This is a genomic window from Silvimonas sp. JCM 19000, from assembly GCF_054652575.1.
On the sequence record NZ_BAAIHC010000032.1, the window covers coordinates 1 to 46,815 of the forward strand.

37 protein-coding genes and 1 riboswitch are annotated in these 46,815 nt (G+C 61.6%); of the genes, 16 read left to right on the plus strand and 21 right to left on the minus strand.

Annotated elements, in window-relative coordinates:
* From ACYQ1A_RS19585 to ACYQ1A_RS19600, 4 genes are all read left to right on the plus strand, one after another.
* The coding region (locus ACYQ1A_RS19585) for a hypothetical protein (RefSeq protein ID WP_499364891.1) at positions 1-301 on the plus strand (301 nt) is incomplete at its 5' end.
* Positions 302-386: 85 nt separating this feature from the next.
* The gene (locus tag ACYQ1A_RS19590; protein WP_499364896.1) at positions 387-701 is read left to right on the plus strand and encodes a hypothetical protein; all 315 of its coding nucleotides are present in this window, start codon (positions 387-389) and stop codon (positions 699-701) included.
* Positions 702-902: 201 nt separating this feature from the next.
* A complete protein-coding gene (locus ACYQ1A_RS19595; RefSeq protein WP_499364901.1) occupies positions 903-1,301 on the plus strand; it encodes a hypothetical protein in 399 nt (132 codons plus the stop codon).
* 309 nt (positions 1,302-1,610) lie between these two features.
* Positions 1,611-2,063 (plus strand): hypothetical protein, encoded by a 453-nt coding sequence (locus ACYQ1A_RS19600; protein ID WP_499364905.1) that lies wholly within the window; start codon positions 1,611-1,613, stop codon positions 2,061-2,063.
* A gap of 544 nt (positions 2,064-2,607) precedes the next feature.
* On the opposite strand, the gene ACYQ1A_RS19605 is transcribed toward ACYQ1A_RS19600, so the two are convergent.
* The 3 genes from ACYQ1A_RS19605 to ACYQ1A_RS19615 all read right to left on the minus strand — a co-directional run bounded on the left by ACYQ1A_RS19605 (position 2,608) and on the right by ACYQ1A_RS19615 (position 7,934).
* Positions 2,608-3,774, minus strand: coding sequence for a mechanosensitive ion channel family protein (locus ACYQ1A_RS19605; RefSeq protein ID WP_053939418.1), 1,167 nt, complete (start codon positions 3,772-3,774; stop codon positions 2,608-2,610).
* 1 nt (position 3,775) lies between these two features.
* Positions 3,776-6,643, minus strand: coding sequence for a malto-oligosyltrehalose synthase (gene treY, locus ACYQ1A_RS19610; protein ID WP_499364913.1), 2,868 nt, complete (start codon positions 6,641-6,643; stop codon positions 3,776-3,778).
* Between the two features lie 202 nt (positions 6,644-6,845).
* On the minus strand, positions 6,846-7,934 hold the full coding sequence (locus ACYQ1A_RS19615; protein ID WP_499364917.1) for a LacI family DNA-binding transcriptional regulator: 1,089 nt from the start codon (positions 7,932-7,934) through the stop codon (positions 6,846-6,848).
* A 352-nt stretch (positions 7,935-8,286) separates the two neighbouring features.
* Here ACYQ1A_RS19615 and ACYQ1A_RS19620 point away from each other — a divergent pair, with 352 nt between their 5' ends.
* The 6 genes from ACYQ1A_RS19620 to ACYQ1A_RS19645 all read left to right on the plus strand — a co-directional run bounded on the left by ACYQ1A_RS19620 (position 8,287) and on the right by ACYQ1A_RS19645 (position 17,371).
* Entirely contained in the window at positions 8,287-9,231 is a 945-nt protein-coding gene (locus ACYQ1A_RS19620; RefSeq protein WP_499364922.1) for an ABC transporter substrate-binding protein, read from the plus strand.
* A gap of 107 nt (positions 9,232-9,338) precedes the next feature.
* Entirely contained in the window at positions 9,339-10,856 is a 1,518-nt protein-coding gene (locus tag ACYQ1A_RS19625; RefSeq protein WP_499364926.1) for a sugar ABC transporter ATP-binding protein, read from the plus strand.
* Positions 10,857-10,874: 18 nt separating this feature from the next.
* Complete coding sequence (locus ACYQ1A_RS19630) at positions 10,875-11,900, plus strand: ABC transporter permease subunit (protein ID WP_499364930.1); 1,026 nt, start codon at positions 10,875-10,877, stop codon at positions 11,898-11,900.
* Positions 11,901-11,937: 37 nt separating this feature from the next.
* Positions 11,938-12,936, plus strand: a complete 999-nt coding sequence (locus ACYQ1A_RS19635; protein WP_499364934.1) for a hypothetical protein — start codon at positions 11,938-11,940, stop codon at positions 12,934-12,936.
* 193 nt (positions 12,937-13,129) lie between these two features.
* On the plus strand, positions 13,130-14,902 hold the full coding sequence (locus ACYQ1A_RS19640) for an SEL1-like repeat protein (protein WP_499364938.1): 1,773 nt from the start codon (positions 13,130-13,132) through the stop codon (positions 14,900-14,902).
* A gap of 57 nt (positions 14,903-14,959) precedes the next feature.
* Positions 14,960-17,371 carry a tetratricopeptide repeat protein gene (locus tag ACYQ1A_RS19645; protein ID WP_499364942.1) on the plus strand — a complete coding sequence of 804 codons (2,412 nt, stop codon included), beginning with the start codon at positions 14,960-14,962 and terminating at the stop codon, positions 17,369-17,371.
* An 18-nt stretch (positions 17,372-17,389) separates the two neighbouring features.
* Here ACYQ1A_RS19645 and ACYQ1A_RS19650 read toward each other — a convergent pair whose 3' ends face one another.
* Together ACYQ1A_RS19650 and ACYQ1A_RS19655 are read right to left on the minus strand one after the other, a co-directional pair.
* Positions 17,390-18,427 carry a threonine aldolase family protein gene (locus ACYQ1A_RS19650; protein WP_062225241.1) on the minus strand — a complete coding sequence of 346 codons (1,038 nt, stop codon included), beginning with the start codon at positions 18,425-18,427 and terminating at the stop codon, positions 17,390-17,392.
* A 155-nt stretch (positions 18,428-18,582) separates the two neighbouring features.
* Positions 18,583-19,401 (minus strand): siderophore-interacting protein, encoded by an 819-nt coding sequence (locus tag ACYQ1A_RS19655; protein ID WP_499364945.1) that lies wholly within the window; start codon positions 19,399-19,401, stop codon positions 18,583-18,585.
* 513 nt (positions 19,402-19,914) lie between these two features.
* Between ACYQ1A_RS19655 and ACYQ1A_RS19660 the strand changes: the two genes are divergently transcribed.
* On the plus strand, positions 19,915-22,707 hold the full coding sequence (locus ACYQ1A_RS19660) for a DUF1631 family protein (protein ID WP_499364948.1): 2,793 nt from the start codon (positions 19,915-19,917) through the stop codon (positions 22,705-22,707).
* A gap of 167 nt (positions 22,708-22,874) precedes the next feature.
* The gene (locus tag ACYQ1A_RS19665; RefSeq protein ID WP_499364952.1) at positions 22,875-23,903 is read left to right on the plus strand and encodes a hypothetical protein; all 1,029 of its coding nucleotides are present in this window, start codon (positions 22,875-22,877) and stop codon (positions 23,901-23,903) included.
* 167 nt (positions 23,904-24,070) lie between these two features.
* Here ACYQ1A_RS19665 and treZ read toward each other — a convergent pair whose 3' ends face one another.
* Both treZ and treS read right to left on the minus strand, forming a co-directional pair.
* Positions 24,071-26,002 carry a malto-oligosyltrehalose trehalohydrolase gene (treZ, locus tag ACYQ1A_RS19670; protein ID WP_499364955.1) on the minus strand — a complete coding sequence of 644 codons (1,932 nt, stop codon included), beginning with the start codon at positions 26,000-26,002 and terminating at the stop codon, positions 24,071-24,073.
* A 33-nt stretch (positions 26,003-26,035) separates the two neighbouring features.
* Positions 26,036-29,425 (minus strand): maltose alpha-D-glucosyltransferase, encoded by a 3,390-nt coding sequence (gene treS, locus ACYQ1A_RS19675; protein ID WP_499364959.1) that lies wholly within the window; start codon positions 29,423-29,425, stop codon positions 26,036-26,038.
* 290 nt (positions 29,426-29,715) lie between these two features.
* Here treS and ACYQ1A_RS19680 point away from each other — a divergent pair, with 290 nt between their 5' ends.
* Positions 29,716-30,492: a mechanosensitive ion channel family protein gene (locus ACYQ1A_RS19680; protein ID WP_499364963.1), complete on the plus strand. Its 777-nt coding sequence runs from the start codon at positions 29,716-29,718 to the stop codon at positions 30,490-30,492.
* On the opposite strand, the gene ACYQ1A_RS19685 is transcribed toward ACYQ1A_RS19680, so the two are convergent.
* The 10 genes from ACYQ1A_RS19685 to ACYQ1A_RS19730 all read right to left on the minus strand — a co-directional run bounded on the left by ACYQ1A_RS19685 (position 30,395) and on the right by ACYQ1A_RS19730 (position 41,227).
* The gene (locus ACYQ1A_RS19685; RefSeq protein ID WP_499364966.1) at positions 30,395-31,168 is read right to left on the minus strand and encodes a fimbrial biogenesis chaperone; all 774 of its coding nucleotides are present in this window, start codon (positions 31,166-31,168) and stop codon (positions 30,395-30,397) included. The genes ACYQ1A_RS19680 and ACYQ1A_RS19685 overlap by 98 nt on opposite strands.
* The gene (locus ACYQ1A_RS19690; protein ID WP_499364970.1) at positions 31,165-32,463 is read right to left on the minus strand and encodes a fimbrial protein; all 1,299 of its coding nucleotides are present in this window, start codon (positions 32,461-32,463) and stop codon (positions 31,165-31,167) included. Before ACYQ1A_RS19690 ends, ACYQ1A_RS19685 begins: the two co-directional genes overlap by 4 nt.
* Entirely contained in the window at positions 32,460-34,853 is a 2,394-nt protein-coding gene (locus tag ACYQ1A_RS19695) for a fimbria/pilus outer membrane usher protein (RefSeq protein ID WP_499364975.1), read from the minus strand. The genes ACYQ1A_RS19690 and ACYQ1A_RS19695 overlap by 4 nt, the downstream gene beginning before the upstream one ends.
* Entirely contained in the window at positions 34,819-35,607 is a 789-nt protein-coding gene (locus ACYQ1A_RS19700; protein ID WP_499364978.1) for a fimbrial biogenesis chaperone, read from the minus strand. Before ACYQ1A_RS19700 ends, ACYQ1A_RS19695 begins: the two co-directional genes overlap by 35 nt.
* A complete protein-coding gene (locus ACYQ1A_RS19705; protein WP_062225074.1) occupies positions 35,588-36,121 on the minus strand; it encodes a fimbrial protein in 534 nt (177 codons plus the stop codon). The genes ACYQ1A_RS19700 and ACYQ1A_RS19705 overlap by 20 nt, the downstream gene beginning before the upstream one ends.
* Before the next feature lie 234 nt (positions 36,122-36,355).
* Positions 36,356-36,931, minus strand: a complete 576-nt coding sequence (cobU, locus tag ACYQ1A_RS19710; protein WP_499364982.1) for a bifunctional adenosylcobinamide kinase/adenosylcobinamide-phosphate guanylyltransferase — start codon at positions 36,929-36,931, stop codon at positions 36,356-36,358.
* Between the two features lie 3 nt (positions 36,932-36,934).
* Entirely contained in the window at positions 36,935-37,477 is a 543-nt protein-coding gene (locus ACYQ1A_RS19715) for a histidine phosphatase family protein (protein ID WP_499364984.1), read from the minus strand.
* Positions 37,450-38,214 (minus strand): adenosylcobinamide-GDP ribazoletransferase, encoded by a 765-nt coding sequence (locus ACYQ1A_RS19720; RefSeq protein ID WP_062225071.1) that lies wholly within the window; start codon positions 38,212-38,214, stop codon positions 37,450-37,452. Before ACYQ1A_RS19720 ends, ACYQ1A_RS19715 begins: the two co-directional genes overlap by 28 nt.
* Positions 38,207-39,262 carry a nicotinate-nucleotide--dimethylbenzimidazole phosphoribosyltransferase gene (gene cobT, locus ACYQ1A_RS19725; RefSeq protein ID WP_499364989.1) on the minus strand — a complete coding sequence of 352 codons (1,056 nt, stop codon included), beginning with the start codon at positions 39,260-39,262 and terminating at the stop codon, positions 38,207-38,209. The genes ACYQ1A_RS19720 and cobT overlap by 8 nt, the downstream gene beginning before the upstream one ends.
* A gap of 96 nt (positions 39,263-39,358) precedes the next feature.
* The gene (locus tag ACYQ1A_RS19730; RefSeq protein ID WP_499364993.1) at positions 39,359-41,227 is read right to left on the minus strand and encodes a TonB-dependent receptor domain-containing protein; all 1,869 of its coding nucleotides are present in this window, start codon (positions 41,225-41,227) and stop codon (positions 39,359-39,361) included.
* Positions 41,228-41,400: 173 nt separating this feature from the next.
* A riboswitch (cobalamin riboswitch) is annotated at positions 41,401-41,590 on the minus strand.
* A 148-nt stretch (positions 41,591-41,738) separates the two neighbouring features.
* On the opposite strand from ACYQ1A_RS19730, the gene ACYQ1A_RS19735 reads away from it, so the two are divergent.
* The gene (locus tag ACYQ1A_RS19735) at positions 41,739-41,888 is read left to right on the plus strand and encodes a DUF3096 domain-containing protein (RefSeq protein WP_499364997.1); all 150 of its coding nucleotides are present in this window, start codon (positions 41,739-41,741) and stop codon (positions 41,886-41,888) included.
* 27 nt (positions 41,889-41,915) lie between these two features.
* The gene (locus ACYQ1A_RS19740) at positions 41,916-42,194 is read left to right on the plus strand and encodes an acylphosphatase (protein WP_499365002.1); all 279 of its coding nucleotides are present in this window, start codon (positions 41,916-41,918) and stop codon (positions 42,192-42,194) included.
* Here ACYQ1A_RS19740 and ACYQ1A_RS19745 read toward each other — a convergent pair.
* Genes ACYQ1A_RS19745 through ACYQ1A_RS19760 form a run of 4 tightly spaced genes read right to left on the minus strand, consistent with a single transcriptional unit; the run spans position 42,191 to position 46,533 of the window.
* A complete protein-coding gene (locus ACYQ1A_RS19745) occupies positions 42,191-43,477 on the minus strand; it encodes an NAD(P)/FAD-dependent oxidoreductase (RefSeq protein ID WP_499365007.1) in 1,287 nt (428 codons plus the stop codon). The genes ACYQ1A_RS19740 and ACYQ1A_RS19745 overlap by 4 nt on opposite strands.
* Complete coding sequence (gene speB, locus ACYQ1A_RS19750; protein WP_062225703.1) at positions 43,474-44,430, minus strand: agmatinase; 957 nt, start codon at positions 44,428-44,430, stop codon at positions 43,474-43,476. Before speB ends, ACYQ1A_RS19745 begins: the two co-directional genes overlap by 4 nt.
* Positions 44,423-45,187, minus strand: coding sequence for a type 1 glutamine amidotransferase (locus ACYQ1A_RS19755; RefSeq protein WP_499365011.1), 765 nt, complete (start codon positions 45,185-45,187; stop codon positions 44,423-44,425). Before ACYQ1A_RS19755 ends, speB begins: the two co-directional genes overlap by 8 nt.
* A complete protein-coding gene (locus tag ACYQ1A_RS19760) occupies positions 45,184-46,533 on the minus strand; it encodes a transaminase (RefSeq protein ID WP_499365016.1) in 1,350 nt (449 codons plus the stop codon). Before ACYQ1A_RS19760 ends, ACYQ1A_RS19755 begins: the two co-directional genes overlap by 4 nt.
* On the opposite strand from ACYQ1A_RS19760, the gene ACYQ1A_RS19765 reads away from it, so the two are divergent.
* Positions 46,456-46,686 (plus strand): hypothetical protein, encoded by a 231-nt coding sequence (locus ACYQ1A_RS19765; RefSeq protein WP_499365020.1) that lies wholly within the window; start codon positions 46,456-46,458, stop codon positions 46,684-46,686. The genes ACYQ1A_RS19760 and ACYQ1A_RS19765 overlap by 78 nt on opposite strands.
* Positions 46,687-46,815 lie beyond the last annotated feature (129 nt).

The window sequence follows — 46,815 nt, forward strand, 5'->3', positions numbered from 1 at the left end:
GATGATGTTGGATAGAAGCCCAAGAACGGACTGGTGGGATGATTTTTTTCGAAAAAGATGGACTTTATTGACGACTCAAGAATGTGAAGTGGTACAAGACTGGCTGTTCTGGATAGCCAGCGATCCTGAGACAGCTTACTCGGACGACTCGCTCGAACGGTCTGTCGCCACGGTGAATTTATTAATCTCTCTAAAAAAAACCACTAGCTATTTGCCAACGGAGCGTCAGACCGTATCTTGCTTCCTTCACCACTGGCGCTACTTGGGCGATCAATGGTGTCTTGATCAAAGGGGCGTATAATGCTGGCGCCCTGATCGGTTCAGTCATACGTACTACAGTGAACAGGGCGACAGCTTCCTGCGGATGCTCCAGATAAAGGGAAAAAATGCGCCTTATTGAATCTCAGAAAACAAAAATCTGGGCATGTGGGGGAGGGATTTTGTTTGCCGGGATGTTCTTCATCACTGCTGCCATGAGTGGATCATTGTTCGGCCTTGATCCCGCCATCATTGATATCTTTGGGGTATTTATTGCCTTCCTGGCTTTAGGAATCTCGTTCTGGATCATACGATGCCCTAATTGCCATCTTGCTCTGGTCCGGTATGCCATGTCTCATAAGGGGGCAGGTGATTGGCTCTCGTGGCTTCTCCATGCCGAGCAATGTCCCCGCTGTCACCACCGCGCAAAAAAAGGTGAGTAGCTTTATGCATAAACACTCGCCTTTGCGGTGGGTGTTTATGCATATGTTCGCGGCAACCCCATGTCGTTCTACGATCCGTTTGGCTAACCGGTTTCCGTGAATATGATCCGTATACGCTATACAAAACTGCGCCATGAAAAAAATGGGCGGGGTCGACGAATGGAAAAAATTATTTGACAATTGCACCGAGGTTGCAAAGCCATGAAGAAAATAAATATTGCTATACTTTGTGGTATCTCTTTTTTGTCAGGTCTCGTTATTACTTGGGTAATACAGGAAAAGGTCCAACGAATGCAGCAGGATGAAGCGCTCGTTGCGATCGCCTTGGCCAGCGCCTCACTCGACAAGGGGGAGTATGTGCAAGCTTTGAATTACTCCCTGCGGTCTATTGCTTTAAATCCGCAAGACAATGAGGGATACGACCTTTTGAATTTGATCATTACAAGAAACAGTGCTTGCGCGAGATTTGGGCTACTTAAAATATCCAAAGAGAAAATTGGTGCAGCTCAACATATTGAAAGTAACTTGAGACAAAAAATGGAACGCCAACATCAATATGACATCGAGGCGCTTCAAGCCTCGTGTGGAAAGGCTAAATAAGCAGCCGGCGCGAATGTACGACCCAAGCCTTGGCATCACGATCCGGCCGAGTTCGGCACACGTAAGGCGCGCCGACTTTCCACCGGTGCCCTTTATGAATTCGGAAAAGGCAGCCCTTCTTTAGACCTGAGCCACGCAGTCAGGCCACAACTCGTTTTCTTATAAGGCAGGCACACATCACCAAGCCTACTGCGATTTATGACCTGAAAACCGGTCGGGCACACCCGCCATATGGGCAGGCAAAAGCCTATGGCATTCGGATAGGTGGAAAATTGACCGGGCCACGCTCAGCTGAATGGTGATCGATTTATGTCCTTAAATAGAAAAGAAAAGCTTGTAGGAATGATCAGGCAATTATCGTTGCCTGACGCTGCCGCAATAAGTGCTTCCTGCAGTTCGAGATTGATGCCTGCCCTATTTCGATATCTTGAAGGCGAACGCGATATTGCGCGACAAGCGTTGTTCACGCGGGCGCAGGAAGCGATATGGCTGTTTGCCGGTGGTAATCCCATAAGTCAATCAGACCTGGCACAACTGGCGGAAGCCACTTTTGCCGCGATCCCCACAGACGAAGAATCAGTGCATGCGGCGGAGCCTTACGCAGAAGACGCTGCCGCGGCGATATGTTACGGGCTAAGACTATGTGCTTCCGGCGATATTACTAACGCGATATGGGCTTCTCAAAGGATCTTTGATGCCCTTGATCACTACTATATTTGCGGTGAGTATCCAGACCCCGAATATGCAGTCCAGAAGGCATGAGATATTGAGGCCGATGGACAAGTCGGCGATATTTCCGATTTGAACAAACTTGTGGGAACTCTCGGCAGAGAGGACGCGATACAGATTTTTCGCCTCAAGTCGAGGCCGCTACCCTTCGTCCGTTAATCCTCAAAGCTCGCGCCGCATTGACTGGAATCGGGGCAAAAGTAGAAAAACGGCGCCGTACCGTTTGACCGCACTTCTTGGTTGGAGGGTGGGAGCCTGCAGGTCTAAACACCCCTCCGCGTAGCGGAGTACCCCCTCGGCCTTGTCTGGCACTGGCGAGGGGGTTTCCCTCTCTCTCTCTGCCGGAGGCGTGATCGCCTTTGCCGTGATTGCAAAAAAAGCTCGGCGCGAAAGGATCAAACCTCGGAAGGCGCCGGGGCGGCCCACACTTCAACGGCCAGCCGACTTTTCGCTTAACGATTAGTCTCTACTCGCCGCACTCGGCTTGAGTTTCGGCACTTTGCCTTATCAACTGTCACGAAGTCGACGGCCGCGGAGGACTCTAACCAACACAATTGTGCCCAAAAAAAAGCGGAATTTACTGCCGCCCCACCTCACTCCCCGCAGCCCCCGCCGCATACATCGGCACCCCGCCCTCGTGATAAACCGCCTGCACCGGAATCGCAAAGCCAATCCCCTCAGCATCAAATGCCTCAACCATCGCCAGATTCACTTTCTGCTGAATATCCATATACAGGTTGTAATCGCCCGACAGCACAAAAAACACCACTTCAAACAAATAACCGTGATTAGCAAATCCCAATAAATGCGCCCTATCCATGCGCACCTGGTCTTGTGCCAGGATAGCGTCGCGCACGATCTGGTCGATGCGGGCGAGTTTGTCTTTGGGGGTGCGATAGGTAACGGTAAACGTAAACAGCACGCGCCGTTCCTGCATCTTCTGGTAATTGCGGATTTTGCTTTTCAGCAGAAAGTCGTTGGATAAAACGATTTGCTCGCCGGCCAGGCTGCGGATACGCGTGGTTTTAATGCCGACGCGTTCGATATTGCCCAGCATGTCTTCCACGATAATGAAATCGCCGACCACAAATGGCTTATCCAACACGATGGCCAGCGATGCAAAGATATCGCCCAGGATATGTTGCAAGGCCAAGGCGACGGCCACGCCGCCTATCCCCAGGCCTGCCACCAGTGCCGAAATGTTAAAGCCCAGCTGGTCCATGACCAGCAATACGATAAATGCCCACAAAAATGCGCGGCAGATAAAGCCGATGACGGCGAGTGCGGTGGCGGTTTCGGCGTCGGCGCCGGGCCGGTGGGCGGCTTCCAGGCTAAACCACACTGTTAGCATGCGGTTGGCCCAGAGCGCGACTTGTAGCGTAATGCCCGCCATGGCTAATACTGCGAGCAGCGTTTCTAGCCGCGCCGGCAATTCGAGATTATTGCCGCCCAGATAAAGCGCGACGGGGAACAGCACAAAGATCGAGGTGGCGCGAAACGATTCTGCGATTGCGGTGGCGCCCAGCTTCTGGCGTTTGCGTAATCGCGGAGCGATCCAGCGCACCAGCACTTTGCGCACCAGCCAGAACAGCACCAGTGCGACCACGACAATAAAGCCGGCGAACAAAAAGTCGCCGACTTCATTCTCGGTAAGGATGCGGCGGCTGAACAGCGGCCCCCGCCCGGCCAGCGACCAGACCGAGCTGGCCGCTTGCGTTGCCTTGGCGGCGACGGCGCCCGCCATGTCAGCGCACCTGGCCGAATAGCACCGCCACCGGCAGCGGCTGCATGATGTCGCCCAGATGCAGATCGTTACCCGCCGCAATTTCGCGGCCGGTCAGCACATCCTGCCACGCTATCTGGCCCAGTTCGCCCTCTAGCGGCAAGCGGGTATCGGCCCAGGCGTCAGCAGGGATGGCGGGTGTTGATACCGCGCCTGCCAGTTGCCACGGAAAACGCGTGACCGCCACCAGCAGTACATCGTTGCCATAGCGGCGGCTAAAGCCCACTGCATGCTGGCCTTTGGCGCCATCAATGCGTAGTGGTTGGTAATCGCCGTCGGCAAACAGACCCGGGTGCTCACGCCGGAATTGCAACAGGCTGGCAACCAGCGCTTGTTTAACCCGGCCGTCGGTCCAGTGCTCGATCAATTCTTGTAAAGCGCTGGTCTTGTCGCTGGCAGCGTTCCACGCGCTCAGCGAGGCATTGCGCGCCTCGTAATCCACCGGCCGACGATTATCGGGGTCGACCAGGCTTAGATCCCAATATTCTGTGCCTTGGTACAGATCGGGCACGCCCGGGATGGTACTGCGCAAGACCGCCTGGCTAAGCGAATTGATGGCGCCAGCGGCGGAAATCTGCCGGACAAAATCGACCATCTCGGCCACAAAGGGCGAGCCGGCTTCGCACGCGCCGGTGACAAAATTGCGGCTGGCATCTTCGTAGGCGGTATCAGGTACAAACCAGTCGGTGCGCAGCTTGGCTTCGCGCTGGGCTTTTTCTTGCCAGGCGCAGATGCGTTCAACAAAGTCTTGCAATTCATCGGCTTGTGCGGGTTGGCCCGCAATATCAGCCGGCCACGCACCGGCCAGCATTTCGTACAGCATGATCTCGACATCGGTCGGCGGCACGGCCGCGCCATCGATCTGCGCCACCCGCTGCTGATTCAGCGTGCGCCACTGATTGACCACGCTAATCCAGCGTTCCGGCATCTCACTCACCACAGCCAGCCGCGTACGTACGCCTTCGCCACGTTTATGGTCATGGGTGGCGGTGGTCAGCATGGCGTGCGGAAAATCTTTTTGCCGCCGCAAGACCGATTGGTGGAAAGCGCTGGGCGACATTGCAAACAAAGACGGGTCTGCGCCCACTTCATTACGCGACAGCAGCACGCCATAACGATAAAACGCGGTGTCTTCAATCGACTTGGCGTTGACCGGCGAGGTCAATTGCAGAATGCGCTGGATGGCGGTGCGCGCAGCTTTGTCGTTTTCCTGATCAATCGGCGCCAGCGCATCCGGATTGATTTCGCTTTGCGGGCCCGCGTTGGGCCAGTTCTCCAGCCATTGCGCCAGGCGTTCCAGCACCGGCACATCCACACGCCGCAAAGCCGTGCGCGCGCCATCGACCGCCTTGTGCAACAAGCGCAAATCCTGCTCCGACATACCGTTTTCGCCGGTATAGACGCGGTAAACCGGAAAATGCACCACCAGTTCGATCAGCACGCGGCGCAAAGCGTGGAAAGTTACTTCGCGGCTTTGCAGATGGCGGCGCGCCACGTTTTGCAGGGCGCGGGTGGCGCTGTCGAGTTCGCTGCTGAAATGTTCGGTGAGAATTTTGCGCCGCGCGCTTTCGGCGACGATTTCGTAATCGTCGGGGATATCGTCATCGGTCCATGCTTTCCACGCGGCTTTAAGTTCGGGCAAATGGCTACGATCGTGCAACAAAGCGCCCACTTCATTCATAAAGTCGTAGCCGGTGGTGCCATCGACCGCCCAATCGGTATGCAGTGTTTCGCCTTGGGCCAGGATCTTCTCTACCACGATCCACGGTCGACCGCGCGGCGCATCGTTCGGCCGCGCCTCGGTCAAGGCTTCCAGGCGTTGTCGCAGCTTGCGGCAATACTGGCCCGGCCACGCCAAGCCATCGATATGGTCGATGCGCACGCCGTCGATCAAACCGTCCTGGTACAGGCGGAAAATCAGCGCATGCGTGGCTTCAAACACTTCCGGCACTTCGATGCGCAAGCCCGCCAGCGTATTCACGTCAAAAAAGCGACGCCAATTGACTTCATCGCTGGCGCAGCGCCAGCCGCTCAAACGGTAATGCTGGGCTTCGAGCAAACGATGCAGCGCCGGGCGCGTGGCCGCGTCACTGCCGTCATAGGCTTTAAGCGCGGCGGCAATCACGGCCTGGCCGGCTTCGGATTTGGCAAAGTGCTGCAGGCCGCCAAACGCGCGGTCGGCCTGATCGCGCAAGTGCTCGGGCTCATCCAGCCGTTCGAGTACGTCAAACGGACGCCACCAGGCGTCGGCGTCGGCCATGCCGTGCTCGGCGCTGACGTGACGCAAAATCTCGGCATGCGATGCGGCCGAGACCGGAAAGACATTGTCGTAATAGCGGATCACAAAGTGGCCGCTGTCCGCTTCAAAGTCGAGCTTGATTTGCCCCGCCAGCGCTTCGGCGTAATCGCTGCCCAGTATCGGCGCCAGCACTTTGCCTTTGAGGCCCGGCACCGGGGTATTCCAGTCGATATCAAAATAGCGCGCGTACTGGCTGCGCTCACCCCACGCCAGCACATCGGCCCACCATGGGTTTTCGCTGGCGCCCACGCCCATATGGTTGGGCACGATATCGGCGATCAAACCCATCTTGCGTTCGCGTAACCCGGCAACCAGACGGCGCAGCCCTGCTTCGCCGCCCAACTCCGCGCTGACTTGCGTCGGGTCGACCACGTCGTAGCCGTGCAAGGAACCGGGGCGTGCGGTGGTGATGGGGGATGCGTACAGATGGCTAACGCCAAGGCCGGAAAAATAATCGAGACGGCTCAGCGCGTCATCGAAGGTGAAATCTTTATGGAATTGCAGCCGCAAGGTGGAGACGGGAATTGCCATTGTTGTTCTGCCTGTTTTGCGTGTTCAAAGAGGAACGGAAACAAGGTCGCCCGTGCAGGGGCAAACCTAGCCATTGCGGCAAGTCTCGGGCAGAACGGGCGGGGAAAATGTCGGACAAGCGCGGAACTTGCTGCCCGGTGTGGGGCTACCAGGGATAGCCCGGCGTGCAGGCCGGGCTATGCGGATAAGCCGTGCGCGTGTTTCAGGCGGATTCGCGGATGACCAGACGGCCGGGAAAACGCTTCTGAAAATAACCGCTGGCGGGCGCGCTTTCCTGCAGCATAAAGCGGATCGCGGTCAGGCCGATTTGCTCGATATCCTGATGCACCGTGGTCAGTTGCGGCTCCAGATATTCGCCGATATCAAGGTTGTCGTGCCCCGCCACCAGCATGTCTTTGCCCGGCTGTTTGCCAAATTTGCGCAGCGCTTTGGCGGCGCCGAAAGCCATGCGATCGGTGGCGCACATGATGGCGCCAATGCCGCCGTCGCGTAAGCCGCCCTGGCCGCACCATGCCAGTAATTGCTCATAGGCAAAGGCTTCAAATTGCCAGGTGGGCGCTTCGACATCCACCGGGATAACCTGCGGCGTTTCGCCCGCGCGTTGCATCGCTTCCTGATAACCGGCCAGCCGCTCCGGGCGCGAAGGATTGGCAATACGGGGCGTACCCAGATAGGCCGGGCGCACGCCGCGGCTGAGCAAATAATTGACCATCAGGCCGATGCTCTGGCGGTTGTCGTTCATTACAAAATGGCAGTCTTCGTCGAAATACGCGTCCAGAAAGATGATGCGCATTTCTTTCTGCAAGGCCGCAAACAGCGCCCGATTCGCAGTCGATTCAATCGGCGTGACGATGATGCCGTTGACCTTCATCGCCCGCAGCGTCATCAGGGCAGCGGCCTCACGCTTGGGATCGTTGTTGGAGGCCTGGATGACAATCTGCATGCCCCCGCGCGCGGCTTCGCGCTCCATGATCTGCAGCACCTTGCCGAAAAAAGGCTCGGCAATAAACGGCAAGATCACCCCGATCAGATTCGAGCGCCCTTTGACCAGACTCACCGCGTGCAGATCCGGCACGTAATGGAGTTCGCGGCAAGCCCGCTCGATACGTTCACGCGTGGCGGGCTTTAGCGTTTCGCTGCCGTTAAAAAACTTGCTGACCGTAGTGCGCGACAAGCCAGCCGCGACGGCGACATCGTTCATGGTGACCACGCCGGGAAAACCGTCAGCGTGGTGATCACTGCCGGATTCAACGGATTGGGTCTGCAAAGCATCGGGGTCATGGGTGGTCATAAAGGCAAATGTGTACGCGTGTAGCGGCAAAGTCTACACAAATTCTGGCGGGGCGAACCCCCGTTATGGCTCAAGCATTTATTTGCATAGTGCAAGCGTCGCAAACCAGCACCGATGCGGGCCGCAGCCTGATTAAACCGCGCTGTTTTATTGCATTGCACCAAACTGACTCAGCGTTTCGCACATAAAAAGAACACCTTATGCCATTCGTCAGCTCTTAAATGGTGCCAACTCGATTTAATAAATTTACACGTGTAGATTTATTGCACCGGCAACGTTCAGAACAGACCGGCCGATGCCAATGCCCACCGGGCCAGCGTCTCACCCCCTTTTTCAGATCAGGAGTCTTAACATGCGTTTGCGCCAGTCCTTGCTTGTCGCCACTTGTGCCGCCGTGTTCGCCGCGCCCGCCTTTGCCGCCAAGCCGCTCAAATATATCGGCATTACCGTCGGCGATCTGGCCAACCCTTTCTTTGTTGCCATCGGCCAGGGCGCTGAAGCTTCTGCCAAAAAAATCGCGGGCAACAATGTCAAAGTCACCACGGTTTCAAGCAAGTACGACCTGAACACGCAAGTGGGCCAGATCGAAAACTTTATCGCCAACAAGGCCGACATCATTCTGGTGAACGCGGCTGATCCGAAAGGCATTGCTCCCGTTATCGAAAAAGCCAAAGCCGCTGGCATCGTCGTGATCGCCATCGACGTGGGTGCCGAAGGCGCTGATCTGACCGTGATGTCCGATAACACCATGGGCGGCACCGAGTCCTGCCGCTTTATGGCCAAGGCCATCAACGGCAAAGGCAACGTGGTTATCGTCAATGGCCCGCCGGTAACTTCGGTCATTGATCGCGTGGCCGGCTGCAAGAAATTGCTGGCCGCCAGCTACCCCGGCATCAAGGTACTCAGCGACAACCAGGACGCCAAAGGCAGTCGCGATGGCGGCATGCAGGTGATGGCCGATCTGTTGACGGCGCATCCAAAGATTGACGGGGTATTTGCAATTAACGATCCGACCGCCGTGGGGGCCGAACTGGCCATCAAACAAGCGGGCCGCAGCGACGTCAAAGTGATCGCCTCGGTTGATGGCGGGCCGGATGCGCAAGTGGCGCTCAAGGACAAATCCAGCCTTATGGGCGTTTCGACCGCACAAAACCCGTACAAGATGGCGCAGACCGCCGTGCAATTAGGCTATGACTGGATGAATGGTAAAAAGCCGGCCAGCACCACCGTGCTGCTGCCTACGCCGCCAGTAACCAAAGCCAATATCAGCAGCTACGCTGGCTGGGTTAAACAGTAAACGGCTTTCCGGCCTGAGCCGGTGGTGGCGGCGCTGCCACCGGATGTGTACACGTGCCGCTTTTAGCCGCGGCACGGTGCTTTAGACCAGACGCAGGAGACCGTGCGATGTCTGAACTCGTCCTCGATGTAAAGGGCGTGAGCAAGCGCTTTGGTGCGGTGCGCGCGCTCGATAATGTGCAATTGCAGGTCCACAGCCATGAAATCCTGGCGCTGATGGGCGAAAACGGTGCTGGCAAAAGCACGCTGATGAAAGTGTTGTCTGGCGTGTATCAACCCGACGCCGGCGAAATCCGCCTGGGGGGCCAGACCATCCAGGTGCATTCCCCGGCCGATGCGCGCGCCGCTGGCATCAATCTGATCTACCAGGAACTCGCCGTCGCGCCGCATATGAGCGTGGCGCAAAACGTGTTTATGGGCAGCGAGCCGCGCGGGCGTTTTGGTCGGGTGGATACCGGCTTGATGGCACGGCGGACCAATGAAATTCTCGCCAGCCTGGGCGCACGTTTCCGCGCCGATACCCTGGCGGGCAGCCTGGGCATTGCCGATCAGCAACAGGTTGAAATTGCGCGGTCGCTTATACACAAAAGCAAAGTGCTGATCATGGATGAGCCAACCGCCGCCTTGTCGGATCGGGAAACCGAGCGCTTGTTCGAGGTGATCCGGCGCTTGCGCAATGATGGCATCGCAATTGTGTATATCAGCCACCGCATGGCCGAGATGGTGGAACTGGCGGATCGGGTTTCCGTAATGCGCGACGGCGGTTATGTGGGCACCTTGCCGCGCGAAGAAGCCACGCCCGAACGCGTTATCCAGATGATGGTGGGCCGTCCGCTGGGCGACTTCTACCAACGCCGCGAAACCACCACGCCCGGCCCGGTGCGGCTGGAAGTGCGCAATATGCATAGCGATCGTATCCACGGTGCTTCATTTGCCGTGCGCGCGGGTGAAGTGCTGGGCCTGGCCGGGTTGGTGGGCGCTGGCCGCACCGAGCTGGCGCGGCTGGTGTTTGGCGCAGACGCGCTGCATCAGGGCGAAATCTTGCTGGATGGCCAGCCGATCAAGGTCAAAGAACCGCTGGATGCCATCCGCCGTGGCATTGCCTATCTACCCGAGGACCGTAAGGGCCAGGGCCTGTTTCTGCAATTGTCGGCGCTGGCCAATACCACCATGAGCGTGCTGGGCCGCAACTCGCGCTTTGGCATTCTTAATCACAAAGGCCTGCGGCGGCTGACCGAAGACGCCATCAAGCAACTGGCGGTCAAGGTGCCGGGGCCGGATGGCATCGTCGGCGGTTTGTCGGGCGGCAACCAGCAAAAAATCTTGCTGGCGCGCTGGCTGGCCATCAAACCCAAAGTACTGATCCTGGACGAGCCCACCCGCGGCGTCGACGTCGGCGCCAAAAGTGAGATTTATCGCATCATCAATCAGCTTGCCGCCAGCGGCGTGGCCGTGGTGGTCATTTCCAGCGAGCTGCCCGAAGTCATCGGCATTTGCGATCGCATCGTGGTAATGCGCGAAGGCCATATCAGCGGCGAACTGGGCGCTGGTGAAATCAGCCAGGAAGCGATCATGACCCTGGCCACCCACCTGCCCGCCACCGCTGCGGCCCCTACCCTGCACTAGACACAGGATTATTCGATCATGAGCATCCCTCTTCCCACCACTGGCCAGCCGCCCCTTGCGCGGCCGCACACCCGGCTGAACGCGCGCGAAGTGTTTAACCGCGTCGGCATGCTGCCCGTGCTGATCGTCATGTACGTGGCGTTCTATTTTTTGACGCGTTATCTGAGCGATGACGGTACGTCCAACTTCATGACGTCCGGCAACACCATGAACATCCTGCGGCAGACTTCCATCAATCTGGTGCTGGCCTGCGGCATGACGTTTGTGATCCTGACTGCGGGCATTGATCTGTCGGTGGGCTCCATCCTGGCGGTGGCGGCGGTAATGGGCATGATCACCTCACTACCCCAACATATGCCGATGCTGGCACTACCGGTGTTCATGCTGACGGGCTTGTTGCTGGGGTTGCTCAACGGCGTGCTGGTGGCAGGCTTCAAGATCAACCCGTTTGTGGTGACGCTGGGCACCATGACGTCGTTGCGCGGCGCGGCCTATCTGTTTGCCGACGGCACCACGGTACTCAACCGCGATATCCCGTCATTTGAATGGCTGGGCAATGGCGCGTTTCTGGGGGTGCCATGGCTGATCTGGATTGCCATGGTGGTGGTGCTGGTCAGCTGGTTTCTGCTGCGCCAGACCGTGCTGGGCCTGCATATCTATGCCGTCGGCGGCAATCCGCAAGCGGCCCGCCTGACCGGCATCAAGGTCAGCGCCGTGCTGCTGTTTGTGTATTCCATCAGCGGGCTGTTCTCCGGCATAGGCGGCGCCATGAGTGCCTCGCGGCTGTACGGCGCCAACGGTAACTGGGGTACCGGTTATGAGCTGGATGCCATCGCCGCCGTAGTCCTGGGCGGCACCAGCTTGATGGGTGGCGTGGGTTCGGTCTGGGGCACGGTAGTTGGCGCGCTGATCATCGGCGTGATGAACAACGGGCTGACCATCATCGGGCTGTCCAGCTTCTGGCAATACGTCGCCAAAGGTGCAGTGATTGTGCTGGCGGTATTGCTGGATAAATGGCGCCAAAGCCAAGCCACCACCAACTAAGGCAGCGGTGGGCCCGCCCCACCCGCTGATGATCTACATGACCACCTGGAATATCGCGTGGGCCCACGGCGTGGCACAAGTCCAGGCCTTGGGCGGGATGTTGGGGCCGCTGGATTTTGCCTTGCCGCACGGCCAGCATGTGCAACCACTGTATATCGCACCGTGGGCGCAAGAGCCGGTGAATGCCGCCTTGCCCGGCTTGCTGCGCGGCTTGCGCGGCGAATGGCCCTGCGTGCCGTTCAGCCGCGAAAGCACACCCGCCGCCTTGCCGCCCGGTTGGCAGCGCCGGGTACAGACCGATCCAGCGTTTTTGCTGCCGCACGGGCCGGGTTCCAACCAGTTGTGGCAACTGATCGGGCAAAGCCCGGCGCATTTATTGATCGGGCTGGAATACCCGGCGGCAAGTGCCGTCGCCTGGCTGGAACGCGAAATCCGTCCCGACCCGCAACATGCCGCCGTCGAAATCACTTTGCGTATCCACGCCCGCGCTGACGCGGTCTGGCCCATTGCGCTGCACCCGACGTTTCGGCTACCGGCGCGCCCCGGCAGCCTGCGCTTGCGTCCGGGGCGTTATGCCGGGGCCGTGACTTATCCGCAAGCGTTTGAGCCGAGCTCGCAACTGCAAATCAATCAATCCGGCGCGCGGCTGGAACACATGCCCGGCCGCCACGGCGCGCTGGACTTCACCCGCCTGCCTTTGCCCAGCGATAGCGAAGAACTGCTGCAACTGCTGGATTGCGATGGCTACTTTGCGCTCGATTATCTGGACGACGCCGCGCGCATTACCCTCACCTGGTCGACCGCTGAGCTGCCCGATCTGGTGCTGTGGCTCAGCCAGCGCGGGCGCGACCAGGCCCCGTGGTTGTCGCGCAATCTGGCCCTGGGCGTTGAACCGGTCAATGGGGTATTCGAACTGGGCGGTGTGCTGCAACCGCCCGCCGAGCATCCCCTCGCGCTGCGCCACGGCCTATCCCTGCGCGCCGGGGACACGCAGGCCATCAGCTACCGCATTGCGGCTGAGGCCCTGCCTGGCTGAACCCGGCCTGCGCCCCAGCGCAAGCAATCGGCTAAATCATTACCACGCATTACGCCAGCTGTTGGAAAACCACCACGGCTGCGCAAGCATTGTGGGCATTCCCGCGGCGGCTTTGTAACAATGACACACGTTGTGGCAACCGCCACCACATGACTTGCTCGTCGGGAGAGAGCGGCCGCAGCCGCCATGATTTATGCGTCTTTATTTTGCAGCCGTTGCCGCCGGGCTGATGTTGCTGGCGGATGCGGCGTGGGCAGCAGGCAGCCAGTCGCTGCCCAAAGCCGATGACCTTGATAGCAGCACCTTGTTCCACGCAATCACTGCCACAACGCCAAGCACGCCGCTCGATACCTTGCGGCGCAAAGCCGGGCAAGGTGATGCGGTGTCGCAATACAAACTGGGCCGTGCTTACGATTTTGGCCAATACGGCCTGAAAGAAGACAAGGACCAGGCGCTGGTCTGGTATCGCAAAGCCGCCGAGCAAGGTCTGGCCGGGGCGCAGGCCGACTATGGCATCGTGCTGGAGGCGCAGCATGCGGCATCGGCCAGCGAAATCTTTGCCTGGGAACAACGCGCCGCCGACCAGGGTGCGACCATTGCCTGCCTGTTGCTGGGCGTAGATTACGAACTGGGCAAGGGCGTGGCGGTTGATCTGCAACAAGCACGGCGCTGGACCGAGCGCGGCATCAACAGCAATCCCATCGTGGCGTGGCGTTGGCTCGGCAGTTGGTCACGCTACGGTTTGATGGGCAAAAGCCAGGATAGCGTTGCGGCTGCCCGCGCTTATCAAAAAGCGGCCGAACTCGGCGACGCCGAAAGCCAGTTGCTCACCGCTGATTTCTATTTCGAGGGCGTCGGTGTGCGCAAAGACGCCGAGCAAGGCAGGCAGTGGGCCGAAAAAGCCGCTGCGCAGGGGCTGCCGCAGGCGTTCAGCCGCCTTGCATGGTTGTATTACAGCAGCGACCTGGTGCCGCACGATCCCGCCAAAAGCCTGGACTGGGCCCAGCGCGGCGTGACGGTCGGGGACTTGAATTCGATGGGGATCGTGGCGCAACGCAAATTCGATGGGGTTGACCTGCCGCGAGACGTGCCGGGGGCCCTCGCCTTGCTGCAACAGGCCGCCAACAAAAACTCGGGCCACGCAGCCTACGTCCTCGGCGTGGACTATCGCGGCGGCACCCATGTACCGATGGACTATGCCAAAGCCATGGAGTGGCTGCAGCGCGCGTGGAATAACAATTATCCGCGCGCCGGCTCGGTGATCGGGCAAATGTACTGGCAAGGTGAAGGCGTGCCGAGGAGCGAACAAACCGGTCTGGACTGGACCACCAAAGCCGCCGAAGCCGGCTATTCTGTGGCCCAGACCGAGCTGGGCATCTGCTATCTGTACGGCAGGCACGCCAGCAAGAATACCGCCGAGGCCCTCAAATGGCTGTCCCGCGCCGAGGCCCAGAACGAACCCTGGGCCTTGTACTACCTGGGGCGGATCTATCTGACGGGCAATGGTGTTGCACGCGACGATGCTCGCGCCTATGGCTATCTGAGCCGTTCCGCCGCGCAAGGTCTGGTGCCGGGCACATCCCGCCTTGGGTCCATGTTGCTGCACGGGCGTGGTACCGACGTCAACCTGCCCCGTGGCGTGCACCTTCTGCGCGAAAGCGCGGACGCCGACGCGGTCACCGAGCTGACCAGGTTTTACGGCAATACAGACCGCGCCACGGTGCTGAACGCTCCTGCCGTGCTGGCCTGGCTGCGGGAGCGCGCCAGGGCAGGCGATGCCGCGGCCATGCAAGTACTCGGTCTGGAATACGAATACGGCATCGACACCGCCGCAGACCCCAGCCGGGCACAACAGTGGTATGAGCGCGCCGCCCAGCTGGGTCAAGCCGACGCCAAAGCCAGCCTGGCACGCCGGGCCGCCGCGGCCGCCACCATCCAGACAAACACCACCGCCACTGCGCAATAAACGCCGGGTTTATGAGTCAACTGCCAGGGAGCGCAGCCGCGTGCTGCGGGGATCAAGATGCGTAAAAAATGGGGCCTCGTGCTGCTGGTCGCCTTGCTCAGCAACGCCACCTGGGCAGCCAGTGGCATGTCCGCGCCCAAAGCGGACCAACTCGATAACAATGCCTTGTTTGATGCCATCACCAGCCCTCCCCCCGCGCCCGACATCGCGACGTGGGCTCGCCTGGCCGAACGAGGTGACGCCGACGCGCAATTCAAGCTGGGTGTGGCACTGTTTTATGGCCGCGATATCAAGGCCGACGTGCCGCAAGCACACGGCTGGTTCTACAAGGCCGCAATGCAAGGGCATGCCGACGCCCAGGCCTTTTATGCGTGGGCGCTCTTGTTTGAGTTAGCCGAGCGCGGCTCGGACGGTGCCACCGTCACGGTGATGGAATACAACAGCCTGGGCGAATCCATGTTGTTCTGGGCCCGGAAGGCGGCAGAACAGAAATCGCCGGTCGGTTGCATCTTGCTGGCGCTGCTGTATCGCGATGGCCTGGGTGTGCCGCAGGACTACAGCAAAGCGCATTACTGGCTGGAACAAACCTCATCACCAGAAGGATGGGAACAGTCCGGCGAATGGGCACGCGATGGCAAAGCCGGCCCTGTAGACAATGCGGCGGCGCTCAAATGGTTCCGCAAGGCGGCCGAACGCGGCTACGCCAAAAGCCAGTTAGCGCTGGCGCAGATGTTGCTCGACGGCCGCGGCACCGACCAGGACATTGCACAGGCACTGCAGTGGGCAGAAAAAGCGGCCGCGCAGGACGATATCGCTGCGATTACATGGCTGGCAACGCTGTATCACACCGGTGGCGCGGTTCCTCAAGACCCCGAAGCCAGCAATGCATGGTGGCAGCGTGCCGTCGCCCTGGGTGACCGGCACGCGATGACGTCATTGGGCGTTCAGTTGCAGAATGCCGCCACCACCGCAGAACAAAAGAAAAAGGTAACGGCGCTCTACCAGCAAGCGGCAGCACTGGGCGATACCTGGGCTCAATATGACCTGGGTCTCAATCTGTTGGACGGGTTTGCCGGCAGCCCGGACCAGGCGGCGGCGATGCAATGGCTGCAGCTTGCCTGGAGCAATGGCAATGCGCGAGCGGCGTGGCAGATCGGCAATATGTATGCCCAGGGCGAGGGTGTCAGCCAGAGCGATAGCGGGGCCGTGGAATGGTGGCTGAAATCCGCCCTGGGCGGTGAAATACGTGGCAAAAGGGCCCTGGCCTGGGCTTACCTGTATGGCGAGCACACCGCCAATTTTCCGCAGGCTTTGTACTGGCTGGAAAACATGGCGGGCCAGAACAACGGCTGGGCGCTGGCCACGCTGGGCGATGTATATCTCGATAATAAATTCGTGCCACGCGACGTGGCGCGCGCGCTGGATTACTACACACGCTCTGTCGCAATCGGCGACGTGCATGGTCAGGCGGGACTGGGGCATATGTATCTGAATGGTCTGGGCACACCCGCCAACCCCGCCGAGGGCATGCGGCTGCTTCGCATCGCAGCCAAAGGGAACGACCCGCGCGCTTATACCGACCTCTACAACTTTTATCAAAGCGATTGGCGCGTCTTTCTCGATCCGGCGCGGGCACTCAAACACCTGACTGAATCAGTGCGCTATGGCGTCACGCGCTCGATGGTTGCGCTGGCCATGGATTATCAATACGGCATCGATACCGCACCCGACCCCGTCCAGGCGCAGCATTGGTATGAAGAAGCAGCGTGGATGCAGAACGAGGTGGCCCAAGCCGTGGTGGTCCAACGCGCGCTGGAGAGCATGGACAAAAACCCGGCGCAGGCGCGGCTCACGCTCACGCACCTGGCCAAGGACGGCCTGGCGGTGGCGCAGGATGCGCTCGGTTCCATGTATGAAAACGGCCAGGGCGGGCCGGTCGATGCTGCGCAGGCGCTGGACTTGTATCGCAAGGCAGCCGCGCAAAAGCTGGCGATGGCACAGATGCACCTGGCGCATCTGTATGCCGAGGGTCTGGGCGTTACGCAAGACTACACCGAGGCGTTTCACTGGTACCAATTGTCCGCCGACCAGGGTAATGCCCTGGCACGCCTGGGCTTGAGTGGCTTGTATTACGCGGGCAAAGGCACCCGCGTCGATGCGGCGCAAGGCTTTGCGCTAGCCCGGCAAGCTGCGGCCCAAGGCAACGCCACCGCCATGTATATCGTGGCGGACGCTTATCGCAACGGTCTGGGCGTGAGCAAAGACGCCGCGGCGGCCTTGGTCGCCATGAACAAGGCGGCCGAGGCGGGGTCACTGGATGCGCAAATGGATCTGGCCGAGATTCTGGAAAAAGGCGAAGGCACCAATATCAATATCGAAGGTGCCATCAGCTGGTACAAAAAAGCCGCCGCCCAGCACGACGATGAGGCCAGCGCGGCACTGGTGCGGCTGGGCGTGTCTGGCACCTGATAACGCTGACGCGACGCTTCAAGCGCCGGGCAAGGCCAGGCGGATGTCCGCCACCAGCGCGTCCACTTGTTCCGGCGTGGTCGCCCACGAGCAGACAAAGCGGGCGCCGCCAGCACCAATAAAGCTGTAAAACGACCAGCCGCGCGCCTTCAGCGTGGCGGCCGTGGTTTCGGGCAAAGTGGCAAATACCGCGTTGGCTTGCACCGGAAACATCAACGCCACGCCCGGCATGGCACTTAATGCCGCGCCAAGGCGACTGGCCATGGCGTTGGCGTGGGCGGCGCGCACCTGCCACGCATTGTTCTGCAACATGCCCACCCACGGCGCGGCCAGAAAGCGCATTTTGCTGGCCAGTTGTCCGGCCTGCTTGCAACGATAGGCAAAGTCCTGGGCCAGATCGTGATTAAAGAACACCACCGCCTCGCCCACCGGCATGCCCATCTTGGTACCGCCAAACGACAAAACATCCACGCCGGCGCGCCACGTCAGATCGGCCGGACTAACCTGCAGATGCGCCACGGCATTGGCAAAGCGCGCGCCATCCATATGAAACGACAAATCCATTTGTCGACAGGCCGCCCCCAGCGCTTGCACCTCGGCCAGGCTGTAGACGGTGCCGACTTCGGTCGACTGTGTAATGGTGACCGCGCGCGGTTTGGGGTAATGAATATCCGTGCGTGCGGCCACTACGCGGGCGACATCGGCCAGATCCAGCTTGCCATCGGCGCCGTCCGCCAGCAGCAATTTGGTGCCATTGGAAAAGAATTCGGGGCCGCCGCATTCGTCAGTCTCGACGTGCGACAGCTTGTGGCAAACGATGCTGTGATAGCTCTGGCACAGCGAGGCCAACGCCAGCGAATTGGCTGCGGTGCCATTAAACACAAAGAACACGTCGGCGTCGGTTTCAAACAGATCGCGAATGGCGTCGCAGGCGCGCCGCGTCCAGTCGTCGTTGCCATAAGAGGCCATGACACCGCTATTGGCTTCGATGATGGAGTTAAGCGCTTCGGGGCAAATGCCGGAGGTGTTATCGCTGGCAAATTCGGTGTGCAGCATGGGCGTATCCAGGGATGGCGGATGGTTGGCGGTGGCCTTATGGGCCGGGCACTATTCTATCAACCCGCTGGCCAGAGGCTAGCGGGCCGATCCCTTACAACGCGGCGCTGCCCGATCAGGCTGACCGCCACCGTCGCGCTGCCACCTGGGCATGCTCAGTCGTCGATATTGGCGTGATAGGCCACGGCGTCGTGCTTCCAGTAGGCCGAAGCACGAATGCGACTTTTATCCACGCCATGCGCCAGCAGCGTGCCGCGCAGGGTCTGGATCGAGGCTGATTCGCCCGCGGCCCAGAAAAAGCCGTCGCCATCGGGGATGACCAGGCGTTGCGCCGCCTGCACCAGCAAACTGCCAGGCGCGCCCGCGCGGCGGTGCAACCAGTGCACTTGCACGCTATTGCCTTGCTGCAGCTCGATTTCGTCGGCCGGGGTAGCGACTTCGGCAAACACGATGACGCGCGTGGCTGGCGCCATTTCTTCCAGAAAACGGCCGACTGCGGGCAAGCCGGTTTCATCGGCAAACAAGACATACCACTCGTAATCCTGCGGAATCACCATCGAGCCGCGCGGACCGCCCAGGCCGAGGACCTGGCCCACTTGCGCTTGCGCCGCCCATTCCGCGGCCGGGCCGACCCCATGCAGGGCAAAATCAATAGTCAGGGTATGCGCGGAATTATCAAAACGACGCGGCGTGTAATCCCGCGCAGGCGGGCGCGGTTGGTCTTCGGGCCAGACCGGGCCGTTATCGCCCCAGGTGGGCAGCGTCGGGGTGGTCTGGCCCGGTGCGGGGAAAAATACTTTGACGTGATCATCAAACGCGGCGGAAACAAAATCGCTGAGATCCGGGCTGACAAAAGTCACACGCAGCATATCGGGTGCAATCTTTTGTAGCTGCTGCACGGTAGCAACCCGAAATTTAAGGTTATGGCGCACGCGGCTCACGGCACGGGTGCTGGGGGTGGTGGCTTGATTCATTGCAAAACTCCGGCTTGATAACAGGGGATTTGCCGGGCGCTGCCGCCAGCAAACATATCGTACGATACAGTCATAAGATATAAATCCACAAGCCCCGAATTGATAAACGTGAGGGCTAAGCGCCACCATGCTTTCATGACACAAGCATAGAAGCGGCGCGCTTTGCCTGCCCGCCACCGCAGCGGCCGGCGCAAGCAGGCTTGCCCCACCTGCAGCGCTAAACGCACGCTAACGTCAGCATAACCGACAGGCGGCGTCAGCCAGTTTTTGCTCGCATCGCCACGCTTACAACGTGCCAGCCCCCGCCAGCCCTGCCTTGGCGCCGCATAGCGCGGATTTGAAGCGGGCAGCGCGCATTAGCACCAATACAACAAGCGCAGTGTGTGCGCGCACACAAAGATCGCTTTAATTGCGCGATTTACTTACAATCGCTCGAAACTGACAGACCGGCGGATTAGCCCGATATCCGGCAAGCGCGGCAGCGCAGACACGATGCAGCAGGGACACGTATAAATGGATAGAAATGAAATTCTGGCTCGCGCCAGAACCACCTTTGTCGGCGCGTTTAACGACGCGGCCGAGATGCTGGTCCCCGCTACCTTGATGCGGCTGACTGCTGCCACCGAAGCCGGTGTACTCAACGCGGCCGAGCGCTACACCTTGTACGAAGCGCGCAGCGTGCTGCAAAAGAGTGAAATCCAGGTGCGCCAGTTGCTGCGTGACCGCATGGAAGCGCTGGTCAACCGCAGCTTCCAGACCGCCTACAGCACGTTTCGACCGTCATTTGCCGATTCGTTCGCGCAGACCACGCTCAGCCTGATCGACACCTCCACGCAAGAAGAAGAACTGCGCGTCGACACTGTCACGCGGCGTTATCGCAATACCAGCGAACAAGAACTGCGCGATCTGAATATCCGCATGGCGGTGCTGTTCAATCAGGAAGACATCAAGGAACGCGAAAATCCGTTCCGCCCGTGGCTGTTCGCCCGCGCCATTTCGCAAAGCATAGAAGCGCTGGGGCAGAACGCCGAGACCGCCACCGTACTTACCGATTACATGGCCGAAGAATTTACGCCGTCGGTGCATCGCGTATACGAGCGGCTCAATCAGTTGCTGGCCGACGAAGGCATCGGCACCAATCTGCAACTCAAAATTCGCCGCACCGCGCAGACGCGTGCGGCTGGCGCGCCCGGGCAAACGCCCGTTGCCGCCGACGGCGCGCAGGCCGATTCGCCGTTTGCCGGCATGCAGCCCAATCCAGCGTTCGCCATGCCGGGTGCGGCGGCGCAGTCGCCGAATAATCCCTTTGCACAAGCCCTGGCCCAGGCCGCCAATCCGTTTGCGGCCCTGCAGCAAGCGTTCGCGCCCGACCCGACCGATCAACTGTTGCAAGCCGTACAACGCGCCGTATCAGGCGGCGGCGATGCGGCAGTGGCCGGGCCAGCGCCCGATGCTGCGGTCGGTGGTCATATACCCGGTCTGCCGCAAGGCATGCCCGGCGCTGTGCCGCAGATGTTTCCACATGGCGCGTTTCCGCAAGGCGGCTTTGCCGGGCAAGCGGGCCAGCCTGGCGCTCAGGCTGGATTTGGTCCTGGCGCTGGCATGCAGGGCAGCTATGGCGCGAGTCCTTTTGCCGCTGGCCCATCCGCCAGCGGCAGCGCCGACGCCACGCGCAAAAGCTGGCTGGGCGGCGCAAGCGGCGTGAGCGATGCGCTGCGCCATTTGTTCAGCGGCATGCGCAAAGTTGCGCCGCGCAGCGCCGATGAGGTCAGCGCCAGCTATGGCACGCCCGCTGCCGCACACGATCCGTTGCCGTTTGATGGCGGCGACGAGTCCAGTTTCGAAAACGAGCCTGCGTTTGAGCCCACGCAGTTCACCGGCAGCAACATCATCCACACGCCCTTGTCCGGCATGGTGGAAGAACTGCAATACATTGCTACGCCGGACGCCAGCGGCATTATGGAAAACGGCCGCGTCCGCAACCTGATCATGGAAGCGCGCGCGCGCTTGTCCGATGTGGCCAAGGACAGCACCGAGCAAATGGTGATCGACACCGTCGCCATGTTGTTCGAGTTCATCCTCGGCGATACCGAAGTGCCAGCTGAAGTACGCGCGCAACTCGGCCGTTTGCAGTTTCTGGTACTCAAAACCGCCCTGCTCGACCCGGACTTTTTTACCCAGGCGCACCACCCGGCGCGCATGCTGGTCAACCGCATCGGCTCGATCTCGCTCGGCCTGCGTAGCCTGGACCCGAGTGGCGAACGCATCAGCATCGAAATCCGCCAGATTATCGAAACCCTGCTGGCCGACAAATCCGAAGGCCTGGCGCTGTTTACCCGCATGCTGGACGAGTTCGACGCCTTTATTGCGCGTGAACTGCGCTCGGCCGATGCCCGGGTCGAACGCGCCGTCGCTGCTGTCGAAAGCTCGGAAAACCACACGCTGCTGTACGCCCGTACCGCAGGCATGCTGGGCGACGCGCTGTCGGCCTTCCGCCTCGACACGGTGTTCCATGATTTTCTGGTGAACGCGTGGTCACACGCGGTGGAACGCGCCGGTCGCAGTTCGGCCGAACGGGCGCAGCGTTATCGTGAGCTGGTGCCCGATCTGGTCTGGAGCATCGCGCCCAAGGTACAGCCGGGCGAGCGCAAGGAATTGCTCGGCATGATCCCCGGCATGTTGGCCACGCTACGCGAAGGCATGGGCGAAAGCGGCCTGACGCGGGAACAGCAAATGAATTTCCTTGGCTGGATGGCCGACCGGCACAAGCTGGCCTTGTCCGCCGCCAGCGTGCCCGCGCCGGTGCCGCCCCTCGACATGCTGCGCGAAACCTTTGCCCCCTTTGTCTACGCCCCGGCCGAAAGCGAAGGCCGCAGTGAAGAAGCCGCCGCTTTTGACCGCGCGCATCTGGCCGAAGCAATCCAGGAACTGGATATCGAACTCGATCTGATCGACCACGTACTGGCGCAAGAATCCGACGCCGCCAGCGCCGATGCGGCTGCGCCGGGCGATGAGCTGCAAAATCGCTTGCAGAATGGCGTGCTGGTCGAAGTGAATCTGGACGGCAAGCCTGCCACCGCGCGCCTGAACTGGATCAGCACCAAAGCCTCGACCCTGGTGCTGACGCTGGAAGGCCACGAAAAGCCCAGCGTGGTGAGCGTCAAACTGTTCCGCCGTCTGCTCGACAGCGGCCGCGCCCGCTTTATTGAAGCGGCGCCGCTGTTTGAACGCGCGGTTACGGCGCTGATGGACTCGGCCGACAAGGTTGACCAGGCACCGATCACAGCGACGCCGTTGGCAGCCTGAAGCTGCTGTGCCCCTTGCATGCCGCCGGCCTGGTGCCGCGCGGCATTTTTGTTGTCTGGCGGCAGCATCCCTGCCGCCTTTGCATGCCGGCGGGCGGATGGCTGGCATCAAGCTTTCGCGATACATGCCGATACAATAGTCATCGTATAACCGCACAAGAAAACACGATGATCTCTGCCACCAGCCTTGGCCTGGCACAGCGTATGGCGCTGAGCGGGCCGGATAGCACGCCCAGCCAGAGCGCCAGCTCGAAGACACAGGCTGATACCTCCAGCGCCAGCCCCCTGCCCGCTGACAGCAGCGGCAGTCCGAGCACACAAGTCAGCCTGAGCCAGCAGATGCGCAGTCTGGTCAGCGCGCTGACTTACCGTCCGCTCAGTAGCAAGAACACGTCGATGCTGAAGCAAGTCAGCAGCAGTAGCAGCAGTTCGCAGCGCAAGGCGGCGGCGCGCCAGCGTTTGAAGCAACTTAAAGAGCAGATCGACAGCATGAAGCGCTTTGCCGTGGCGCTGAATCCACGCGCGGCCCGGGCCATGGCAGCGCTGCTGAAACAACTGGCGCAGCAAGTCAAAGCGGCCGCGGCAGAACTGGGCAGCAGTTCGGGCGGCAGCAGCGGCGGGCAAATGACCATCATGCCGGTGTCCAGTTCGGCCAGCAGTACGGGGGCAGCGGATACCAGCGCCAGCGCAGCGAGTAGTAGTGAAGCTGTGGCCGTTGAAGATGCCGCAGCCGCCAGCGCGGACAGCGGGGACGGCGCCGATGCCGGCACTGCGGCCGCCGACGCCAAAGCGGCCGTCGCCGCCGCCGAGCAAGCGGCAACTGCCGCCAGCAGTGCCGATCAAGCCGGTGCTGCAGCGGCGTCCGGCAAGTCGGGCGATAGCAGCGCCCGATCAAACAGCACTGGCAGCAACCACCCCAGCGTTAACGTCAGCGCGGGCAGTGGCGCCAAGGGCGATCCGCAAGCAGCAGCCGATGCCGAGCTGGTCCGCAAGGTAGCGGGCAGTCTGAAAGAATTGATGGCGCTGGTAAAACTGCATCTGCGCGGCCAGCCCAGCAAAGACATGCAGTCGGCCGAAGCGGCAATGAAAGACGTCGACAAGATCGTCAAGAACATGGGCGGCAGCACCAGCATCGGCAACGTCAGCAGCAGCACCGGTGCGCTGACCTCGCTGATGAGTTCGCTCAATTTTGGCTGAGCCGTGTTACCGCATCGGGTGGGCCTGGACGGGGACGCCAGGTCCCGCCCTTCAAGCCATTGCCACGCGCTGCAATGCTGGCATGCAACGCTGGATGGTGGGTCTAGACCCACCCTATCGGCGGCGCCCCGTAGCGGGCAAGGCTGCAAGGCAGGGCGGTGGCGCTGCTAGCCGCCCACCACCGGCACCATGGTGGGCAAGTCCAGCGGCAATTCTGCGCTGGCATGCGCGCGCGCGACTTGCGCGGTGGGTACGTCCTCGATCCACACCACGCAACTGGCGCCCGGCAGTTGGCCGCCGCTAATGTCCTTGCTGGCGCCGGGCGGGGTTTCGTACAGCATGCGGTTGATATCAAGTTGCCCGCTGGCACGCGTGGCCCAGTCGGGCGCTGCGCTCAGTGCAACCGCGGCATCGGCGAAGTTGGCGTAAATCGTCAGGGTGCGTTGATCCCCCAATGTCCACTGCGCCACCAATGCCTTGTCCGCTAACGGCGCGGCTTGGGTGGCGCGCGCACCGTTCAGCGCCGGGGCGATGGCGTGTTGGCGGATGGCCAGCAATTCGCGTGTCAGATCCAGCCAGCCGGTGGCCTCTTCGTCATCCAGCGGCGGCATGCCCGGCGCCGAAGCATTAAAGGTTTGCGCCTCGTTCGGATCAGGAATCTGCGCGCGTTTCTCTTCGTTATTGAACGCGGCAAAGTGGGCAAACTCGCGACGTCGGCCATTACGCACTGCCTCGGCCAACTCGCCATGATGGTCAGTAAAGAACAGGAAGGGCTGTTTGCTGCCCCATTCCTCGCCCATAAACAGCAGCGGAATCTGTGGGCATAACAATTGCAGCACCCGGGCCGCGCGCAGTTTTTGCGGCGAGGTCAGCAAGGTCAAGCGTTCGCCCATGGCGCGATTGCCCACCTGGTCATGGTTTTGCAAAAAGAAGATAAACGCGGTGGGTGGCAGCAAGCCACTGCGCGCGCCGCGATGCTCGCCTTCGCGCAAAGGCCACGGTTCGCCTTGCCAGGCAAAGCCCTCGCTCAAACAGCGCACCAGGTGCTGGATGGGAGTACGGCCGTCCGGGGTATGGGCAAAGGCCGAGTAATAGCCTTCGTCCTCATCGGTCAGCAACACATGCAAGGCATTGTGGACGTCATCGTTCCATTGCGCGTCGTAGCGCGGATCGTTGGCAATGTCGTGGCTGCCCTGACGCAGCAATTCCGCCGAGTTCTGTTCGTTTTCCAGCATCAGATGCACATGCCGCTCCGGCGCGACATTAGCGCGGATGTTGCGCGCCAGTTCGGCCAGCCAGTCGTCATCGGCAATCGCGTGCACGGCATCAAAGCGCAGGCCGTCAAAGTGGAAATCGTTGAGCCAGTACAGCGCGTTTTCCAGCCAGAACTGGCCCACTTGCGGCTGGCGGAAATCGATGGCCTGGCCCCATGGCGTATGCGGCCCGTCGACGAAAAAGGTCGAGGCATAGGCATGAAGAAAATTGCCATCCGGACCAAAGTGGTTGTAGACCACATCCAGAAACACCTGGATGCCGAGACCATGTGCGGCATCAATTAACTGATGCAGTTCTTCCGGCGTGCCTAGCGCCTCATGCACCGCAAACGGTAGCACGCCGTCATAACCCCAGTTGCGATTGCCCGGTGTGGCAGCAATCGGCATCAGTTCGATGGCGGTAATGCCCAGTGCGGCCAGTTCGGCCAGCCGATGCAGCACGCCGTTAAACCCGCCGAGGGTGCCCACATGTAGTTCATAAATCACTGTCTCGCCCCACGGCCGCCCGATCCAGGCCGGATGCGGGTTGCTCCAGGCCTGCGCATCGGTCACCACGCTCCAGCCATGCGGCCCGCCTTGCTGCAAGCGCGAGGCGGGGTCGGGCAGGATGCGCTCAGGCTGCTTGAAGCCATAGCGTGTGCCAGGTGCGGCCGCCGTGGTCAGCTCAAACCAGCCGTCACCACTGGCAGTCATCGGCAACGGGTCACGTTGGTCTATCACCAGTTGCAGTTCGGTTAAATCGGGCGCCCACAGGCGAAACCGGGTCTGGCCCTCGCCGATATAGCGCGCGCCCCAGGCCGGGTTGTCGGATACGGGTTGTTGCATGCCTACCTCTCAGAATGTTGCGGATATTCAGGTTCAGGGATCCGGTTTCTCGCGCAGGCTAAGCAGCCGATCTGCCAGTTGGCTTAGTCGGCGCAAGATTGCCGGGGCCAGTTGGATGTCGTGCAGCACGGTAATGGCCAGGCTGCGCGCAGCGGCTTCGAGCATCAGCAAATCGAGCACGCCCTCGGTGAGCGCACGGTCGGGCTCGCCACTGTCGCCGTCCCACGCTTCCAGCCACGCGGTCAGCGTCGCCACGCGCAAGGTGCTGCGTACCATCTCGATCAGCCGCAAGCGCTCGGCATGCGGCGCGGGCATGGTGTGCGCCGGGTCTTGCGCGGCGGTATCCAGCGCCATATCCAGCGATTCGAGCAAACCCGCCACATCACGCATCGGCGTGGTCTTGATGCGTTTGAGCTCGGGTTCATTGGCGCCAAAGCCGCCAAACAGCACGTCATTAAGCGCCATCAGCACGTTGTCAAAACTCATCGCGCCATGAATACGCTGCAGGCGCGAACCCACGGCGCGGCCAGCGATAACTTTGCCGGCCTCTTCCAGATCAGCTTGCAAGGCGGTCAGATTGTCGAGGCGCGCTTGCGCGTCTTCCGGCAGTTGCTTCCGCAACAGCGCCAGCGCATCGATACTTTCGCGCAGCCGGACATGAGCGCGTTCTGCCCACGCCGCAGTGTCTTCAGCGCTGGCGGCACGCGGGGCAAAGGCTGGATCGCTGCTATTGGCGGCAAACAGCTTGTGCATTTCGCCCAGATGCAGACCGGCGGCGCGTACTGGCGGCGTCAGGTTGTCGAGCAAATCGACAAACCAGTCGCTTTGTTCCAGCGCCGGGCGTTGCGCGGCCGAGGCATCGGCCGCAGCGGCCACCGAGAGCAGGTCGTTCAGGCTGCGATTAAGGTTATCGACGATCCAGGTGCTGGCGCGGCCCTGGTTGCGCACAAAGCGGTGCATCACCAGCAGCGTGTTTTCGTCGCCATTGGCGTCCACGCGGATGCAATGCCCCAGCCAGTGCGGGATGCGCTCAAAGTTCTGTTCGGCCAGATAACGCAGCAACTCGGTTTCTTCGTGTATGCCCTTCTCGATCAAGCGGTCCATCTTGATAACGGCCAGGTCATCCACCACCAGCAAGCCGCGCATATCCTGCACTTCCACCCAGCGCACTTGCGCGTCGTCGGGCAGGGTCAGATCGGGGGCCGGATCGGGCGTTTCAAAGCGCAGATGGCCGCCATCCGGCAACGGAATTTCGCGATGGTCGGCAAAGGCTTTGACCAGACCGCGGGCGAAGGAATCGATGCCGACCGCGTCGGTCAGATAGCCGAGCTGACGGCCCCGGCGCACGCGGAACAGCGCGCGTTGTTCGATCAACGCAGGCATGCCTTGCGCTTCCCAGTACACACCCAGCGGCAGCAACCATGAGCCGCTTTGCTGGCCATCGCTGACTTCGATCTCGCACAGATAAGTGCCAAGGCCGCCCGGTTCGGTCGGACGTTCGTCAATGCGTGCCATATAGGCCAGGCGCACCGGCAAACGCTGCGAGCCGGGATACCAGCGCCGCACGGTCAGATAGGCGGGCAATACTTCGCGTTCCAGTTGCGCGCGATGGCCGTCCTGATCGCTGAGCAGGGTTTCCACGGTTTGCACGGTGTTGCGTACCACCAGCGTGGTCAGCTCGGCCATCGCCGGTTCCGGAATCTGGCTCCAGTCCGGGCGCTGTGCCACCTCGGACATTTCCAGCCAGTAGAAGCCATACGGCGGCAGGGTCAGCGTATACAGGCCGCTGCCGACTTGCGGGAAAGCCGCGCCCCCCATCAATTCCAGCGGAATGCGCCCGGCGTAATCCGGAATATCCAGCTCGACCGCTTGCGCCGTCCGCGCCAGGTTGGCCACGCACAGCAGCGGTGCTTCGCCCGGCATTTCGCGCAGATAGGCCAAAATGCGGCGGTTGCCGGTATGCAAAAAGTTGATGGTGCCGCGACCGAAGGCGTGGTGGCGACGGCGCACGGCAATCATGCGGCGCATGCTGTTGAGCAGTGAGTGGCCATCGCGGATTTGTGCCTCGACGTTGACCGATTCATAGCCATACAGCGTGCCCATCACCGCCGGCAGCACCAGTTGTTCGGGGTCGGCCAGCGAGAAGCCGCCATTACGGTCGGGCGACCATTGCATCGGCGTACGCACGCCATCGCGATCACCCAGATGAATGTTGTCGCCCATGCCGATTTCATCGCCGTAATAAATCACCGGCGTGCCTGGCATCGACAGCAACAGGCTGTTCATCAACTCGATGCGGCGCCGGTCGCGCTCCATCAGCGGCGCCAGGCGGCGGCGGATGCCCAGATTAAGCCGCGCCCGGCGGTCGGCGGCGTAGGTTTGCCACAGATAATCGCGCTCGGCGTCGGTGACCATTTCCAACGTCAGTTCATCGTGGTTGCGCAGGAAAATCGCCCACTGACAGTTGTCGGGAATATTGGGCGTCTGGCGCAGGATGTCGGTAATCGGAAAGCGGTCTTCCCGCGCGATGGCCATATACATGCGCGGCATCAGCGGAAAGTGGAACGCCATATTGCATTCGTCACCGTTGCCAAAGTATTGCTGCATGTCTTCCGGCCAGGCGTTGGCTTCGGCCAGCAACATGCGGCCGGGATAATGCTCGTCCATAAACGCGCGCAGTTTTTTCAGCACGGCGTGGGTTTCCGGCAAATGCTCGTTGAGCGTGCCTTCGCGTTCGATCAGGTACGACACCGCATCAAGGCGGAAGCCATCCACGCCCATATCCAGCCAGAAACGCACCACGCGCAACACGGCTTCCATCACGCGCGGGTTATCAAAGTTCAGATCGGGCTGGTGGGCAAAAAAGCGGTGCCAGTAGTACTGGTTGGCCACCGGGTCCCACGTCCAGTTGGATTTTTCGGTATCCGAAAAGATGATGCGGGTGCCGGCGTATTTCTGATCGGTGTCGCTCCACACATAAAAATCGCGCCAACGGCTATGGCGTGGCGCCTGGCGCGCGCGCTGGAACCAAGCGTGCTGGTCCGAGGTATGGTTGAGCACCAGATCGGTAATCACACGCAATTTGCGCGCATGCGCCTGCGCCATGAATTCGCGCGCGTCGGCCAGCGTGCCGTAGTCGGGATGCACGCCTTTGTAATCGGACACGTCGTAACCATCGTCCTTGCGCGGCGACGGATAGAACGGCAGCAGCCAGATTGCATCCACGCCCAGCGACGCAATGTAATCCAGCTTGGAAATCAAACCTTTAAAGTCACCGATGCCGTCGTTATTGCCGTCCATGAACGACTTGACGTGCACCTGATAAATGATGGCGTCGCGATACCACAGGGTGTCGTTGCCCCCTTCCGCCGGTGGCCATTCGGCCGGACGAACCGCGTGCTTGCCGCGTGTGTTGTTAGCCATGCATCACCCCCGCAAGGTGACAAACCGGAGAGGCAGAATCGACGCTGTACAAGATATATCCCTCGCGTTGCTTATGGTTGGTCCTACAGCGGGTTCAGTCGCAGGCCGCGGGCCACTGGGATGTGGCATCCGCACAATGGTCTGATCCGCGCACGCCCTGGCGCCACGCCGCTGTTGCTGACCTCATCAGGATAGACAAACCGGCGCGTAAAGCTGCCAGCCAATACGCCTTTGCGCGTAGGCCGTGCCCTTCTTTTTGCTCAAGCCCTACCCGACGATGGAGTAACCCGATGGAGCGATTTCATACTGCTTATGACTGGATGGTCACCAACCTGATGGATTTTGGCGTGAATGTGGGCATTGCCTTGCTGATCCTGGTGGTTGGCTGGTGGCTGTCCAACCGTGTCAACGCCTGGCTTAACCGCTCACTGGCGCGCACCCATGCCGATGCCACCATCCGCCCGGTGCTGGCGAATGTCTTGATGTGGGCGGTGCGCGTGATTGCCCTGGCCGCGGCGCTGGAACGCTTTGGCGTGCGCACGGCCAGCATTATCGCGGCGCTGGGCGCGGCCGGTCTGGCCATCGGCCTGGCGCTGCAAGGCACGCTGCAGAATATTGCGGCCGGTTTCATGATTCTGCTGCTGCGGCCGTTTCGCGTTGGCGACTATATCGAAGGCGTGGGTAATGCCATCGCCGGCACCGTGGTTGAAATCAACCTGTTCCACACCCGGCTGACGCGCAGTGATGGCGCCGGCATGTTTGTGCCCAACAGCCAGTTGTGGAGCAATGCGGTCAGCAATTACACCGTCAACGGCACGCGCCGCATCGAAACCAGCGTAGCGGTGCCGACGGCGGAAGTTGATCGCACCATCCAGAACCTGCAGGGCCTGGTCTCGCACGACGATCACATCCTGCATGACCCCGCCCCGCAAGTGCTGGTGAGCGAACTGACCGACACCGGCGCCAAGATCACGGTAACGGCGTGGGCGAATACCGATCATTTTGCTGAGGCGAAAGCGGCGCTGCTGGCGCGGGTACATCCGGTGCTGGAAACGACGGCGGCTTGACGCCAGGCGATGGCGGACGGGCTATGGACGCAGTGTAGGGCCGCCATATGCCGTCATCGTCGATCAACCCGAGCTGCGCGCCTGCGGGCGGTGACGCCAGCCACTGCTGGCTGAACGGCGGCAGCAAGGTGGTTTGGGCCTGCCAGCCGCTGAGATGCATATAAAACGGCGTGGGATTGCGCAACAGCACGCCCCCCGCTTGCGCAATGTGCTGGAGTTGCGCCGCCAGGTCGCCCACCGCGGGCAGCCTGGCCGGACGATACAACACCTTGATTTGCAGGCGGGTCGCCAGCTCGATGGCAGCCACCCCCGGCGTGCTGCGCGGTGACACCGCATGCAGATTGAGCCAGAACAGGCTTTCCCGGTCTGGATCGACCTCGGCCGCGTCGGCGGTGCCGACCAGCTGCAGCTCGCGGCTTTCGCCTGGGCCCAGCCGGAACAACGCTGGCACCGGCATCAGCGGCGCCAGCGCCGTGTCGGGCGTACCGCCAGCCTGGCCGTGGTCGATCCAGGCCTCTATCAACAAGGGCCAGCCTTCATCATTCGCTACGCGCAAGCGCATGGCCGGGCCAGCGACCGTGTACACCAGGCGAGTGCGGCTGATGCCTAGACCCTCCGCCGAGGCCACCGCGCAACCGATCGCGAGCAGCAGCCAGCACTTGAGCGCGCCGCTCATTGCACCTTGACCAACACAAAAGCACGCGTGCGCACCCGACCCGGCCGCGGCGTCTGTCCCGGCAGCGCTTGCAGCGTGGCGGTAAAGCTACGGCGATAGCGCCGAATACCCGAATCAGCATAGACCGGCGCGCCTTGCTCCAGCGCCGGATACCATCCCGCGCCGCCCACCGCCGCGCTGCTTAATAAAGTGAGGGGGTGACCCAGCGCGTCCTCCAGCCGGATGCCGACGCCGGTGGCGATATCCGGATCGCTGCCATAGCCATCCGATAGCAAAAAACGCGTGCTATCAACGCCGGGCACGCTCAAGGTCACCGCAGGCAAAAAGCCGAGCGCGGTTTCGCCCGCGCCCACGCCGCTGACCATTTCTGCGGTGTCTTTGGACGCCAGCACGCCGCTGCGGCAGTCCAGTTGCACTTCGAGCGTAACGCTGCGGCTTGCGCCTTGCGCCAGCGCAGCCAGGCCGAGGCTGCTGAACAGCAGAGGCTGCCCTTGCGTGCTGACCGAACAGGTGGCGGAGCGCCGCAGGCTGACCTGACCATACATATTGACGGCGCCAGGCCATGACTGATACCAACCCGAGCGATTGCTGCCCGAGTCATCGCCCACCTGCAAACCCGGACTGATGCCACCGCCCTGAAACGCCAGAAACCCGGCAGGTGCGGCCACCGGCCACGGCCCGGTCGCGCGACGCCCTGGCAGATACTCAGCGCGCAAGGCCTCCACCTGCAGCGCGCTGAAATGCCGCGCCTTGACCAGCAAATAGCCCGCCCCGTCCACGTCGGGCTGCAAGGGATGGCGCTGCCAGCGCGAGGTCAGATAGTGCCCGGAGTTCAGATGCGTAATGCGCAATAACAAATCAGCGACTACCGAGCGATACGCACCAGGCAGGCCCGCCGTCGCGCCCTCCTCTTTGCCGCCGGTGTCGTCGCGTATCGCGTTGGTGGCAAAAAATTCATACAGCTTGCCCGCCTCATCCGGCGTGCAGCGGTACAGCACCTGTTCTGGATGCAGCGCTGGCCGCGCCAGTTGGGCCAAAGTACTGACGCCCACCCCGAGCAGGCTGCCGGTGGGCTGAAACGTACCGTCGTCGATATTGATCACGGCGGGCAAGCCACTGCCCCCCTGGCCATTGCTGGCGCCGGACCAGGTGCCGAAGCGGCCGTAGGCCGGATCGACATAGGCCGGATCGTTGGGCGACGGCAAACGGGTATAACTGACGCGGACACACGCGGCCTGCACCTCTCCAAGCCGCAGCGCGCAGGCCACCAGGCCGATAAGGTAAGACAGTTTCAAGGCTGCACCGCCTGCCGCATACGGCAAACTGCGCGCTGCGCGACCGCTTCCTTGCCTGGCACAGGCTCAGGCAAGGTCACTTGGCATTGCGCGCTGGCGCTGTCACCCCAGCGCACGTGCAGCTCACGCGTTGCAGCGGGCACGCGCGCATAGAGCTGGCTTTGTTGCCCGACCAGGCCAAGCAACTGGCCATCCCCGGCATAGACATCGGCGCCAAAGGGCAAAGCAGCCCCATCGTCGCGCGTCAGCCGGAGCAGCACCGCGCGCCCGTGCCGGGTTTTGAATTGCAGACGCGGCGCGGCCCCCGCATACGGTGCCACCCGCTGCTGGCTGGATAACAGCTCGATGGCGGGGTCTAGCGTGAGCGTGCCCAGCGTCACTTCGTTGTAGCGATACGGTTGCAGCGCGGCAATCAGCGCATAACCGGCGCGATCGACCACCGCGCCAGCGCCATCACGAACGTCGGCACCGCGCGCACCGGGCGCGGCGACGATACCAAAGGTATCGGACAGCCACGGCCCGGCGGTTACGCCGCCAGCGTGCGCCACCCACGCGCCGCGTACGCTCGAACCCGCCTGGCGATAGCCCGGGCCAGCGCCCGCACTGACCCCCAGCGCTAATGCGGGCAGGTTGGTTTGCAGATTCAGATCAAGCGCGCCACTGCCGCCGCGCTCTTGCGTCAGCACCGCGCCGTAATGACTGCGTGGCGTGGCACTCCCGCTCAACGTGGCTTGCATGCGCGCCGGACTGCCACTGTGCTGGCTGAGATTGCCGCCCGTATTCACGCCACCCCATAGGCCCGCGAGCGAGAGCAATACGCTGGTGCGGGCCGGCGCGTGCTCGCTGCCGCCACCCGTATGGCGTTGCCGTGACAGCGCAGCCGTAAACGCCAGTCCCGCCCACACCACGCTATGGCTGGCCTGGATTTCGTGAGCACGCCTGGCGTCGCTCTGGCGGGATAGCGCCGCGACAAATAGCTGGCCCCAGCGCCCTAGCGTCTGGCCGCCACTCACAGACCATAGCCGCGTCGCGCCGGCGCAAGCAAGGCGGCTGGCCCGCTGCGTCTCGGCAAAGTCGATACAGCCTGCGTGCCGTTGGGTCAGCTCGGCCCCGAGACGGGTATCGGAACCGGACAAACGCTGGCTCCAGCGCACCGACCATTGCCAGTTGGCAGCGCTGCCCTGCCCTTGCGCCAGTAATAGATCGAGCCCGAGCGCGCCCAGCGTGCTGGCCCAGACCATGCCCCCTGCAATCGCGCCGTAATCCCGCGCACCGCGCAGGCCGCCACGCAGGCTCAAGGCATTGCTGATACCGGCTTGCAGCTCAAGCTGTCCGAGGGGGGCGTTGCCATATTCCGGCAGCACGCCAAGCGCCCAGGCCAGCCGGTGCTGGCCTGGGCGTAATGATTGCGGCAAGGCGATATAGGGCAGGCTGTAGTGCTGCGAGCTCCCGTCTGCTTCGGCCACCTCGACCTGCAGATCGCTGTTAACGCCCGCTGGGTACAGATCGTCGATGACAAAGGCGCCGGGCGCGACGGTGGTCTGGTACAGCACATTGCCATCCTGGCGCAAAGTAACGCGCGCATTGCTGGCCGCGATACCGCGTACGGTCGGCGCATAGCCGCGCAAGCCGTCGGGCAGCATGCGTTCATCGGTCGCCATCTGCACGCCCCGCAGCATGGCGCTGCCAAACAGATTGCCGGGCGTGGCGGCATCGCCCAACACCAGCTGGCTTTGCCACTGCGGCAAGGGTCGTTGTAGCCAGCTGCGACTGGCTTGCCACTGTAACTGGCTGCCCGCCCCCCTGGCGCTGGCTTGCTGGCGCAACTGCCACAGACCCAGGTTGCCGCCGTATTGCAGGCTGGCAAACAGTTCAGGGGCCCGCGTACGGCCTGCCATGGACCAATACGCGCTGGCGTCGTAATTGATAAACGCCATGGTCTCGCCGGCGTCGAGTTCCTCCAGCGCAACCGCGCCGGAGCGCTGCGGAATCAGCGCGCTTTGCGGCACCGACAGGTCTAGCCGCAAGCGGCCACTGTCAAAGCGGGCGCTGGCCGCGGCTATCCATAAGCCGATCGGCCGACAGTCGCCGCTGGCCACGTCGGCGGGCGTGAGCTGGATGCCCGCCTCATGCAACAGCGCGGCGGACAGACAAGCGCTGAGTGACTCTTGCGCATCCAGCGCGAAGTCAAGCAGCGTGCGCCGCACAAAGCGCTGGTTTAAAAACACGTCGACTTCATAAGGGCCGGGCGCTGCCTGCGCGCTTTTACCCAGGCGCGCCAGGCTGCTGGCAGGAATGGCTTTGCCCACCAGCATCTCGGCATCAAATTCAACGGTGCCGGGCATGTCGGCGCGACTAAGGCCCATGATCAAACCCAGCCCCAGACTCAAGCAGATCCGCCTTCGGCACAGCAATGCTGAGCGTGGTTTGTGCTTCGGTGATACCGCCATAGTCGTTGATCAAAGAAAAATGCAAAGGCAGCGGCAGCGCTGAAACGGCGAGCGGCCAGCGCCAGCTCCGGCTGGCGCCCGGGGCAATCATGTCCAGATCCAGTTCCTGCCATTGCCCGGCCAATTGCACGCGAGCCTTGACCACTGAGGCAAACCAGGGGCTGGTATTGGTGACCAGCAATTGATCGGGCGCTTTAAAGCGGAATTGCAGACGTTGCGGCAATTCGGTCGGCGTTCCTTTAATGGTGGCGGGCCGATAAAATAATTTAAGTCGGTCGCGCAATATCACTTTAAGTTGGTTCTGCCCGGCCAATGCCGAATTGCGCGGCGGCGTTTGCACCATATTCAGATAAAATATTGTTTCTTTATCGGCGGGTAATTGTGCAATATCGCCGGAATAAACAATACGCACACTCTGGCCGCCGTCCGGATCAATCCGGAATAAAGCCGGAGAAATTAAAAAAGGTGCATCCGCTTGCTCGGGTGTCGAAAGCGGATTAGCAATATCCGCCCATATCTGCACCACATAGGGGCTATCGCTGGAATTACTGACCTGCACGGTATGGGCCGCCGCGCCGCCTGGATAAATTACCCGCGTATTCGGTAAAGTGACCCCGCCCCAGACCGGCATGGCGACGCTCAGGCAGAGGGCCGCCAGCCGGTTGCGCCCGGGTCTACTGGTAAGAAATTGCATATTGCACAGCGCCGGTCACCGTACCGGCAGTCACTTGCGCATCGGCCACATATTCAACCGCGTATTTGCGTACGCCGTCGGCCGCGCCAGCCGCCAGGGTCAGGCCGGTTTCGCCGCCACCCGTGAGCGGCACCTCCTTGTAGCTATCCTGCGGATCAACAATGCGCAGGCTGACATTGCCGGCACTACCGGTATTGGTCATACGGCCGCCCGCATCGGGGGTGGTGGCAATAAAAATGGTTTTAACGACCGTGCTGGTGCTGGCGCTGGCACTGGTGCAGCCTTTGACTTCAAGCGTGAATTCGGTGCGCCCCGCTGCGGCGTTGGCGGAGGCCATCTTGCTGGCCTGGACCGTGGGCAACAGCACAACGGGCAGATTCTTGTTGCCATTAACAGTAACTTCGCAAGTCTGGCTGGTAATTTCCCCGAGGAATTGCAGGGTGTTATTACTGACGGCAAATGCGGCAGTGGGTAAACCAAGGGCGGAGCAAACAAGCAGACGCTGAATAAACATGACGGCCTCCCTGATGGGTTAGCGTGAACAGGGTCAATCGGGATTGCATAACGCCAATCCGTAAACCTTGGGGTTTTATTCGTGGTGCGCTGCAGAATTTACGCAAGAGCGGGACGTGTCTGGATGAGACGAATCGCAATTATTGCGCCGCCCGATAAATAACGATCAATTAAAAAGATATTGGAAAGATCAATCAGGGTGATGAAATCGACCCTGATGATCCACAAGCGAATTTCAGATTGAAATACTGACCGGATTAACGCCTTTGAGCGGCAGCGCCAAGCCAGCCGCCACAAACAGCACATTGTCGCAACGCTGCGCCACAGCCTGATGCAACCAGCCGGCGTGGTCCACATAGGCGCGGTTGCCAGCCCCCATAGGCACGATGCCCTGGCCGACCTCGTTGCTGACCAGCAATAGATCGCCGTGGGCGCGGGCAATGGCTTCGAGCAAGCGTTCACGCTCGCGCTGCCACTCAAGCGGCGGGTGATACGGCTGGTCCGGCGCAAAGGTGTGACCGGGCGGAAATAATTGCTGGGCCAGCCATACCGTCAGGCAATCGACCAGCACCAGTCCGCCCGGAATGCATTCGCTGGCGATGGCATCAGGCAGATCGGCAGGCTCCAGCGTGTGCCAGTGCGCCGGGCGCCGCGCTTGATGTTGCGCGATGCGGTGCGTCATCTCGCTGTCGTCAGCCGTGCATTGCGCGGTGGCAATATAGGTAACGCGGCGGCCGCTGCGCAGTGCAATGGTCTCGGCCAGCGCGCTTTTGCCTGAGCGCGCCCCTCCCAACAAAAACGTCTTTTGCATGGTTTATCCCGGCGGCAGCCCGGCCGGTGGCCAGTCCTGCACGATCAGTTCGCCGTGCGGTACCGCGCGGCGCAAGCAGGCTTCAAAGGGCTGCGTCCGTGACCATAAGGCGCGGATCACACCTGCGTGGGTGATGGCGACCACCGCTTGTGCGGCTGCCTGTTGCGTAGCCAGAGCGTCTGCCCAATGCCACACGCGTTGCTGCAGGGCAGTCAGACTTTCTCCGCCATGCGCTGCGCCATCATAGCCAGCACTTATCCAGGCATCCAACGCCGCCGCACCAATGTTTGACCACGCGCAAGCTTCCCATTGGCCGAAGTCAAGTTCTTGCAATGCGGGTTCGATGTGCGGGGCGGCATGCAGGGCGTGGGCCAGGCTCAGACAACGCTGCGCCGGGCTGGAAAACCAGCGCGCAGCGTTGGGCAAAACGGTGCGCAGATCGGCCAGTTGCGTGGCACTGGGCGCCACTGCGGGCAGGTCGAGGCGACCATAACAAATGCCCGCCCCGGCGGGCACCGCTAGATGGCGAACGAGGTATAAACGCATGCCGCGCACACCAGATAGCCCGCCAGTTCGGCCAGTTGCTGCGTCATGCCCAGGGTATCGCCGGTATAACCGCCCAGACGACGCAGCAGATAACGCGCCATCGCCCAGCGCAGCGCCAGCCACACCAACAGGATCAGCACAGCGCAGCGCCATGGCAGCAAAGCCAGCGGTAGCAAGCCGCACCCCAGCGCCAGCAGCAAACCGCCGCCGCTCAGCCGCGTGGCCACCGGCTTGGCTTTGCCTTCCGGCCGCACGTAATCGAGCGTCACCAGCAAACTGACGGCCACCAGCCTGCTACCGGCATGTACCGCCAGCAACACGGCCGGGATCAGCCCAGGCGGCAACGCTGCCAGACTTTCAATCTTGATGGCCAGCGCTAACAACAAAGCCATTGCGCCAAAGCTGCCTATGCGCGAGTCATGCATGATTTCCAGCACGCGATGGCGTTCATAGCCGCCACCCAGGCCATCGACCGAATCCGCCAGGCCATCCTCATGGAAAGCGCCGGTTAGATACACCGTCGCCAGCGTGCTAAGCAGCAGAGCCACGCGCAACGGCCACAGCCAGTGCGCCAGGCCAAACACCACGGCTGCAATCAGCCCGACCAGCCCGCCCACCAGCGGAAAATAGCGGGCCGCGCGGTCCAGATCGCCGGCCTGGTAACCCACCCAGGCCGGGATCGGAATGCGCGTGAAATAACCCAGCGCGCAAAAAAACACGCGCAGCTGGTCACGCACCGTCGGGTTCGCTGACACCGGCCTCGTCAAACGAAGCCATTTCGTTCAGCAATTTGCAGGCGGCTTGCACCAAGGGCAACGCCAGCGCCGCCCCGCTGCCCTCACCCAGGCGCAGATCGAGCTTGAGCATGGCTTTGGCGCCCAGATGCTGCAGCAGCAAGGCATGACCGGATTCATCCGAGCAATGGCTGAAGATGCAGTATTCCAACACCGTGGGATTGATGCGGCTGGCCACCAGCAAGGCGGCGGTGGCGATAAAGCCGTCGACCAGTATCACCACGCGGCGGGCGGCGGCCGCCAGATAGGCGCCGACCATCATGGCAATCTCGAAGCCGCCCATGGCCGCCAGCACCTCCAGCGGTTCGGTCACGCTGGCGTGCTTGTCCAGCACTTGCTGCAGAATGGCCACTTTGCGCGCCAGGCCCGCATCATCCAGGCCAGTGCCACGCCCGGCACAACGTGCAATCGGCTCGCCGGTCAGGCGCGCCATCAGCAAGGCGGCGGCCGAGGTATTGCCTATGCCCATCTCGCCAAGGCCGATCAGTGTTGCGCCTAACTGCGCGCGCTCTGCCAGCACCGCGGCGCCGGTTTCGATGGCGATATAAACCTGGCCCAGTGTCATGGCCGGGCCTTCCAGGCTATTGGCGGTGCCGCGTGCCAGCGGGCAATCGATCAGCAAGGCGTGCGGCGCAAAGCTGGCGTTAACGCCCGCGTTGATAATGCGCAAGCTCATGCCATGCGCGCGACACAGCACGCTGATGGCGGCGCCGCCCGCCAGAAAGTTCTGCACCATTTGCGCAGTCACTTCGCTGGGAAACGGGCTGACGCCGTTGCGGGCCAGACCGTGGTCGGCGGCAAAAATCAGCATGGCCGGAAAGGCTATATGCGGGTCCATGCGCTGCTGGATCTGGCCGATTTTTTGCGCAACGATTTCCAGCATGCCCAAGCTGCCCAGCGGCTTGGTTTTGCGGTCCAGTTTATGTTGCAAGGCGCGGCCGAGTTCGGGGTCGAGCGGTGCGATATCAAAATGCATCAAAGTCTCTGACATGGTGTGGGGACACTCCGGGCGATGTGGCAAAAGCAACGACGGGCCCAGCGTAAAGGTGGGCACCGCCATAGACGTCAAACTGCTACATGCACGGCGTTACAGACCCGCGCCATCGTACGACAAAGTGACAAACCAGGCACGGCCCTGGATGTTGTAATCGCGCACCAGTTCGTAATCGCGATCAAACGCGTTATTCAGGCGCAAGCCCGCTTTCCAGGTTTTGGTCAGCTTGTAATCCAGACCCAGATCAAACGCCGCATAGCCACCCATTACATTCTGGTTAGCCAGGTCGTCATACCGACGGCCCGCCGCGTTCATTGCGGCATTCCAGCGCCATTGGCCCACGCTCTGCGCCACGCTCAATTCGCCCAGGATTTTGGCGCGACGCGGCAGCACATGGCCGGTGGCGTCATCAAACGGGTTTTGCCGCGTTACGCTGCCGGCCAGCTCGTAGCCACCCAGCGTGCCTTGCGTGGCCAGGGTCAGGCCTTCGATCTTCGCCTCGTTCAGGTTCTCGGGCAGATAGTTGTTGCTGGCATCCAGCACGATCAGATTGCGGATGCGGTTTTCAAAGCCGACCAGCGAGGTATTAAAGTTGCCCGCCTGCCAGCGCAAACCCAGATCAAAGGCACGGCCCTTCTCGGCTTGCAGGTTGGGGTTGGCGCAAACGTAGCCGCAGTCGTAATACAGATCATTGAACGTGGGCGCATGGAAGCTGGTGCCCGCATTGGCGGTGAACTGCCAGGCCTGGTTCAGATGCAGCAAATAGCCGATATTGCCGGTGGTCTGGCTGCCGAATTGCGAGTTGTTTTCGACGCGCAGATTGGCCTGCAGATGGTTGGCGCCAAAGTCGTTCTGCCACCCCAGCAGCCCGGCTTTGGTATTGCGGCTGTCCACGGTATAGGTGGTGGTGCTGCTGACGCTTTCGTCCAGATAATCCAGCCCCAACAACCACTTGCCGATGCTGCTGGTTACCGTGTTGCTCCAGTTCACTTGCTTCTGGCGCGTATCAAAACGGCTGGTGTAGGGCAGATAAGTGCTGTAGTCGAGCGCGTCGGCATGCGACTGATCGTGCGACTGGCCGAGGGTTAGATCGCTCAGCCAGCTGCTGGTGATCTGGTTGCGGCTGTACAGTGCCAGATTGCTCTGGGTTTCACGCGTCCACGGGTTAACCGGAAAACCACCGGCGTCAAAGGCGGTGTCGCTCTGGATCCAGTAACCGCGCACGCCCAGCTCGTTGCTGGCATCAAAGAAATGCGCCAGATCAAAGCTGCCCGAGGTTTGCTTGTAGCCATCGCGATCGCCTTCGTAATAAAAGGTGCTGGATGGCTTGGTAACGTTAAAACCCTGGCTTTGCTTGTGGCCAAAATCAAAGCTGAAGCGATTGTCTTCGCTGCTGCTGCTCAGGCCGGCGGTTTCACTGGTAGTGCGGTCGGTGCCATAGCCCACGCTGGCATACACGTGCGAGCTGCCTTTGCCCCGTTTGGTAAAAATCTGTACCACGCCGCCCACGGCGTCGGAGCCGTACAGGCCAGAGGCCGGGCCGCGCAGGATTTCGATATGGTCGATCATGGCAATCGGCAGCAAATCAAACGAGGTGCCGCCCAGCGTGGCCGAGCCGATGCGCAGGCCGTCCACCAGCACCAGCGTCTGATTGGCGTTGGCGCCGCGGATATACAAACTGGCCGGTTGGCCCTGGCCGCCAGCGCGGCTGAACTGCACACCCGGCACACTCGCCAGCGCTTCACCCAGCGTTTGCGCGTTGGTCGCGGCCAGTTGGGCGGCGGTAATAACGCTGGTGTCGCTGGACAAACTGTCTTGCGCACTGGCCGTGCGGGTGGCGGTGACTACCACGGGTTCGACCGTGGTGGAATCTTGCGCGTGGGCGATGGCGGCCCAGAGTGCCAGCGTAAGCGGCGTGGCACAGAACGCACGGAATGCAGAACGGGATTGGTTTTTTTTCATGGCTGGCTGTCTTGTCTTCTGCGGTTTGCCCCACGCAAACCGCGTTTTTATTCCGGAAGACACGACATTACGGCAGCAGCACAGCAAAGGCCGCGCGCCGGGAACATCGTCCGGCCGCACCCCGCGCCTTCCGCCTGGTGCCCGCCATGGCTGGCGAGCAAACCGGCGAGCGTGGACTCGCCGGGTACAAGGCCGGTCTCCGGGCTAACCGCTCCAGAACCCGCCTTCCCGGCTTCATGTGCTGAAGTCAGTGGCGTTATGGGGTTCGTTCGACGCGGCTTACCGTTGCGGGGGCAGCTCAGGACTGGACACCTGATTCCCGTTTCACCTGTTCGCACAGGCACCTTGCACGGGCGGCATTCTACCAGCATAAAAAATGCCGCGCCCGGCGCATCGGTATCAGCGGTACGCTGACGCACCCGCGCACCCGCCATCCGCTGGGCGGCGCGCCCGCGCTTGTGGCAGGCTACGCCGTGACTTATATAAACCGTTACACGCCCAGGAGTTGTAGATGGATATCCAGCTGTATTTTGGCCCTGTCGCTTCGTTGATTGCCGGCATCCTGATCTTGATCATGCCGCGCCTGCTCAACTACATCGTGGCCATCTACCTGATCGTGATGGGGGTACTGGGCCTGATGCATGGGCACTATCCGCACTGAGCGCAAGCGTTGACGGAGGCAGGCAGCATGAGCATAGCCAAGCGACTGGTAGTCCACGGTCGGGTGCAGGGCGTGGGGTTCCGGTATGCCACTTGCCTGGAGGCCAAACGCCTGGGTCTGGGCGGCTGGGTGCGCAATCGTCAGGATGGCAGTGTGGAAATCCTGGTCGAAGGCCCCGCAGATGCGGTCGACGAAATGGTGGACTGGGCCAGCCGTGGCCCGGAACTGGCCGACGTCACACGGCTGGATATCAGCGGCGCAGTGCCGGAGAACAGTGGCGAGTTTGAAGAACGCGCCACCGGCTAGACCAGCTCCTTGAGCTGGTTATACGCCACGCCCAGACGCAGCCAGGTGCTGTGCAGGCCCGGCCCGCCCGGGTAGCGATGGTGTTGCAGGCGGGCGAACAGGTCGAACTGTTCGGCCTGGCCGGCAATCGCCTCGGCCACCATCTGGCCCGCCATGCCGGTAAGCGCCACGCCGTGGCCGCAGAAGCCTTGCAGGTAATACACATTGGACGCAATGCGGCCGAAGTCCGGGGCGCGGTTCATGGTGACGTCAACCAGGCCGCCCCAGGCATGGCTAATCTGCACCTGGGCCAGTTGCGGAAACACCCCTGCCAGGCGCGCGCGCAGTGATGGAATCAAGGCTTCCGGCGCGGCATTGCCGCTGGTGACGCGGCCGCCGAACAGCACGCGGCCGTCGGCGCTAAGGCGGAAATAATCAATCATGAAATTGGTATCGCACACTGCGGCGCGGTCACGGATCAGCGCTTGCGCTTGTTCCGGCGGCAGCGGTTCGGTGGCAATGATGAAAGAGCGTACCGGCATGATGCGTGCGCCAGTCTTGCCCAGCAGCTGGCCGACGTAGGCATTGGCGGCAATCAGCGCAAAGCGGCTGCGCACGCGACCTTGCGCGGTATGCACGGTGACCATCGGCCCGTGTTCAACCCGAATGACCGGGCTGTGGGCATACAGGCGGGCCCCGGCCTGGCGCGCGGCCTCGGCCAGACCCAGCGCGTATCTGAGCGGATGAATATGGCCGGACAGCGCGTCGTGCGCCGCGCCGACATAACGCGGGCTATCGATCCAGCCACGCACGTCGCTGGGGGCGATATCGCTGATCTGGTCGTAACCGAACACATCACGCATTTGCGCCGTCCACTGGCGCAACCCATCGGCTTTACGCGCGCTGGTGGCCACGTGCAGATAGCCACGCACCAGATCGCAATCAATGCCGTATTGCGCCACGCGTTGATGCAGCAAGCGCACCCCTGCCACCGAGATATCCCACGCCTGTCGTGCCGCTGCCGGGCCCAGTTGTTGCAGCACGGTATCGTCATTGGCAAAACCAACCAACACTTGCCCGCCGTTGCGGCCCGAGGCGCCCCACGCCACTTGTTCGGCCTCGAGCACGGCCACGCTGAACCCGCGCTGGCGTAACGCCAGCGCCGCCGACAAGCCGCTATAACCGGCGCCAACAATACAGACATCCACATCCAGCGCCCCCAGCAAGGGCGCATCTGCGGGCGGGCGCGTCACACTGGCTTCGTACCAGGAATGCGCCACCATTGCGGCTTCACGTGAGTTCATGGCTTTGCTTCGCCTGATTTGAGTTGAGCGCATTGATGCGCGCGGCCGGCCAGCCAGGTCCAGACCAGATGCGAGGCCATATTGACGGTCAGTTCGGCATGGTCATAAACCGGAGCCACTTCGACGCAATCCATGCCTACCCACGGCAAATCGCACAGCTCTTCCAGGATGGTCAGCACTTGATTGGAGGTCAGGCCGCCGGGTTCGGGGGTACCGGTGCCGGGGGCGTAGGCCGGGTCAAGGCAGTCGATATCGAAGCTGAGATACAGCGCATCGTGCCCGGCAAAACGCTGGCGGATGTCGTCGAGTAGCGGTGCCAGTTGCGTCGGGTTTTCCAGGCCACGCAGCATGCGGGCGGTCCAGACCTTGCCCCCCATCAAGTTGACGTATTCGCGGGCCGCCCGATCGCCGGCCGAACGAATGCCGATCTGGACCGTGGCCTTGGGGTCAACCAGGCCTTCGGTAATGGCTTCGTACACCCAGGTGCCATGGCCCGAGGTCTCGCCAAAATGGTCGGTCCAGGTATCGCAATGCGCGTCGAAATGCAGCAGCGCCAGCGGCTTGCCATAGCGTTTGCGATAGGCGCGCAGCAGCGGCAAGGTAATCGAGTGATCACCCCCCAGCCAGCACATCTGGCGCTCGGCGATCAGTTGCTCTATCTGCGGCTCCACGCTGGTGCGCATCGCTTCAATCGACGTATTGGGCGCGCGCAAATCGCCGGCGTCAGCCAGATGCGCCAGCGGCGACAAATCAAAATGCGCATGGGTGGCATCGCACAACATCAGGCTGGCGCGCCGGATGGCCTCGGGACCAAAGCGCGCGCCGGGGCGGTTGGTGACCGCGCCATCGTAGGGGATGCCCGCGATGCCGAATGGCCGTTCCGGCGCGTCTTTAAGCCTGGGCGCGCCCATAAAGGTGGACGACGACATATATGCGAATTCGTAATCAGCCATGATGTGTGTTTGCCTGTTGCCAGATTGCGTGAGCGCGGCGGAATTGATGCAGCCAGCGTGTGTAAACATGCGCCGCCAGTGCCTGGCTGGCGACGATGTGGTGGTCGATCCCGGCGCGGATTTCGGCCAGGGTTTGTACGGTGTCGATCGATGGATGGGCCAGCACTTCGGCCGCACAAGTAATCAGCCATTCTTCAACTTTGGCGCGGTCGACTTCGATATGAAACTGCATGCCCAGATGGATATTTCCGAAGGCAAACGCCTGGCAACTGCACTGGCTGCTACTCGCCAGCGGCGTCGCGCCGGGCGGTACGGTAAAACCATCGTAATGCCAATGCATCAGGGTGGGATGTTGCGGGGTGCCAAACCAGTGATGCCCGAGCGGATGACCGTTGAAATCGACCGGATGCCAACCGATTTCCGGCTGCGGCCCGCGCGCCACCGTGCCGCCCAGCGCCTGCGCCAGCAACTGGCCGCCCAGGCAATGCCCGAGCACCGGCACATCCTGCTGCACCGCCGCGCGGATCAGCGCTTCAACCGGCGCGCGGGCGGGGAAATCGTCGTAAGCGCTCATGCTGCCGCCGAGCAAGGCCACGCCCCCAAAACCCGTGAGCGAGGGCACTGGATCGCCGCGCGAGGTATCAACCAGTTGCCACGGTTGGCGCTGTTGGGTCAGCCACTGGCCAAGAAAGGCGGCGCGATCATCGGGCGAAAACTGGATCACCAGTGCGGGCCACGGCGACGGATGCGGCTTCATGCAAGCTTCGTTAACAGATCAGCAAAGTGCGCCAGCAAGCGCGCCACCTGGCCGTGATCGGTGGTAGGTCCGGCCAGCATCATGTTGTGGAACGGCGTGAGCAGCGAACCACGGTTGAGCAGTCCCAGATGCAGCGCGGCGGCGAGGGCGTCGTCGGCTGCGTGGGCGGCGGCGCAGGCATCGTGCGGTGGTTGCGCGCAAAACTGCAGTTCCAGCCGCGCGCCCAGGCGCGTGACACACCACGGCAGTCCCTGCCCGCGCACGATTTCTTCCAGCCCTTGCGCCAGGCCTTGCGCAACGCCGATGGCATGCTCATAGGCGGCCGGGGTATTAACGTGTTCAAGGCAGGCGGCCAGCGCCTGCATGGCCAGTTCACCGCCCGCCAGGGTGGTGCCGATACCGGAGTGGCCCGGCGCCGCCTGCGCCTTGGCATCGCGCATGCGTTGGGCGATCTCGGCGCTGAAACCATACACCGCACACGGCACGCCGCCTGCGATGGCTTTGCCTGCAATCAGCCAGTCAGGCTGGATCCCGCAAGCACGGGTGTAGCCGCCCCAGGCGGTGGAAAGCGTGTGCGTCTCATCAAAGGCCAGCAAGGTGCCACGCGCTTTGCTGGCAGCGCGCAGTCCTTCAAGAAAGCCCGGTTGCGGCAGCACCATGCCGCAGTTGGTCAGCGCGGGTTCGGTCAGCACCAGCGCGATGTCGTTGCCAGCCAGTGCGGTTTCGAGCGCGTCGAGGTTGTTGAACGGGATGCTGATGGTGTTTTGCGTCAGGTCGCTCGCCTGGCCAAGCAAGCTGGCGCGGGCCACGGTGCGGCCGTCTATGCAGTCGACCAAGGTGTCATCGACGGTGCCGTGGTAGCAGCCATCAAACACGAGGATTTTGTTGCGGCCGGTGATGGCGCGCGCCCAACGGATGACAAAGCGGTTGGCGTCGCTGGCGGTGGTGGCCAGTTGCCACATGGGCAAGCCGAACAGGCGGCTGAGTTTTTCGCCGATATGCGCGGTGAGCGCGGACGGCAGCATGGCGGTGTAGCCGCTGCGCAGATTAATGGCGTCGGCCACGGCAGGTGGCGCGTGCCCGAACATGGCGCCGGTGTCGCCAAGGCAGAAATCATCGTAGTCGAGGCCATCCACGCATTGCAGTCGCGAGCCTTGTGCGTGGCGCAGAAACAGCGGCGACGGGCTGGGCCAGTCGTGCATCCAGTGCAGAGGGACGCCATAGAGAAAGTGTTTGCTGGCCTGGCGATGCTGGCGGAGTGATTCCGGGTGGCTATCGTTGAAGCGAGCGATTTCCCTCCTGAAGAGGGTTTCTGTTTTGGCGGCGGAAACCTGATGCGGCTTCATTTCTCTTGGGTGTCCTTGATGCAGGGCGGGTTGGTGGGTGGAACACTTTGGCTGAAGCCGATATGTGAAGCTGATGCTGAAATGGGACTGTTTTTTGGTGCTTTGTTTGTGGCGCGTGTTTTGTTGTTTGGGTGGTGCTTGGTAAACCTTTAACCGCTTTGCCTGCGGCGCATGTTTTGATGTTCAGCTTGCGCTGAACAAACCTTTAACCGCTTGAGCCTGCGGCGCGTCTTTTGAAACCGGGGGGCGCCCCGTTGCGCCTCACTTTTCTTTGCTTCGCCA

Bases quoted from the DNA above. Each gene is read 5' to 3' on its own strand.
- ACYQ1A_RS19590 (WP_499364896.1), top strand. From the start codon at position 387: ATGCGCCTTATTGAATCTCAGAAAACAAAAATCTGGGCATGTGGGGGA.
- ACYQ1A_RS19595 (WP_499364901.1), top strand. From the start codon at position 903: ATGAAGAAAATAAATATTGCTATACTTTGTGGTATCTCTTTTTTGTCA.
- ACYQ1A_RS19600 (WP_499364905.1), top strand. From the start codon at position 1,611: ATGTCCTTAAATAGAAAAGAAAAGCTTGTAGGAATGATCAGGCAATTA.
- ACYQ1A_RS19605 (WP_053939418.1), bottom strand. From the start codon at position 3,774: ATGGCGGGCGCCGTCGCCGCCAAGGCAACGCAAGCGGCCAGCTCGGTC.
- treY (WP_499364913.1), bottom strand. From the start codon at position 6,643: ATGGCAATTCCCGTCTCCACCTTGCGGCTGCAATTCCATAAAGATTTC.
- ACYQ1A_RS19615 (WP_499364917.1), bottom strand. From the start codon at position 7,934: ATGACCACCCATGACCCCGATGCTTTGCAGACCCAATCCGTTGAATCC.
- ACYQ1A_RS19620 (WP_499364922.1), top strand. From the start codon at position 8,287: ATGCGTTTGCGCCAGTCCTTGCTTGTCGCCACTTGTGCCGCCGTGTTC.
- ACYQ1A_RS19625 (WP_499364926.1), top strand. From the start codon at position 9,339: ATGTCTGAACTCGTCCTCGATGTAAAGGGCGTGAGCAAGCGCTTTGGT.
- ACYQ1A_RS19630 (WP_499364930.1), top strand. From the start codon at position 10,875: ATGAGCATCCCTCTTCCCACCACTGGCCAGCCGCCCCTTGCGCGGCCG.
- ACYQ1A_RS19635 (WP_499364934.1), top strand. From the start codon at position 11,938: ATGACCACCTGGAATATCGCGTGGGCCCACGGCGTGGCACAAGTCCAG.
- ACYQ1A_RS19640 (WP_499364938.1), top strand. From the start codon at position 13,130: ATGCGTCTTTATTTTGCAGCCGTTGCCGCCGGGCTGATGTTGCTGGCG.
- ACYQ1A_RS19645 (WP_499364942.1), top strand. From the start codon at position 14,960: ATGCGTAAAAAATGGGGCCTCGTGCTGCTGGTCGCCTTGCTCAGCAAC.
- ACYQ1A_RS19650 (WP_062225241.1), bottom strand. From the start codon at position 18,427: ATGCTGCACACCGAATTTGCCAGCGATAACACCTCCGGCATTTGCCCC.
- ACYQ1A_RS19655 (WP_499364945.1), bottom strand. From the start codon at position 19,401: ATGAATCAAGCCACCACCCCCAGCACCCGTGCCGTGAGCCGCGTGCGC.
- ACYQ1A_RS19660 (WP_499364948.1), top strand. From the start codon at position 19,915: ATGGATAGAAATGAAATTCTGGCTCGCGCCAGAACCACCTTTGTCGGC.
- ACYQ1A_RS19665 (WP_499364952.1), top strand. From the start codon at position 22,875: ATGATCTCTGCCACCAGCCTTGGCCTGGCACAGCGTATGGCGCTGAGC.
- treZ (WP_499364955.1), bottom strand. From the start codon at position 26,002: ATGCAACAACCCGTATCCGACAACCCGGCCTGGGGCGCGCGCTATATC.
- treS (WP_499364959.1), bottom strand. From the start codon at position 29,425: ATGGCTAACAACACACGCGGCAAGCACGCGGTTCGTCCGGCCGAATGG.
- ACYQ1A_RS19680 (WP_499364963.1), top strand. From the start codon at position 29,716: ATGGAGCGATTTCATACTGCTTATGACTGGATGGTCACCAACCTGATG.
- ACYQ1A_RS19685 (WP_499364966.1), bottom strand. From the start codon at position 31,168: ATGAGCGGCGCGCTCAAGTGCTGGCTGCTGCTCGCGATCGGTTGCGCG.
- ACYQ1A_RS19700 (WP_499364978.1), bottom strand. From the start codon at position 35,607: ATGCAATTTCTTACCAGTAGACCCGGGCGCAACCGGCTGGCGGCCCTC.
- ACYQ1A_RS19705 (WP_062225074.1), bottom strand. From the start codon at position 36,121: ATGTTTATTCAGCGTCTGCTTGTTTGCTCCGCCCTTGGTTTACCCACT.
- cobU (WP_499364982.1), bottom strand. From the start codon at position 36,931: ATGCAAAAGACGTTTTTGTTGGGAGGGGCGCGCTCAGGCAAAAGCGCG.
- ACYQ1A_RS19715 (WP_499364984.1), bottom strand. From the start codon at position 37,477: ATGCGTTTATACCTCGTTCGCCATCTAGCGGTGCCCGCCGGGGCGGGC.
- cobT (WP_499364989.1), bottom strand. From the start codon at position 39,262: ATGTCAGAGACTTTGATGCATTTTGATATCGCACCGCTCGACCCCGAA.
- ACYQ1A_RS19730 (WP_499364993.1), bottom strand. From the start codon at position 41,227: ATGAAAAAAAACCAATCCCGTTCTGCATTCCGTGCGTTCTGTGCCACG.
- ACYQ1A_RS19735 (WP_499364997.1), top strand. From the start codon at position 41,739: ATGGATATCCAGCTGTATTTTGGCCCTGTCGCTTCGTTGATTGCCGGC.
- ACYQ1A_RS19740 (WP_499365002.1), top strand. From the start codon at position 41,916: ATGAGCATAGCCAAGCGACTGGTAGTCCACGGTCGGGTGCAGGGCGTG.
- ACYQ1A_RS19745 (WP_499365007.1), bottom strand. From the start codon at position 43,477: ATGAACTCACGTGAAGCCGCAATGGTGGCGCATTCCTGGTACGAAGCC.
- speB (WP_062225703.1), bottom strand. From the start codon at position 44,430: ATGGCTGATTACGAATTCGCATATATGTCGTCGTCCACCTTTATGGGC.
- ACYQ1A_RS19755 (WP_499365011.1), bottom strand. From the start codon at position 45,187: ATGAAGCCGCATCCGTCGCCGTGGCCCGCACTGGTGATCCAGTTTTCG.
- ACYQ1A_RS19760 (WP_499365016.1), bottom strand. From the start codon at position 46,533: ATGAAGCCGCATCAGGTTTCCGCCGCCAAAACAGAAACCCTCTTCAGG.